Source organism: Moraxella sp. CTOTU47724 (assembly GCF_032014955.1).
Lineage (GTDB): Bacteria > Pseudomonadota > Gammaproteobacteria > Pseudomonadales > Moraxellaceae > Faucicola > Faucicola tetraodonis.
Window position 1 is genome coordinate 1 of sequence record NZ_DALZSV010000016.1, and the last position, 45,014, is coordinate 45,014.

The 45,014-nt window shown below is 43.6% G+C and carries 40 protein-coding genes and 2 pseudogenes; 11 read left to right on the plus strand and 31 right to left on the minus strand.

The window, feature by feature from the left end; genetic code table 11:
• Positions 1–148 precede the first annotated feature (148 nt).
• Together pssA and RTR63_RS05080 are read right to left on the minus strand one after the other, a co-directional pair.
• Complete coding sequence (pssA, locus tag RTR63_RS05075; RefSeq protein WP_222118086.1) at positions 149–1,075, minus strand: CDP-diacylglycerol--serine O-phosphatidyltransferase; 927 nt, start codon at positions 1,073–1,075, stop codon at positions 149–151.
• A gap of 129 nt (positions 1,076–1,204) precedes the next feature.
• A complete protein-coding gene (locus tag RTR63_RS05080) occupies positions 1,205–2,092 on the minus strand; it encodes a 23S rRNA (adenine(2030)-N(6))-methyltransferase RlmJ (RefSeq protein ID WP_036604382.1) in 888 nt (295 codons plus the stop codon).
• 133 nt (positions 2,093–2,225) lie between these two features.
• Here RTR63_RS05080 and RTR63_RS05085 point away from each other — a divergent pair, with 133 nt between their 5' ends.
• A complete protein-coding gene (locus RTR63_RS05085; protein ID WP_312523046.1) occupies positions 2,226–2,840 on the plus strand; it encodes a 2OG-Fe(II) oxygenase in 615 nt (204 codons plus the stop codon).
• Here the strand turns inward: RTR63_RS05085 and RTR63_RS05090 are convergent.
• Positions 2,826–3,440, minus strand: coding sequence for a LysE/ArgO family amino acid transporter (locus RTR63_RS05090; protein ID WP_409418197.1), 615 nt, complete (start codon positions 3,438–3,440; stop codon positions 2,826–2,828). The two genes, RTR63_RS05085 and RTR63_RS05090, sit on opposite strands and share 15 nt — an antisense overlap.
• A gap of 168 nt (positions 3,441–3,608) precedes the next feature.
• Between RTR63_RS05090 and dapE the strand changes: the two genes are divergently transcribed.
• Positions 3,609–4,847: a succinyl-diaminopimelate desuccinylase gene (gene dapE / locus RTR63_RS05095; RefSeq protein WP_312523050.1), complete on the plus strand. Its 1,239-nt coding sequence runs from the start codon at positions 3,609–3,611 to the stop codon at positions 4,845–4,847.
• Between the two features lie 229 nt (positions 4,848–5,076).
• Here dapE and iscX read toward each other — a convergent pair whose 3' ends face one another.
• The 6 genes from iscX to RTR63_RS05125 all read right to left on the minus strand — a co-directional run bounded on the left by iscX (position 5,077) and on the right by RTR63_RS05125 (position 10,091).
• On the minus strand, positions 5,077–5,277 hold the full coding sequence (gene iscX / locus RTR63_RS05100; protein ID WP_007116656.1) for a Fe-S cluster assembly protein IscX: 201 nt from the start codon (positions 5,275–5,277) through the stop codon (positions 5,077–5,079).
• A 13-nt stretch (positions 5,278–5,290) separates the two neighbouring features.
• Positions 5,291–5,803 carry an acyl-CoA thioesterase gene (locus RTR63_RS05105; RefSeq protein WP_312523052.1) on the minus strand — a complete coding sequence of 171 codons (513 nt, stop codon included), beginning with the start codon at positions 5,801–5,803 and terminating at the stop codon, positions 5,291–5,293.
• Positions 5,804–5,891: 88 nt separating this feature from the next.
• Positions 5,892–7,280, minus strand: coding sequence for an NAD(P)(+) transhydrogenase (Re/Si-specific) subunit beta (locus RTR63_RS05110; protein WP_156652118.1), 1,389 nt, complete (start codon positions 7,278–7,280; stop codon positions 5,892–5,894).
• Between the two features lie 11 nt (positions 7,281–7,291).
• Positions 7,292–7,654: a proton-translocating transhydrogenase family protein gene (locus RTR63_RS05115; protein WP_204156067.1), complete on the minus strand. Its 363-nt coding sequence runs from the start codon at positions 7,652–7,654 to the stop codon at positions 7,292–7,294.
• Positions 7,655–7,697: 43 nt separating this feature from the next.
• Positions 7,698–8,819 carry a Re/Si-specific NAD(P)(+) transhydrogenase subunit alpha gene (locus RTR63_RS05120; RefSeq protein ID WP_203171873.1) on the minus strand — a complete coding sequence of 374 codons (1,122 nt, stop codon included), beginning with the start codon at positions 8,817–8,819 and terminating at the stop codon, positions 7,698–7,700.
• A 222-nt stretch (positions 8,820–9,041) separates the two neighbouring features.
• Complete coding sequence (locus tag RTR63_RS05125) at positions 9,042–10,091, minus strand: ribonuclease Z (RefSeq protein ID WP_312523056.1); 1,050 nt, start codon at positions 10,089–10,091, stop codon at positions 9,042–9,044.
• Positions 10,092–10,509: 418 nt separating this feature from the next.
• On the opposite strand from RTR63_RS05125, the gene RTR63_RS05130 reads away from it, so the two are divergent.
• Together RTR63_RS05130 and RTR63_RS05135 are read left to right on the plus strand one after the other, a co-directional pair.
• Entirely contained in the window at positions 10,510–10,791 is a 282-nt protein-coding gene (locus RTR63_RS05130; RefSeq protein WP_203171869.1) for a subtilase-type protease inhibitor, read from the plus strand.
• A gap of 158 nt (positions 10,792–10,949) precedes the next feature.
• Positions 10,950–12,650, plus strand: a complete 1,701-nt coding sequence (locus tag RTR63_RS05135) for a sigma 54-interacting transcriptional regulator (protein WP_312523057.1) — start codon at positions 10,950–10,952, stop codon at positions 12,648–12,650.
• Here RTR63_RS05135 and RTR63_RS05140 read toward each other — a convergent pair.
• The 7 genes from RTR63_RS05140 to pheA form a co-directional block, all read right to left on the minus strand.
• Positions 12,647–13,195, minus strand: coding sequence for a 2-amino-4-hydroxy-6-hydroxymethyldihydropteridine diphosphokinase (locus RTR63_RS05140; RefSeq protein ID WP_312523059.1), 549 nt, complete (start codon positions 13,193–13,195; stop codon positions 12,647–12,649). The genes RTR63_RS05135 and RTR63_RS05140 overlap by 4 nt on opposite strands.
• A gap of 40 nt (positions 13,196–13,235) precedes the next feature.
• Positions 13,236–13,763 carry a dihydroneopterin aldolase gene (gene folB, locus RTR63_RS05145; protein WP_312523061.1) on the minus strand — a complete coding sequence of 176 codons (528 nt, stop codon included), beginning with the start codon at positions 13,761–13,763 and terminating at the stop codon, positions 13,236–13,238.
• A gap of 11 nt (positions 13,764–13,774) precedes the next feature.
• Complete coding sequence (gene rarD / locus RTR63_RS05150; RefSeq protein ID WP_312523089.1) at positions 13,775–14,671, minus strand: EamA family transporter RarD; 897 nt, start codon at positions 14,669–14,671, stop codon at positions 13,775–13,777.
• Positions 14,672–14,898: 227 nt separating this feature from the next.
• Complete coding sequence (locus RTR63_RS05155) at positions 14,899–17,133, minus strand: bifunctional prephenate dehydrogenase/3-phosphoshikimate 1-carboxyvinyltransferase (protein ID WP_312523063.1); 2,235 nt, start codon at positions 17,131–17,133, stop codon at positions 14,899–14,901.
• Positions 17,134–18,024 carry a DMT family transporter gene (locus RTR63_RS05160; RefSeq protein ID WP_101963733.1) on the minus strand — a complete coding sequence of 297 codons (891 nt, stop codon included), beginning with the start codon at positions 18,022–18,024 and terminating at the stop codon, positions 17,134–17,136.
• 4 nt (positions 18,025–18,028) lie between these two features.
• Positions 18,029–19,114: a histidinol-phosphate transaminase gene (gene hisC / locus RTR63_RS05165; protein WP_312523065.1), complete on the minus strand. Its 1,086-nt coding sequence runs from the start codon at positions 19,112–19,114 to the stop codon at positions 18,029–18,031.
• Positions 19,115–19,168: 54 nt separating this feature from the next.
• Positions 19,169–20,269: a prephenate dehydratase gene (pheA, locus tag RTR63_RS05170; protein WP_096488894.1), complete on the minus strand. Its 1,101-nt coding sequence runs from the start codon at positions 20,267–20,269 to the stop codon at positions 19,169–19,171.
• Between the two features lie 395 nt (positions 20,270–20,664).
• Here pheA and RTR63_RS05175 point away from each other — a divergent pair, with 395 nt between their 5' ends.
• Positions 20,665–21,603, plus strand: a complete 939-nt coding sequence (locus RTR63_RS05175) for a transaldolase (protein ID WP_312523067.1) — start codon at positions 20,665–20,667, stop codon at positions 21,601–21,603.
• Positions 21,604–21,719: 116 nt separating this feature from the next.
• On the opposite strand, the gene RTR63_RS05180 is transcribed toward RTR63_RS05175, so the two are convergent.
• Entirely contained in the window at positions 21,720–22,256 is a 537-nt protein-coding gene (locus RTR63_RS05180; protein ID WP_312523069.1) for an adenine phosphoribosyltransferase, read from the minus strand.
• A 384-nt stretch (positions 22,257–22,640) separates the two neighbouring features.
• Here RTR63_RS05180 and rubA point away from each other — a divergent pair, with 384 nt between their 5' ends.
• The 3 genes from rubA to RTR63_RS05195 all read left to right on the plus strand — a co-directional run bounded on the left by rubA (position 22,641) and on the right by RTR63_RS05195 (position 25,321).
• Positions 22,641–22,805, plus strand: coding sequence for a rubredoxin RubA (gene rubA, locus RTR63_RS05185; protein ID WP_036589380.1), 165 nt, complete (start codon positions 22,641–22,643; stop codon positions 22,803–22,805).
• Between the two features lie 21 nt (positions 22,806–22,826).
• A complete protein-coding gene (locus RTR63_RS05190; RefSeq protein WP_312523071.1) occupies positions 22,827–24,278 on the plus strand; it encodes an FAD-dependent oxidoreductase in 1,452 nt (483 codons plus the stop codon).
• Between the two features lie 83 nt (positions 24,279–24,361).
• Positions 24,362–25,321, plus strand: a complete 960-nt coding sequence (locus RTR63_RS05195) for an alpha/beta fold hydrolase (protein ID WP_312523073.1) — start codon at positions 24,362–24,364, stop codon at positions 25,319–25,321.
• A 4-nt stretch (positions 25,322–25,325) separates the two neighbouring features.
• Here RTR63_RS05195 and RTR63_RS05200 read toward each other — a convergent pair whose 3' ends face one another.
• The 4 genes from RTR63_RS05200 to RTR63_RS05215 form a co-directional block, all read right to left on the minus strand.
• Positions 25,326–26,990, minus strand: coding sequence for an ABC1 kinase family protein (locus RTR63_RS05200; protein WP_312523075.1), 1,665 nt, complete (start codon positions 26,988–26,990; stop codon positions 25,326–25,328).
• A 145-nt stretch (positions 26,991–27,135) separates the two neighbouring features.
• Positions 27,136–27,777: a ubiquinone biosynthesis accessory factor UbiJ gene (locus RTR63_RS05205; RefSeq protein ID WP_312523077.1), complete on the minus strand. Its 642-nt coding sequence runs from the start codon at positions 27,775–27,777 to the stop codon at positions 27,136–27,138.
• Between the two features lie 55 nt (positions 27,778–27,832).
• Entirely contained in the window at positions 27,833–28,864 is a 1,032-nt protein-coding gene (gene ubiE, locus RTR63_RS05210) for a bifunctional demethylmenaquinone methyltransferase/2-methoxy-6-polyprenyl-1,4-benzoquinol methylase UbiE (RefSeq protein ID WP_312523079.1), read from the minus strand.
• An 85-nt stretch (positions 28,865–28,949) separates the two neighbouring features.
• A complete protein-coding gene (locus tag RTR63_RS05215; RefSeq protein WP_312383568.1) occupies positions 28,950–29,648 on the minus strand; it encodes a DUF8198 family protein in 699 nt (232 codons plus the stop codon).
• Positions 29,649–29,870: 222 nt separating this feature from the next.
• On the opposite strand from RTR63_RS05215, the gene RTR63_RS05220 reads away from it, so the two are divergent.
• Both RTR63_RS05220 and RTR63_RS05225 read left to right on the plus strand, forming a co-directional pair.
• Positions 29,871–31,526: an ATPase gene (locus tag RTR63_RS05220; RefSeq protein WP_312523080.1), complete on the plus strand. Its 1,656-nt coding sequence runs from the start codon at positions 29,871–29,873 to the stop codon at positions 31,524–31,526.
• 193 nt (positions 31,527–31,719) lie between these two features.
• Complete coding sequence (locus tag RTR63_RS05225; RefSeq protein WP_312523081.1) at positions 31,720–33,588, plus strand: SurA N-terminal domain-containing protein; 1,869 nt, start codon at positions 31,720–31,722, stop codon at positions 33,586–33,588.
• A 131-nt stretch (positions 33,589–33,719) separates the two neighbouring features.
• On the opposite strand, the gene fdx is transcribed toward RTR63_RS05225, so the two are convergent.
• The 8 genes and pseudogenes from fdx to RTR63_RS05265 form a co-directional block, all read right to left on the minus strand.
• A complete protein-coding gene (fdx, locus tag RTR63_RS05230; RefSeq protein ID WP_036597564.1) occupies positions 33,720–34,058 on the minus strand; it encodes an ISC system 2Fe-2S type ferredoxin in 339 nt (112 codons plus the stop codon).
• A gap of 39 nt (positions 34,059–34,097) precedes the next feature.
• On the minus strand, positions 34,098–36,050 hold the full coding sequence (hscA, locus tag RTR63_RS05235; RefSeq protein ID WP_312523082.1) for a Fe-S protein assembly chaperone HscA: 1,953 nt from the start codon (positions 36,048–36,050) through the stop codon (positions 34,098–34,100).
• Between the two features lie 175 nt (positions 36,051–36,225).
• Positions 36,226–36,858, minus strand: a complete 633-nt coding sequence (locus tag RTR63_RS05240; protein ID WP_312523084.1) for a Fe-S protein assembly co-chaperone HscB — start codon at positions 36,856–36,858, stop codon at positions 36,226–36,228.
• A gap of 53 nt (positions 36,859–36,911) precedes the next feature.
• Complete coding sequence (iscA, locus tag RTR63_RS05245) at positions 36,912–37,253, minus strand: iron-sulfur cluster assembly protein IscA (protein WP_312523085.1); 342 nt, start codon at positions 37,251–37,253, stop codon at positions 36,912–36,914.
• Between the two features lie 103 nt (positions 37,254–37,356).
• Entirely contained in the window at positions 37,357–37,740 is a 384-nt protein-coding gene (gene iscU / locus RTR63_RS05250; protein WP_100269949.1) for a Fe-S cluster assembly scaffold IscU, read from the minus strand.
• A gap of 97 nt (positions 37,741–37,837) precedes the next feature.
• Positions 37,838–39,055: an IscS subfamily cysteine desulfurase gene (locus RTR63_RS05255; RefSeq protein WP_312523086.1), complete on the minus strand. Its 1,218-nt coding sequence runs from the start codon at positions 39,053–39,055 to the stop codon at positions 37,838–37,840.
• Between the two features lie 179 nt (positions 39,056–39,234).
• A pseudogene (locus tag RTR63_RS05260) lies at positions 39,235–39,666 on the minus strand (Rrf2 family transcriptional regulator); the annotation flags it as partial.
• A gap of 225 nt (positions 39,667–39,891) precedes the next feature.
• Positions 39,892–40,554, minus strand: a complete 663-nt coding sequence (locus RTR63_RS05265) for a hypothetical protein (protein WP_312523087.1) — start codon at positions 40,552–40,554, stop codon at positions 39,892–39,894.
• 448 nt (positions 40,555–41,002) lie between these two features.
• On the opposite strand from RTR63_RS05265, the gene RTR63_RS05270 reads away from it, so the two are divergent.
• Positions 41,003–41,275, plus strand: a complete 273-nt coding sequence (locus tag RTR63_RS05270; RefSeq protein ID WP_007116691.1) for an HU family DNA-binding protein — start codon at positions 41,003–41,005, stop codon at positions 41,273–41,275.
• A gap of 167 nt (positions 41,276–41,442) precedes the next feature.
• Here RTR63_RS05270 and RTR63_RS05275 read toward each other — a convergent pair whose 3' ends face one another.
• Positions 41,443–44,496, minus strand: coding sequence for a lytic transglycosylase (locus tag RTR63_RS05275; RefSeq protein WP_312523088.1), 3,054 nt, complete (start codon positions 44,494–44,496; stop codon positions 41,443–41,445).
• A gap of 227 nt (positions 44,497–44,723) precedes the next feature.
• Positions 44,724–45,014 (minus strand): annotated as a pseudogene (locus RTR63_RS05280) (hypothetical protein); the annotation flags it as partial.

Sequence of the window (45,014 nt, forward strand, 5' to 3'; positions counted from 1 at the left end):
ATTAATGGTTCATATCCTTGAACAACGCATCATATTACCCAAAAAAAACGGGCATGAAAGCGATACACTCATCATGCCAGTTTTTATACTATTTGAACATCCGTTTCTAAAAAAAATTACTACTGAAACAAAAAAACCTAAAGTAGCTCTAAACAGGTTTGCGTTTAAGCTTGCTCCAAACCGCAGTTACTGGGCCCGATAAGGCGTAAATCACGCTAATCGCGAGCAGTCCTGCAGGAATATTATACAGCACGATACCGAGCGCAAACACAATCAAAATCAATGCCACAAACGGGACACGCTTTTTATCAAACTCTTTAAAGCTATAGTATTTTAAATTACTCACCATCAAAAAGCCGGCTATCACCACCCAAATGGCTGCCAAAATTTGAAAAGCGGGACTGGTCGCCGGCAATTCAACTTGCCAATCCATATGCACCATCACAAACGTCGTGACTAAAATAGCGGCTAACGGACTTGCTACCCCGACAAAGTATTTTTTATCAACAACACCAATTTGTACATTAAAACGCGCCAGTCTCAGCGCGGCACAGGCAGCATACACAAAGGCGCAAGCGATACCAATACGCCCCAACGGCTCTAACGCATAATGATAAATCAATAACGCAGGCGCCAGTCCAAACGCGATGCAGTCGGCTAGCGAATCTAGCTGCTCGCCAAAGGGACTTTGTGCATTGAACAGCCTTGCCGCCCGACCATCTAACCCATCTAGCAATGCCGAGATAAAAATCGCCACACAGGCACGCATATAATGCCCTTCCCCCAACGCGCTTTGGGTAATCGAATAAAATGCCGCAAGCAGCGACAATAGCGTAAATGAATTGGGAATTAAATAAACGCCTTTTTGCGCAATCGTTTTGTCAGCGACACGCGCATTTTCAATGACTTCAAAGGTGAGCCCATCGTAGTCATCGGTTTCTGCCAATTCACGGTTACGCTGATGCTCAAGCTGAATCGGATTGATATCCTTAGTGTGCTGTTGCGGCTGTTGCGGCTGTTGTAATGCGTCGATGGGCGTCTTGATAAGGGTTGGTTGGTTATTATCGTTATTCATTGATTATCCTTGCAGGTTGTCTCTTGCAGGTCGTCTATAATAAATCGTTTATTGCTAAGTGCATCGAGCTCGGTAACAAATTGCAAAATTTGGCGGGTTTTGTGACCAGTTAACCCGCCAAGTGTGACATTATTCGCCAACCAACCATTGTACTTTGGTGCGCTGCTCCACACTCATTTGTGGGCTTTCAGGATGCTGCAAAATTGGCTGTAGATATTGCAAAATCTCTTCGGCTTTAGCATCAAATTGCCAAGGTGGGTTAATCACCAACATACCCGTCCCATTTAAACCCATCGGCAAATCGGGTGGGAAAATATTCAGCTCAAGTACCAACTGACGGCGGATTTCGGTGCGTTTCATTTTTTTATAAAACAGCTCAACCGCATCGTTGTTTTTGATGGGATACCAAAGTGCCAATACCCCGGTTGACCATTTTTTATGCGCTTTTACCAATAAATCTACCAACGCGCTAAAATCACGGTGTTCCTGTTCAAAGGGGGGGTCGATTAAAATTAACCCGCGTTTTTCTTGCGGTGGTAGCACCGCCAAAATTCCTTCATAGGCGTTGCGATGTTGCACGCCAATGGGCAATTGGTGCAGTTGGTAGTTGAGCGCATCAAACTCGCTTGCTTTCCATTCAAACGCTTCGGCGCGATTGGTAATTTCTGGGTGAGCGTCTTGTTGTTTTTCGATATGATGGGCAATGAACCAAGGCGAACCTGGATACACATGCTTATCGTAGAATTTTTTGGCGTAGCCAATATCTTGTAGATAGGTTTGCACCGCCTGTGGCGCTTGGCTATTATCTTGCGCTAGCAGTTTGGTAATGCCATGGATGGCTTCACCCGTTTTTTTGGCTTCATCACTGGCCAGTGAATACAAACCGCGCCCACCATACGCATCCAAAATATAATAAGGTTTTGGCTTGGCGCTCATCATCTCAAGTAATTGCAATAATAAAACGTGTTTTACCACATCAGCGAAGTTGCCCGCGTGGTAGCTGTGTTGATAATTCATAATAAATTTTTCGTAAACAAATTAGCAGGTATGGTAGCATAGCTATCAAAAATTGGCGAAGTTTTTGCTAGAAGTTTTTGCTAAAAATTGCCCAGTTAAATGTTTAAACAATAGTGGAGGAAACATAGCGCATATGCCAGAGTTGAATTTTATCCTGCCCAATTGGTTTGGAAAAATAAATGACGCACAGCTTGACGGTTTGGTTAATGACGGGTTTATCGTGCTAGATGACTGTTTTGACGTCAAATTTTTTCAGGCGTTACAAAAAGAGAGTGGCTTGATTGATTACCAAGCCGCCAATTTGACGCAGGGTGAGCGAATCACTAGCATTCGCGGGGATAGCACGCGCTGGATTGATGAGCACTGTCCGATTGGTATGCAGTATCTACAAGCGATTAATGAGCTCGCGCAATTTTTTAATCAAACCTTATACACAGGCATTCGCCGTAGTGAAGCCCATTATGCCCGCTACCCTGCAGGTTTTGGTTATCAGTGGCATTCAGACAATCCGCAAGGGCGTGATGAACGTGTGTTATCGGCGGTTTTTTATCTCAATGAGGGTTGGGGCGTGCACGATGGCGGTGAAATTGTCGTCATCGATCAGCATGAAACACAACAACAATTACAGCCCCAAGGTAACAGATTGGTGATTTTTAATAGTAACTTAGTCCATCAAGTCGCAATCACCCATCGTGAACGCTTCTCCATTGCCACTTGGATGAGAAAAGATGGGTTAATTAGCCAGTAATAAACTTGCCGCAATCCCCCACATCACAATCCCGATGAGAATATCAAGAATTTTCCAAGACAGTGGTTTAGCAAATAGCGGCTGCAGCACACGCGCACCATAACCCAAACTAAAAAAGAAGATAAACGAAGATAAAATTGCGCCCAACGCAAACGCCAGTTTATCGGTAACCTGTGATGCAATCGTCCCAAGCAAAATCACCGTATCTAAATACACATGGGGATTGAGCCAAGTAAATGCCAAGCACATGGCAATCACTTGTTTTAAATTACCAACGTCTTCACCCTGCGCCATGAGCGATTGGTTTGATTGATAAGCCGCAATAAAACTTCGGGCACCATACACAATTAAAAACAACGCCCCTGCGTATTTGGCAATGGTGATAATCAGTGGGAATTGCGAAATCAGTTTGCCAAAACCAAACACGCCACCCGTAATCAACACCGCATCGGATAACGCGCAAATCAAACACACGATAAACACAAATTGTTGTTTTAGCCCTTGTTTAAGCACAAATGCATTCTGCGCCCCAATCGCCAAAATTAACGAAAAGCACACGCTCATGCCCATTAAAAAAGTAGAGATATTCATCGATACCACACGTCCCCAGTAACATTCGCAAAAAACACAAAAAAGCACAGTGAGAAAAAAGCGTATTGTAGCCAAAATGCTGAGCGATTGCGAACAATGCGACCCGCTAAGGCGCTAATTTATGCTAATATGCAACGCAAATAAGCGAGCTTTTTGAGAGATTTTAAGGAAACGACAATGACTGATTATGCCAGTAACGCCACTGATTTAGACCACCTTCAAGCGCAAACCTTAGCACTAAGTTTACAGCTGATGCGCGAGCCATCAGTGACGCCGACTGACCTTGACTGTCAAAATATACTGGCTGAGCGGCTTAACCACCTCGGCTTTGATTGTGAGTTTTTATACTTTGGTGAAAAAGGCGCAACAGGACGCGAAGCAGAAGTCAAAAACTTATGGGCAATTCGTCAAGGTCGTGGGCAGGCGCAGGCGCCCGTATTATGTTTTGCAGGACATACCGATGTCGTGCCCACGGGCGATGTCAGCCAATGGACCTATCCGCCATTTGAGCCTACTATCAAAGATGGCATACTGTATGGGCGTGGTGCTGCAGACATGAAAACAGCGATTGCGGCATTTACTGTCGCTGTTGAAAACTTTGTCGCCAAGCACCCCAATCATCACGGCTCAATTGCTTTCTTAATTACCGCTGATGAAGAAGGTCCTTCGGTCAACGGTACAATCAAAGTGGTGGAAACATTGCAATCGCGCAACCAACCCATAACCTATTGCTTGATTGGCGAACCCTCTAGCACTCACACCTTGGGCGATATCATCAAAAATGGTCGCCGTGGCTCGCTCGGCGCCATTTTGACAGTCACCGGCAAACAAGGCCATGTTGCCTACCCGCATTTGGCAGTTAACCCCATTCATTATGCTTTGCCAGCACTGTCCGAGCTTTGTAGCCAAACTTGGGACAATGGCAATGCGTATTTTCCCGCCACCACCCTGCAAATCTCCAACCTTCATGCAGGCACTGGGGCTAACAATGTGATTCCTGCAACTTTAAGCGCCGAGTTTAATTTTCGTTTTTCAACCGAGACCAACGATGAGAAACTTAAAGCGACTACCCATGCGATTTTTGATAAGCATTTTCAAGACGGTTTAGCCAGTTATCACATCAATTGGAAACTATCGGGCAACCCATTTTTGACACCGCAAGGCAACCTCGTCCGCGCCTGTCAATCCGCGATTAAAGCCGTGACAGGGACAGAGACAGAGCTTTCAACCACAGGCGGCACCTCAGATGGTCGTTTTATCGCAACCTTGAATGTTGAAAATAGGTCGCCTGAAGTGGTTGAGCTTGGCGTGCGTAATGCGACCATCCACCAGATTGATGAATGTGTAGAGGTTGAAGATTTGGGCAAACTTGCTGCAATTTATGAGCAAATATTACAAAACTTACTGTTAAACTAAATACTGTTAACTCAAATATTGCATGCTAACAACCCAGTGATACGGCTAATTTTGGTAGGTTGGCAATCTTCGTGGGCGTGGCAACTGATTATTTACCCAAGTCAAATGATGTCAAAAACCGTTACTTTTTGGCTGACGCATTAAGCAAACGCGGGTCATTTTTCATGGGTAAATTAATTTAGCTGCTGGTCATTAACAACTTAGCATGAAGAAGAATCTAGCATTCAGCTTAATCTAGTTCGTCTAGCCAAGCCATTTGAATCGCTTCTAGTTGTTTTTCGGTCGATTTGGTTGGGTCATCGCCAAATTCTTCCAACTGCGTCACATATCGATGCAAATCAGTAAAACGAATATATTGCACGTCTTCATCAGGGTATTTTTCAGACAGTTGAATGGCTATTTCTAACGTGTCGTTCCATTTGAGGGACATATTTTTTCTCCAGTTACTTGATGGGGGTGAGTTTTTTGATTTCGCTAAGATTGTCTTGCCAGGTTTTGATGACAGGATGAGCTTGTTCATCTTGCTGTACAATGACGCTGGTCGGTTGCACTTGCCCATCTAACATCAATACAATTTTGGTCAGTGCCACCACATACAAGTCATTTTTCACCCAAAACTCGTGGCGAAAATACAGGTATTTTTTATCCCAAGCCAATAATTGACTGCGAAGCGCCAATTTATCAAACAAAAAGCTTTCTTTGATATAAGTTAATTGTTGCGATGCAATCACCCAACCTAGCTTGTCCGTTGGACGTTGCTGCATCAGCCACTGCTGGATATTGAGCTCAATAAAGCTTAAGTAGCGATAATTAGGCACATGGTGACGAAACCCCATATCATGTGGCAAAATCCGATAGTAGCGGATGATCGCATCGCTATAGCTTGGTTTGGATGACTTTGCTTTATCGGATTTTAGCATCAAACATAAGATAAGGTAACGAAGTAATAAATTCATGAATTTTCCTTGTGATATCCGCCTGATTATAGCAAATAAAAAACCCTGACTAAACTGGTTAGTCAGGGTTGATTGAAGTTACAAAAACTTAGTGACCTGTACCATTGATATGGCGAATCATGTCTTCTACTACTTTTTTGGCATCGCCAAAGATCATCATGGTTTTGTCCATGTAGAACAAGCTATTATCAAGACCTGCGTAGCCGGCACTCATTGAGCGTTTGATGACCATCACGGTTTGCGCTTTGTTTGCTTCAAGAATTGGCATACCAAAGATCGGTGAGTTTGGATCGTCTTTTGCCGCTGGGTTGACCACGTCATTGGCACCGATAATCAGCACAACATCTGTACCTGCAAAGTCGGAATTGATTTCATCCATTTCTAAGATATCTTCATACGGCACATCTGCTTCAGCCAATAGTACGTTCATATGACCTGGCATACGACCTGCCACGGGGTGAATGGCAAAACGCACGTCCACGCCTTCTTCTTTGAGCATTTCATAAAGCTCTTTTACCGCATTTTGGGCACGGCCTTGCGCCATACCATAGCCTGGCACAATGACGACACTGCTAGAGTTTTCCATCATAAAGGCAGCATCTTCAGGTGAGCCTGTACGGTAAGTTTTGGGTCCGGTATCTTCTTCTGTCGCAGCGGCTGAGCTGCTTGACATACCGCCAAACAATACGTTGAGCAGTGAACGGTTCATGGCTTTACACATAATGTAGGACAAAATCGCCCCAGATGAACCCACCAGAGACCCTGCGATAATCAACATTGAGTTACCTAGGGTAAAACCGATACCGGCTGCTGCCCACCCAGAGAATGAGTTGAGTAGCGATACCACCACAGGCATATCACCGCCACCAATCGGCGCAATCCACATCCAGCCAAAAATAATAGCCAAAATGGTCATGGCATAAAACGCTGGCATAGATTGGGTGGTAAAATACATAATACCAAATGCTAACATCGCGATGAACAATAGCGCTTGGACAGGTTTTACCCAACTGCCTTTAATCGTCTTTGCCCAGCTTTTTGCCGCCAATTTACCAAAAGCAAACATTGACGCTGAGAAGGTAATTGCACCAATAAAACAGCCCACAAACAACTCAAACCGCGCGATGGTGCTATGCTCGACGCCTGTATGCAACACGCTCGCTAGTGCGATGGCAACCGCCGATAGACCGACTAAAGAGTGCATCAAAGCCACGGTTTCTGGCATTTGCGTCATGGCAACAGTACGTGCTTTCCAAGTGCCGACCACCGCGCCTAGCACCATCGCGCCAACAATTAATACAAATACCGGACTGGGTGCCAAGAAAAAGGTAGTGATAATGGCAATCGCCATACCTATCATACCGAATCGGTTACCACGGATGGCGGTTTTTGGACTTGATAAACCCCGTAAGGTTAAAATAAATAGCACCGCACCAATCAAATAAAACCAATCCGCATGTTGGGCGACCCAATTCAAATTCTCATTCATCAAGCATTTCCTTCTTTGTTTGGCTCAGCTTTGGCTTTTTTATCTTTTGATTTAAACATCGCTAGCATACGTTCCGTCACCGAAAAACCACCAAAAATATTGATGCTGGCTAAAAATACCGCAAACGCCCCCAATAAACTGGTTGGGGTAAACATATCGCCATCAATGCTGACAGTCTGCAGCATGGCACCGACGATGACAATACTGGATAATGCATTAGTCACCGCCATGAGTGGGGTATGCAGTGCAGGTGTTACCCCCCAAACCACGTAATAACCCACAAAAATAGCCAAAACAAAGATACTAAAGATTGCCACAAATGGAGTGGCAGATGTCGCAGACGCTAATAGGGTCAATAACATAAAACCTCCTAACCTCGATAGGTAAAATTAAATGAAAATTAGGTTAGCGACTGGCTAACAATACTTGACCTTGGCTAGTAACCAGCAAGGCTTTTTGGATTTCATCTTCTGGATTGAGCGCAAACACTTTATTGTCATCCATCAAGGTTGCAAAAAAGTTATATAAATTGTTGGCATACAATGCCGATGACTGTGCCGCCAAGGTCGATGGAATATTGGGCACACCCATGATGGTGACACCGTTTGGGGTGATGATATTTTGTCCCACCACTGAGCCTTCCACATTACCGCCTGTTTCTACGGCCATATCAAGTAGAATTGAGCCAGATTTCATTTTATCGATGGTAGCTTGGTGTATCAAACGCGGGGCATTGCGACCAGGAATTTGAGCCGTGGTAATCACGATATCTGCTTGGCTGACTGCTTTATCGACAACCGCGGCTTGGTCTTTGATATATTGCTCAGACGGTGTCCAAGCATAGCCGCCTGTGTCTTTGGCTTTGGCTTTTTCCTCATCGCTCATGGGAACATCGAGCCATTTACCACCGACTGACTCCACTTGATCACGCACGGTGGGACGTAAGTCACTGGCTTCCACAACCGCTCCCAAACGACGCGCGGTGGCAATCGCTTGCAAACCCGCGACGCCCACGCCTAGGATGACAATACGCGCAGGTTTCACCGTACCTGCCGATGTCATAAACATGGGGAAAGGACGACCAAACTGGTTGGCAGCCAAAATCACCGCTTTATAACCTGCCAAGTTGGCTTGGGATGACAGCACGTCCATGTTTTGTGCCCGCGACAAAGTTCGGGGCAATAGCTCCATGGCATACACTTTGGCGTGGCGATTGGCATAGTCCTGCAAATTGGCATTACGATACGGATTCATCATACCGATGACAATCGCTTCTTGTTTTAGCTGGTTGATTTGTTCGATCGGCAAGCTATTGACCGTCAGCACCACATCACTTGTTGAGATCGCATCCTCAACAATTTGTGCCCCTGCTTGTTCCAATGCATCATTGGTAATAAACGAACCTTTACCTGCATCGCGTTCGACCACAATATTGTGACCCAACTTGATGAACTTTTTAATGGTATCGGGGGTAATCGCAATCCGATTTTCATATAATGCAGTTTCTTTTGGTACACCAATTTGCATACACTCTCCTCAAGCGGTTCGGTTGGATTCTCAATCCACAACTGACGATTAGCTTAGACAGTTATAAATTAAAAAAATGATAATTAAATTACCATAAATATAATTAATTATGCAAAATAATTCTAGGCGGAATAACAAGTAAATTTGACTGGTGCGTATAAAAAAAAGTTATCAATAAAACTTTTTACAAAATTTTCTTTTAACAAGATAGCTTTTTGAGGGTTAGTTTATTTGCGTATTGCGTTTTTTAAGGTTGCCATTGTCGATTTCAAATTCATCAAAATCTTGGGCAAGCCAAAAATTACCTTGATAACTGGCAGCCACTTCTGCCCGAATATCTGACATATTAAAAGTTTTGCTACTAGGTTTATCAAAAGGTTGAAAACGCGCGCTAAAATGGGTCAAAATCAGGTTTTTTAATTGTGATAGCTGCGCAAAATCGGCAACTTGCTTGGCGGTTGAATGCATGGAGTCAAAATAATGAGGGGCTACTTTTCGTTTATCAGCGATTGCTTGGGTATAAGTAGCCTCGTGTACCAACACATCGGTATCTGATATGGCATCGGCTAATAGCTCAGGTGAGTCATTGTCACCTGCGACTATTAGCACGGTTTTATGCAGCGTGGTGGTGACAAAATCCGCGGATTTTAGCAAGGTGTTATCATCTAGATCGACATCAATACCGTATTTAAGTTTGCCCCATAGCCGTTTATCTAGCACGTTAAGCTCGGTGAGTTTTTGGGTCAATAAGGTTTTTTTGGACAGGCGCTGGGTGAATTTAAAGGCATGGCTAGGGACACGGTGTGATAGCGCAATCACGTCAACTTGTAGCTGATGGTCATCTGTCAAATCCAGCGTGATGGGTTGGTAACTATCTCCCTGCGCTCTATTTTCAATGGCGATAAAATTAATGTCAAAACTTATCATCAGCGCTGTCGTGGCTTGCACGGCTGCAAGATAATCGGCAATGGCTTGTGGAGCGATAAGGGTTAATGGATGCTTGCGCCCACTCATCGCCATACTTGCCAGTAACCCTGGCAAGCCATAACAGTGGTCACCATGCACATGGGTGATACAAATCAATTCTAGCTGCATCACGGACAACGGGGTTTTGAGTAATTGATGCTGGGTGGCTTCCCCACAGTCCACTAATACCCAAGGGACGTTTTTTGCTTTGCTATAAGGATTGATGAGTGATACAGCAAGCGCGGTGACGTTGCGGTGTTTGGTGGGTATCCCTGCTGATGTACCCAAAAAAGTGAGTGTTAACATGATTGCCTCTTGATCAAACGAGTGTTACATCGTTATAGTGAATCTTTATCAATTTAACTATAAAATAAAATGCGCTAACAAATTTCACAACAACTTTTGACTGGGCTATGACATTGACTTCAACGCATCCTTTTAATCCTTAGCTTTTACCTCTTATGCTGTGTCTGACCAAATGGGCAAGTCTGTTTTAACCATCAGCCTTGTACTTGTCGATAGGCGGATTTGGGGCGTGCTTGGTTAATGGTCCAACGGCTGACGGCGGGCTGCCTGCTTAAGTTTTAAAGATTTGGTAACAGATAATAGCAATAATAATTTGGCAAGTGGGTTATTATTGGGGATGATTTCACTGAGTTTTGGTATACTCAATGCTGCTTGTATCACCTCTTATATCACCTACTGAACACAATAAGGAAATGCTATGTTCAAGTTTTTTACCCCACTCTGTTTCTCATTAAGTTTATTTGGCTGCCAAGCTGTTAGCTCAGATCAGCAAAACCACACAACCATGCCTCAGCCCATCAAGAAACCTGAGATGATGTGCACCATGCAATATGATCCTGTCTGCGTCAAAACTATCAATAATGGCATCGTCCACTATCAAACCTATGGCAACGCTTGTATGGCAAATAATGGCGGCAATGCTATGGACAAGACTATGAGTATCACCAAGGGTGCTTGTGGGTCGGACGCTAGCAAGTAACTGAGTTAATAAGTAACTGGGTTAGCAAATGACTTGGCTATGATAATTTAGCCTGCCATAACGTTGCACTAGCTTGTTTGCCATAGCTTACTGACGATAAAATGAGCGAAGTGTTATAATCCCCTCTAATTACTTTGTGTTAAAGGTTTTGCATCTGTATGGCATTAGCGCTGATTATTGATGATGAAGTAGATTTGTGTCGCTTGATGCAGATGACACTCAAAAAAATGGGCATTGAAACCAAAGTCGCCTATGACTATGCCACCGGCATCAGCCATCTTCAAGCGTATAGTTTTGACTTTTGCTTAACCGATCTCAAACTTCCTGATGGCACAGGACTTGATATTGTTAAATTTATCAGTAAAAATTATGCCAAGACCCCCGTGGCAGTGATTACCGCTCACGGTAGCATGGATTTGGCGATTGAAGCGTTAAAATTGGGCGCCTTTGATTTTGTTAATAAACCGCTTGAGCTGTCGCGGCTGCGCCAGTTGGTCGAAAACGCCTTAAAGGTGGCGGAAAATGCCAATAAACTCAATTGTAAAGAAGTCTATGATCCTTTTAGCAATCGCCTAATCGGACAATCTAACGCCATTGCCCAGCTCAAAACCACCATCCAAAAATTGGCGCGTAGCCAAGCGCCCGTATTTTTGTGGGGAGAATCGGGCACCGGTAAAGAAGTCGTTGCCAAGCTTATTCATGATTTAAGCCCACGCTGCTCTGCCAATTTTGTGCCTGTTAACTGCGGTGCCATCCCATCAGAGCTGATGGAAAGTGAGTTCTTTGGGCACAAAAAAGGCAGCTTTACTGGCGCTACCGCAGACAAAGAAGGGTTATTCCAACAAGCAAATGGCGGCACGCTATTTTTGGATGAAGTAGCGGATTTGCCGATTTCCATGCAAGTCAAATTATTACGCGCGATTCAAGAAAAGAAAATCCGCCCCATTGGGAGCACCCAAGAAATTGCCGTGGATGTGCGTCTTTTATCCGCTACCCATAAAAATTTGGCTAAGCTTGTCGAAACGGGTGAATTTAGACAAGATTTATATTATCGAATCAACGTGATTGAAGTAAAATTACCAAGCCTCAATGAACGGCGCGATGATATTTTACTGTTAGCCAATCATTTTATCGCTTTGATTGCAGAAGATTGGGGACTAGCGCAGCCACCGACATTATCGAATGAAGCCGCGGTTCAATTGGCAAACCATCACTTTGCAGGCAACGTACGTGAATTAAGAAATATCTTAGAGCGCGCGATTACCCTAGCTGATGGTAATGTGATTGAAGCCCATCATTTGAATTTGCCATTATCAGCCGCCAACGTACCGCATGACACTCCTAGAATCCATGAAATCCAAAAAACTCATGAAATCACAGAAACCCCCAATCACTCCGTGTTATCAACACCGAGTCAACCGAGCACGCCAAAAGTTGCGCCCTTAGCTGAAGCTAAATCCGCTTCCAGCAGCCTCATCAATACTTCCTATAGCAGCAACTTGTTTGCAAGTGGTTATAAAGTCAAACCCAATATTCAACTTGCGCCCACACCGACCCAATCCAACCATGAAGCGTTAACCCATGAATCGTTAACCTTAAACGCGCCGATAGGAAGTATCAATGCGCCTAATTTAGCCCAGCCCTCTGCTGAAGAAGGTCCGCTGCCTGCCGAAGGGCTGGAAGAATATTTGATGAATCAAGAACGAAAAGTCATTATCGCAGCGCTCAACCACAGTGGCTGGAATCGCACCCAAGCCGCCAAATTATTAAATACAACGTTTCGCTCACTTCGCTACCGTATGAAAAAATTGGGCATTGATAGTGACAGTGATATTCATAGTGATAGCGATGAGGATTAAAAACTTCGGATAAAGGACAAATCGATATTTTTTGATAAATCTACTATCCCTACTTGGTCATAACAAGCTAGCGGAAAACGCCGGCGGATGCCTAACCACTGGTTTGCTGATTTAGCAAATAGCACGAATCGATTGCCTTTTTCATCGAGTTTATTGTCGATATTGCCAATTTGATGCAGGCATTTTACCGCAATGATATCAATGTCTAATGTAACAGCGGGTTTTTGGTACAGAAGTCTGTCTTGTTGCTGTTCAAACTGCTTGGTGAGTTGTAGCCATTGCCAATAATCTATTGGCTGCGCAAAGTCTAAATATGCCACTTGGTTAAAATAAACCGGTGTATTGGATGTTTGCTTGTTTAAGTCATCGTGTAAATTGTCATCACTACAAGTATCTTCACTACTATGAATCGCGCTGAGGGTCAAAGTGCCAAAGTTTTGCAGCCAGTCTTTGGCTTTTTGTAAATAATAAGGTTGTTTGACATTACTGGCTAACGACAAAACACAGGCTTCGATGACTATGACATCACGCGGTGGTACACTCATACTCAAATGCTCAAATAAACATATTTTTTGCTTAGGCTAATTAATTTTGCTGAAAACGGGTAATTTTAACCCCCACACTATCGGCTTGTTTGATGGCGGTGGGTTTGTGAATCGTCACTGTGACTTTTTCTGGGGCAAATTCTGCCAAAATCATCTCAGCGACCAATTGCGCTAACCGCTCTAACAGCGCCACTTTGTTGGCAATGCTCACTTCAGCCACGCGTTCACTGACGCTTTTATAATTGATGGCATCTTCAATATTATCAGTCTGCGACGCTTGGTATTGACAGCCCACCATTTCAATATCAAAAATCAACGGTTGGGTTATTTGCTGCTCCCACTCATACACGCCAATCACGGCATCGACTTTGAGACCCTTCACAAATACCATATCCGTTGAATTGCCCGTCAGCTTAATTGGCTGACTGTTGGACTTTTCGTTTGCAATCGCATGTAAGGCATCCGCCGCTGAATATAGTGATTCATGCATGGTTTTTTGTGTGGGGGCTTGCGTGGTGCTGTGGGGCGTTTCAAGCTTAGTTTGTTGGGTGGTTTCTGGTGTCGTCATTTTTACTCTCGTTAGGTATTTCGCTGTTTGATTAAATCATAACTAAAAAATACCAACCCTGTCCAAATAAAGGCAAAGGTAATCAATTTATAAATGTTAAAAGGCTCATGATACAAAAATATCGCCAATAAAAAAATCATGGACGGGGTCAAATAATTTAAAAAGCTCAATAAACTAAAATTAACCATTTTGGTAGCTTTATTAAACATCAATAGTGGTATCAAGGTCACAGGCCCTGCAATCATCAATAAAAAAATTGATGGCGACAGCCAAAAATCTAATTGACTACTAGCAACATCATGCATAGCGAACCAGCCAATAAATACCGGCACCAATAATGCCGTTTCGATAAACATCGCAGACAGCGCATCAACCGGCGTATGGCGATGCATCAAACCATACACAGAAAAGCTACTCGCCAACAATAACGATACCCACGGCAATTTACCCAGCACGACCAACTGAATCGCCACGCCTATCGCTGCCAAAATCACTGCCATCCATTGCAAAGGACGCAGTTTTTCTTTGATAACCACTAGCGATAGTAAAATACCCATCAACGGACCAATATAATAGCCCAAACTGGCTTCCAAAATCTGATCATGATTGACCGCCCACACGTACACCAGCCAATTGACCGAGATAATCGTCCCCGAAACGGCAGTATAAAGTAGCCATTTTGGGTTGGCTTGAATCACTTTCACCCAGTGCCAGTTTTTAGTCACTATCATGATCAGTAAAATCGTGACAAACGTCCAAATAATTCGATGCCCAATGATTTCAATCGCATCATAATCTTTGAGTAGCTTAAAATACAGCGGGAAAAACCCCCAAATTAAAAAAGCAGCCAGTGCGGTCAATACCCCTTTGGGGGTGGTCACTATGGTTGGTTTTTCATGGTCAGTCATATCAACAGCACGGGTCGGAATGTCACTATTGATGATATCAATGGTTTGACTTTGGGGGATTTGACTTTTAAGGATTTGATTTTTGGGGATTTGATTTTTCATTAACACAACGATAAATTTTATTTTTTATAAAAAAGTAAAAACTAAGAAAGTCATAGTCTATCTTAGTTTTCATGTCATCCATGTAAAGACTTGCGACAGTGATACAAATTTAGCTCACCTAGGGTTTAGTCAGTCACTACTTTAACTTGCAATCCTGCACTATTGACCAGTTCAGCAAAGTTAGGGAAGCTAGTATTGACCGTTTCGGTACCATGAATGGTAATCGTATCGCTTGCGCGCAAACTTGCCACAGTAAAACTCATGGCAATGCGATGGTCATGGTGACATTCAATCTCACCACCGCCAAATACCTGTGCCACATCACCGCGACCTTCAATTTCAATGCCATCATCGAGTACGGTACAGGCAATTCCTAAGGTTTTTAACCCATCTGCCATGACTTGAATACGGTCAGATTCTTTAACGCGCAGTTCAGCTGCGCCATGTAGCACCGTTTTCCCCGTGGCACAACTTGCTGCCACAAACAGCACAGGGAATTCATCAATGGCGAGTGGCACCAAGTGCTCAGGAATCTCAATACCTTGCAACTTTGAAGATTTCACCACAATATCGGCAACTGGCTCACCGCCAACGGTGGTTTCATTGAGCAATGTCAAATCAGCACCCATCAGCTTTAAGATATCAATCACGCCGGTGCGCGTGGGATTGATGCCCACTTTTTTGATGGTCACATTGCCTTGTTGGGCGATGGCACCTGCGACCATAAAAAATGCCGCCGATGAGATATCAGCAGGCACTGCGATATCACATGCCGTTAATTCGCCGCCCCCTGTTACACTAATTTGATTGCCATTGTGCACTTTTGATACTGTCACAGGATAACCAAATGCCGTCAGCATGCGCTCGGTGTGATCGCGCGTCACTTCTGGCTCAATTACCGTGGTAGTGCCTTGTGCCCATAGCCCTGCTAGCAGCAAACACGATTTCACCTGCGCTGATGCCATCGGCATTTCATAGCGGATACCTGTTAAAGTTTGGTTGCCTGTGATACTAATCGGCGGTGTACCTTTTTCGCCCGTGGTTTGGATTTTGGCACCCATATCCCGCAGAGGCTTGGCGACCCGTTCCATTGGACGTTTGGATAAACTCGGGTCGCCCGTCATCACCGAATCAAATTTTTGTGCTGATAAAATACCTGATAACAAGCGCATACTGGTGCCTGAATTACCCATGTATAGCGGATCATGCGAGGGTTTTAACCCATGTAATCCAACCCCATGAATCACTACTCTGCCTTGGTTTGGACCTTCAATCACTACGCCCATATCGCGAAAGGCCTGCAAAGTAGCGAGTGCGTCTTCACCTTCCAAAAACCCTGTAACCGTGGTGGTGCCTTTGGCTAACGAACCAAACATAATCGAACGGTGAGAAATAGACTTGTCACCTGCGACGGTGTGACTGCCTTCAAATTGTTGCGCTGGGGCGATAACGTAAGTTTGCTTCATGGCTTGTTTTTCCAAATAAGGCGTTTTATTTAACATATGTCCAAAATGTTGCCTGGCGGCTTGGGCTTGGGTCAATATACCCAGCATCCGCTCAGAATCATTGGTTTCAATAATTGCTTTCAACTGGCTTAATTGCTCACTAAATTCATCAATGGCATCGAGTAACGCGGTTTTATTGGCATAAAAAATATCATGCCACATGGTTGGGTCGCTGGCGGCGATACGGGTAAAATCCCGAAAGCCACCCGCCGCGAAACGAAAAATATCCATATTGTCGTTGTGCTTGGCTAATTGCGCGACTAGATTGTAGGCTAGCAAGTGGGGTAAATGACTGGTACGCGCGAGCACCTTATCATGATAATCCGCTGACATGGTCACCACTTCTGCGCCAGTCTGTGCCCATAGCGCAATCACTTTTTTAACCGCTTGTTTGCTCGTGGTATCGAGGGGCGTTAAGATGATTTTGTGGTTATCAAATAGTTTGGCATTACGCGCATCAATCCCTGATTTTTCTGCGCCGGCAATCGGATGGGCGGGCACAAAACCTTTGGGCATATCCTCACCAAATACCGCGCTGGCGTCTGCAATGATATTGCCTTTGGTACTGCCCACATCCATGATGATGGTTTTATCGGTAATAAAGGGTTTGATTTGTTCAAAAATTTTTTTGACCGCCTTTACCGGCGTGGCTATCACCACCAAGTCTGACCCTTGCACCGCAAGGGCAGCATCATCAAATCCTGCATCAAGCAGTCCGTAGTTGATACCTTTATCAATGGTTGATTGTGAACGGCTGACCGCCACAATTGATTTGACCAATTTTTTATCACGCATGGCTTGTGCCAAACTTGCGCCGATGAGCCCTAGCCCAATAAAACACACTTTTTCAAACATTTAACTTACCGATTTTTTATAATTTGCTAAAAAGACTGCGAGCGCAATCAAAATCCCACCCAACATAGTGGTGATGGTGATTGTTTCGCCCAATAAAACCACACCCAACAATACCGCAATGAGCGGAATAAAATAAATATACAGCGAGGTTTTCACCACGCCCAAATGCTTATTGGCATTGGTCCACAACACAAAACACAAGGCAGAAGCGATACCACCTAAAAACAGTAAATTTGCCAGATTAATGGGCGTAAACGCATGAAGGTTGATAAAGCCTTCACCTGTCACAAGCATATACAGCGACGCGGTGATTATGCCATACAAAAACACTTTACGCATGCGTACCATCGGGTTGAGCGCATCTTTAATTGCACTGTTAGCAAAGCCAAAAAATGACCACGCCAACCCACTTAATATCGCTAAAATATTACCTAGCATGCCATTGGTTAAACTCATCGGCTGATTAGCCAGTACTAATGCCACGCCAACCAACGCCATCACACAGGCTATCAACAGCAACTTGCTAAAGGCATGGGTTTTAATGATAAAACTGGCAATCAGCACCGTAAACAAGGGGGATGCTGTGACTAGCAGCGCCGCATTACTACTATAGGTATATAGCAATGCGGTATTTTCTAGCAAAAAATACAAGGTGATACCGCACAGCCCCGACAAAAAATACAACACTTCGTTTTTTACACTACTAAAGGTTTGCAGTCTAGGTGACATGGCAAACAATAACCCATAGGCAAATAACGACCGATACAGCAAAATCTGAATGGGTGACATATCCGCCAGCAGCACCTTGGTGCTTGCTAATGTTGTTCCCCAAACGATGACCACAAATAACGCTAAAAAATGCCAAAATACTTCACGATTTTTTTCTAACATTGGCTTAGCTCAATACCTGCGCCAACGTATCTAAAAAACGATTAATTTCTTCAGGTAAACCCACACTCACACGTATCCAGGCTGGCAGACCGTAACCAACCATCGGTCGCACTACCACGCCTTGCTCAATCAAAGTTTGGTAGACATCCATGCCATCGCCGACATTGACCATCACAAAGTTGGTCGCTGATTTGACATAGACGACACCTAAGCTATCCAAGCCATCATATAAGGCTTGTTTTTGCTCATGGTTAAACGCCAAATATTGGTTAATAAAATGTTGGTCTTTAATCGCTGCTGTGGCGGCAGCATGCGCCAATGTACTAGTATTAAACGACTGGCGCGTATAATTTAAAATCTCAGCAATGCTTGCGCTGCTTACGGCATAACCAATGCGCAAGGCTGCCAGTCCATAAGCTTTGGAAAAGCTACGTAGCACAATGACATTATCATACTCTTGGATCAAATCTACACAGCTGAGCGTTGGCACAAATTCGATGTAAGCCTCATCAATCACCACCAACACCTCCGATGGCACTTTTTTGATGAATTTAATCAAGTCATCTTTGGCGAGCACGGTGCCTGTGGGGTTGTTGGGATTGGTGATAATCACCATTTTACAATTGGCAGTTTGATTGACGCTCTCAAGCATCGCAGGCAAATCATGGGCAAAATTTTTGGCAGCAACTTGTTGGGTTCGCTCATTGATACCCAAAGACGCCAATTCGTAATCCGAAAACGCGTATTGAGAATACACAATCACATCATCGCCATCGGCAAAGCTTGCAGTAATGTTATTGAGTAACTCATTAGAGCCATTACCCAACACAATTTGTTTTGTTTCACAGCCCAAAAAATCGGCTAACGCTTGTTTAAGCCCCTGCCCTGCGCCATCAGGATAACGCGATAATTCGCCCAGTTTTGACGTGATTGCCAAGGTCACGTGTGGCGAGCAGCCCGTGGGGTTTTCATTGCTCGCCAATTTAACGATGTCACCCAAGCCATACTCACGGGTCAGCTCTTCATTGGATTTATCCATTTCATAAGCTTTTAACTGCTCAATACTGTGATTGACCGATTGGATCGTCATATCAAAACCTTTAGTTGATGATTGATACTGATAAAATTTTATTGCCAAAAACGGTTAAATCACCGCTTTTGGATAAGCGCCTAATACCCGTAAATCTTTGACTTGCGGGCGAATCTCAGCGAGGGCGGCTTGCATGTTGGCATCGTCAATATGACCGAGCATATCAATAAAGAACACATACGCCCATTTGTTTGGACGCTCTGGTCGGGTTTCGATACTGGTCATTGACACCCCATGTTTTGCGAGTGGCTGCAGTATTTGAATCAGCGCACCCGCCTGATCTTTGGCTGCCACTAAAATCGAGGTTTTATCTTGACCTGACGGCGCTACTGCTTCGCGGCCAATGATTAAGAAACGGGTGGTATTGGACGGGGTATCTTCGATATTTTCAAATAGTTTGTGCAAATTATATTCGCTTGCTGCCACTTCCCCTGCAATGGCGGCTGAGTGCCACTCATTTTTGATACGCCGCGCCGCTTCACCATTGCTAGAGACTGCCACACGCTCGACATTGGGATAATGGGTATCTAACCATTGGCGGCATTGGGCAAGCGCTTGGCTGTGGGCATAAATTTTTGAAATTGCGCCCACTTTGGTATGCTCACCCACCAAAAATTGATGATGCACCGGTAATTCTACCTCACCAATGATTTTCAGATCGGACGATAAAAAGCCATCAAGCGTATGATTGACCACGCCTTCTGACGAATTTTCCACAGGGACGACGCCATACATCGCAGAGCCGGCTTCGACTTCACGAAACACATCAGCAATCGTTGATAGCGGCACTGTCGTGGCGGCTTTACCAAAATGCTTCAGCGCTGCCATGTGAGTAAAGGTGCCTGCAGGACCCAGATAAGCAATTTTTTGTGGCGCTTCTAAGTCTAAGCATACTGACATAATTTCGCGGAATAAACGTGCCATTTTATCGGCAGGTAGTGGACCCTCATTACGCGCCATCACTTTTTTTAGCACCTGCGCTTCTCGCTCTGGGCGATAAAAAATCGGATTGTCCTCTTGCGTCTTTTTGGCTTTGGCTACTTGCACCGCGTAGCCTGCTCGCTCGTTGATTAATCGCTGGATTTTTTCATCCACTTCATCAATTTTTTGGCGAAGTCCCATTAATTCATCATTGCTCATCGTTTGTTCGTTCATAAAATTACAACTCAACAGTCAACACTGACCTGCGCGATAGGACTGGGGGTCATAAATCACAGGCAGCCTAGCTTGAAATATACAAAGTTACCAAATGGCTTTATAGCAGAAATTGCCTAATACTAGCACAAATCACGCCTGTTAATCGAGTTTCGCTCGGCGCTTTTTCATCACAAATAGTGATATAGACACAATATTTTTGGCATACCCTAAAAAAAATTGGATTTTTCTGCTTGATGCTTAACAAATACTTGCAAAATAGAAAAAAAACTAGCGATTGTCACAATGTTTGTGATAGCTTTTAAGGTAAGTTAACTAACATTGAATGAAACCATACCATTTTGTCCCTGATAGGTTATCAGAGACATGCAGCAATTTGACATTTAGGAAAGTACATGACTAGCAGCTTAAACCAACTAAAAATGATGACAACCATTGTGGCAGATACTGGGGATTTGCAAGCGATTGCCCGCTTAAAACCAGTCGATGCGACCACCAACCCAAGCTTGATTACCAAGGCATTGTCAGCGCCACAAATGCAGCCTATTTTAATTGAGACATTACAAAAATACCCCAATGATATGGAGGCGGTGATTGATGAGCTCACCATTTATATCGGCACCGAAATTTTAAAACTGATTGATGGTCGTGTTTCCACTGAAGTGGATGCAAGGTTGTCTTACGATACCGATGGCACCATTGTCAAAGCGCAGCAATTTATCAAAGCCTATGAAGCCGCTGGGATTGATAAAAAACGCGTACTCATCAAAATCGCTGGCACCTGGGAAGGCATCCAAGCTGCCAAAGCGCTAGAGCAACAAGGTATCCATTGTAATGTGACGCTGCTATTTGGCTTGCACCAAGCCAAAGCCTGTGCCGATGCCGATGTTACCTTGATTTCGCCATTTGTCGGACGGATTTTGGATTGGCAGAAAAAAGATGAAGGACTCGATAGCATCGAAATCAGCCGTGATAAAGGCGTGAACTCAGTCAAAACTATCTATCATTACTTCAAACAGCATGGCTACACCACCCAAATCATGGGCGCGAGTTTTCGCAGTATTGAGCAAATATTAGCTTTGGCAGGTTGTGATTTATTAACGATTGCGCCTGATTTGCTAGACCAACTTGCCACGATGGACGTCAAAGTCGAGCGTCAGCTATTCCCAGACATGAAATTTATTGACCTCAAAAAGGAAACCCTCGATGAGACACAATTTGCCGAACAACATGCGCTTGATCCTATCAGCCAAGAATTATTATCTGCTGGTATTGAAGGCTTTATCCAAGCTCGAGAAGCGTTAGAGCAAACCTTGAGAGGCTTGATTAACTAAAGCTTTAATGAATAAAGCCTTAATGAATAAAGCCTTAATGAATAAAGCTTGGTTCATTAAATTTTTGTTAGCGGCTAATCATGTTCTTTAATCATGATTAGCCCTATGCCACCCCATTAGCCTTTAGCTTGCAACACGGTATAAAGTGGCATATCTAGCGGTTGATGCAAATTCACCAAATCAAGCAGTACAAGTGCGCCTAACACCTGATGCCCTGCGGCTTCACAAAGCCCCACCGCGGCGCTCAAAGTACCGCCTGTCGCCAATATATCGTCCACCAACAACACATTCGCCGGCACAAGTCCCGCCTGCATCTCTAAAGTATCACTACCATACTCTAGCGCATAGCTTTTATTCGCCACAGGCGGTGGCAGCTTGCCTTCTTTGCGTACCAACACCATACCTTTGCCTGTCCGACCCGCCAACAGGCTAGCAAAAATAAACCCCCGCGCTTCAATGGCGCCAAAACAATCAACCGCATCAAACACTGGCTGTGGTATCGCTGCCAGTAACGCATCGATTACCGCATTGACGTGAGCGCGCAATAATGGCGTGATATCATAAAACGCAATGCCTGGTTTGGGAAAATCAGGTACCACTCTGATGATTTGCCAAAATGGGTGTGGTGAATCAGGGGTGCTAGTCGATTGCATAGGATTGACCGAGTTCAGAAAAAATAAGTGTTAAGTAAAATTAAGTGTTAAGTAAAAATTAAGTAAAAATTGCTAAAGCGTGCCTTATTTTAGCAATTTTTTCATGCTGAGCCAATCAAGGTCATGGATGGCGTTAAGCCATTACTTTAGCCATGATTAATAGGCTGTGATTGGGCGAACTGATTTAAAGATTTGCAGTATGAGGTTGAATGTTGCCTGTCATTGGCTTGCTTGTTTCAGTGCATACTTGTAAACTATCGCAAGTTAAATTTTTAGGGGATTGCGTGAGTTTTGCATGGTTAACATACTGCTCGGCATTGTAATTGCAATTTTTATCCTTATCTTCAATAGCAAAAGTTACCACTAATATAGGGAAAGTTATCAATGAAAAAATATCAATGTATCGTGTGTGGTTGGGTGTATGATGAGGCACTGGGCTGCCCAGAAGAAGGCATCCTTCCGGGTACACGCTGGGAAGATATTCCCGAAGACTGGACTTGCCCTGAATGTGGGGTCAGTAAAGTGGACTTTGAAATGATTGAACTATAATAAATATAATAGGGTTTTATCATGCAATCAACTAACAATGCCGATAATGCGAGTGTCGATAGTGCCAGTGACAATAGTGCAAGTTTAGACAGTATCAGTTCAAATGATGCGCCTATTGCGCAACTGTCAAATACACAACCACAACCTGTAATTATTATTGGTTCAGGCATGGCGGGCTATACGCTAGCGCGTGAGCTCAGAAAGCTAACGACTAGCTTGCCTATCGTCATGGTGTGTCAAGACAGTGGTGATAGCTACGCCAAGCCAACCTTGTCAAATGCCTATGCGCAAAACAAACTTGCCGACACCATCGCCAATGCGAGCGCGGCAAAAATGGCAGAAACGTTAAACTTGACCCTATTAAATTTTCATCAAGTCACTGATATTAATGCCGATGAACAAGTTATTGAGGTTCACTCGCTAGTCAATGAAGCTTCTCAAACAACGCTTGCTTATCGAGATTTGGTATTGGCAACAGGTGCGCATTCTAGAATGTTACCCAATCTAGCGGTCAATCATCAAACCATTTTTGCCGTCAATCATTTAGATGAGTACAAAAGCTTTCAGCAGCGCCTAAACACCCTAAAATCTCAAAAATCAGCGCCCATTAAGGTAGCGATTATTGGTGCAGGGTTGATTGGTTGTGAATTTGCCAATGATTTGATTGGTCAAAATACCGGTAACCAGACCGCTGATATCACAGTGGCCGTCTTTGATAAAGCAGCACGCCCACTGGCTCAGCAACTCCCTAGCCAAGCAGGTATCATGCTACAAGACGCTTTGACTCAGTCAGGGGTGACATTTTATTTAGGCACTGATATCACCAGTATCACGACAAACCTTAATAAAAATATTACTACAAATATTGAAACAAGCGATAATGCAACCGTGACCATCTCTTTTGACAGGGATAAGCAATCACAAACCTTTGAGGCGGATATTGTTTTGATAGCGATTGGTTTGGTGGCTAATACTGACCTTGCCGCATCAGCGAACATTGCCATAGCATCGTCACAGCACATCAATCCTACAATAACCCATTTGCCAAGAACAGTGCAGCAAGGCATCAAGGTCGATGCCTATCTAGCCACATCGGCAAAGCATATTTATGCCGTTGGCGATTGTGCCAACGTGATGGGTAGCTACATGCCCTATGTCATGCCATTGATGAACCAAGCCAAAGCATTGGCAAAAACCTTGGCTGACCCTAACATGGCGCCGACCAAAGTGGCGTATCCTGCCATGCCAGTGGCTATCAAAACACCTAGTTTGCCTTTGGTGGTATTACCTGTATCAGGGCAGTACAGTGACGATCAACTGGATTGGCAAACGACCCAAACCACTGATGGCATGGTCATGACCGCTCATCCAAAAGATGATCCTCATAGCATTTTAGGGTTTGTATTAGCCGGTAAAGAAGCAGCAAAACAGCGCTTAACGTTAACCAAGCAAGTGGCGGATTGGCTGTCTTAGTAGCCACGCTCGTGCAACCGGTCATCTAATGCGGCAAGTTCATTCAACACCCCACTAGCAGATTGATATTTTTGGAATAAATTATGGATTTAGCCAAATTTAATTTTGAACCCTCAGTGATTACGGACTTTATGCAAAGTGCCATCATTGATATTGGTGATGAATTACAACTGTGTGTTGAAGTTGGTGGCAATCCTGATCATCCGCCCTTGCTGCTGATCATGGGCCTAGGCTCGCAGTTGGTGTTTTGGCCCGATAGTTTTGTCAAAGGCTTGATTGACGCAGGCTTTTTTGTGATTCGTTTTGACAATCGTGATATCGGGCTATCATCAAAAATCGCCCGCCCCTTCCCCCGTTTTCCCGTCAACAATGTCAAAATGATGCTGCGTATGCAAGTGGGTTTGACGAACCGTCATTTTCCTGTGGCGTATAACTTATTTGACATGGTCGAAGATACCCGCCGCTTGCTTGATAAGTTAGCGTTGAACAATGTGTATGTGGTGGGGGCATCTATGGGCGGGATGATTGCGCAAATTTTGGCTGCCAAATACCCAAAACGCGTGTCGACACTGGGTCTCATGTTTACCAGTAACAACAAGCCATTTTTACCACCCACCAAGCCAAAGCAGCTACAAACCCTACTGTCACATCCCAAAACCACCCAAATTGATGACGTGGTCGCATACGGCGTGTGGTGTATGCAGCGTATCGGCTCGCCCAATCATGTGGATGAAGAGGAAGTAGAACGGCTCATTCGCTTGCGGTTTGAACGTAGTTATCACCCACGTGGCGCGCTTCAGCAGCTGCAAGCTATATTAGCCACGGGCTCTATTGTTAAATTCGACCAAAAAATCAAACAGCCAACCATTATCATTCATGGGGAAAAAGATGGGCTGGTGCCATCGGCGCATGGTCGGGCGATTGCCAAAGCGATTGCGCACAGTGAGTTTCATTTGATTAAAGACATGGGACATGATTTGGCAAAACCCTTTATCCCTACGATTGTCAAACTGCTAGCCGATCATTATATGAAGCATGCTTAACTCGCTAATTTAATAACCGCCACAATACAAACACCACTGCAATCACATAAAAAATCGGCGCAAGCCAGCTACTCACCTGCCAGACGGCATGACTGGCAATCATTTGTGCGATAAATAATGAACCCACAAACCCAAGCACTGCAAGCCAATCCTGCTGACGACTTTTGAGCATATCTGAGCGAATTTGCTGTATTTCACGCAGCTGCTGATCTTGATGACCACCCAGATTTGACAGACTTTGCAAACTGTTATCCAGCAATTGTGGCATGTCATTGAGACTCAGTAACAGTTCAGGTAATTGCTTGCGTAGCTCGCCAATTTTTTGCATCGGGTCAAATTGCTGCTTCACCCAGCCTGTCAAAATCGGTTTGGCGAGCGACCAAATATCAAGCTCAGGGTATAAATCCCGTCCTAGACCCTCCACATGCACTAGCGTTTTAAGTAGCAACATTAATTGCGGCGGTATATCCAAATGATAGCGACGCGCAATATCGAGTACCGACATGAGCACACCTGCAAAATCAATGTCGTTGATTGGCTTACTAATCATCGGTGACACGGTGCGGCGCATATCGCGCATGAGGGCGTATTTATCGGTATTGGGTGGAATCCAGCCTGCCCGCGCAATAATATCCACTAGACCGGTAAAGTTATTGTTCATCACCGATAATAAAAGCCTCGCCACAATCATTTGGTCAGCTTTAGATAGCTCGCCTACGATTGAGCAATCAAGGGCGATGTAGCGGGGATTGGGATTTGGGGTATCGGCTGGCAGCGTTTCAACAAACACATTGCCAGGGTGCATATCGGCATGGAAGAAATTATCCCGAAATACTTGGGTGAAAAAAATCGTTAATCCTTTTGCCGCAAGTGCCGCCCTATCATATCCAAGCGCATCAAATACTTGGGTTTGCGAAATCGGCACCCCAACAATGCGCTCCATCACCATGATGTTTTTGCTGGCTTGATACACTTCAGGCACATACATCATCGATGAACCCAAAAAGTTGTTGCGCATTTGGGTGGTATTGGCAGCTTCAAGGGTTAAATCAAGCTCATTGAGCAAGACTTGCCGATAATCTTCAACGATATCGATAATATGTACGGCACGCGCCGCTTCAATCCGTGCTGACGCCCACCCTGCCAAATCGCGCAATAATTCAAAATCTTCAATAATCTGTTCACGGATAGTTGGGCGAACTACTTTGACTACCACTTCACGCCCATCATGCAGGCGTGCGGTGTGTACTTGCGCGATGGATGCCGCCGCTAACGGTGTGCCATCGAATCTAGCAAATAGCTGATTGATAGGTTGCCCCAAACCGCCTTTTTTTGTCGATTGTTCAATTTGCTTGATAACCGTATCGACACTAAAGGGTTTTACCCTGTCTTGCAGGTGCACCAACTGCTCAATAATCTCAGGGGTGACCAAATCACGACGGGTGGAAAGCAGCTGCCCTAATTTTAAAAACAGCGTGCCCATCTCTTCAAGCGCCAGCCTGACCCCGTCTGGATGAGGTTTTTGAAAATAGCTGGCAGGGTGCATACGGATAAGTTTGGCAATGGGCTCAAGCTGCGGTGTCTCTTCAATAGGTAGATGCGTATCAACACGATAATGAGCGGCAATGCGCCACAGTTGTAAAAGACGTTTGCGATGATTTAGTAACACGTTGGCAACTCGTTAGAAAGCTTATCAATGGTGGGAATTCTAGCATGATATAAGCAATTTTTTAATGGTTAAAAAAAAGACGGGGATTTAACCCGTCATTTTGATTGTGCAAAAGCGAATTTTGCAATAAATTTACTTTTGCAATCTACTTTTCCAATAAAGCCGCTTGCTGTTGCTTGATGGCATCGAGTCTGGCTTGTTCACGTTCAATATCCGCCCGCAGTTTTAGCAGCTGTTGTTTTAACTCATTGCCTGCATTGGCATCAGTACTTGCACCGTTGGTTTTCCACTCTCTGATATTGGCAATATCGGCAAACATCTCTTTGGCAGGTGCAGTGATTGTGCCTTTTAGGTTGGATAACAGATTAGACAATTGACTTGCCATGGGTAGACCAATCAGAGGTTGCAGTTTACCAATGATATCAGGGTCAAACCCAGCGACTAATTGTTTGACTTGCATCAGCACTTTATAATCGCCCTCAATCGGCAGATTGCCTTGTGGTTCACCCATCAAATTGAGCAAATGCACAGGGTTGTCTACCTTGACAATACAATCAGGTTTGCTAACCACAGCGCTACCCTTAGGTTCAAAAACATCAACCGTCACAGGTTCAAAGCGGATATGGTCATCATTAAAAATCGTATCAAATTCAATGGCTGGCTCTGCCATCACTAGGCGCAAAACTTTACCCGATAACGGTTGTAACCCTGTTTGGGTGATGGGGTCAGTGGCAATCGCTAGATTAACCACTTTTTCAATGCCTGCGAGTAGTAATACAATAAACATCTGATTCTCTTTTAGTATATAAATTTCAGTGAGCTATTATATTCTTCGTCATCAGTTACTTTTTAAACCCACGATGTACCGCCACGATACCGCCTGTTAGGTTGTTATAGTCACAATTGACAAACCCTGCGTCTTCCATCATGCCTTTTAGGGTGCGTTGGTCTGGATGCATACGGATAGACTCTGCCAAATACTGATAACTTTCGCTGTCATTCGCCACCAATTTACCCATGAGTGGCAATGCGGTAAATGAATACAAATCATAGACTTTACCAAATGGCTCAAACACAGGTTTTGAAAATTCTAAAATCAGCAGACGTCCGCCTTTTTTGAGCACCCGATACATTGAGCGCAGTGCCGCGTCTTTGTCGGTGACGTTGCGTAGCCCAAAGCTAATTGTCACCAAATCAAAACTTTCATCATCAAATGGTGCCAGCGTCTCAGCATTGGCGAGTACAAAATCGACGTTACTACAGCCTGCATTGAGCAGACGCTCACGACCGACCTCTAGCATCGCTTCATTGATATCGGCCAATACCACATGACCTGTGCGACCCACCTCTTTACTAAAGGCTTTTGCCAAGTCACCTGTGCCGCCTGCGATATCTAGCACCCGTTGACCTGCACGCACGCCCGTTAGGCTTATGGCATAGCGTTTCCACAGACGATGAATACCCAGTGACATTAAATCATTCATGATGTCGTATTTTTTGGCAACAGAGGTAAACACTTCTGCTACTTTTTCTTGTTTTTCAGCTTTTTTCACGGTTTTGTAGCCAAAATGGGTTTCTTCATTGCCATCAGTGGCTGCAGTGTGCGGATTGTAGATAGCCGACTTATCAAAACCGCTAGTTGATTGCGCTGACGACTCATTGGGGATAGCGTCAGTTGGGGTAGCGGATGCAGGGCGAGTGAGCTGCTGACCTTGCGGCACGGATTCTGGCAAATCAGCTGTGCCAGTAAATTGACGGTTGATGGTGGTGTCAGCTGTCAGTGACTGTTGTACTTGGCTATTGAGTTTGTCATTGGCTTGGATGCTGTCTTTAACCAAGCTGTCTTGGATTGAATTATGGTTATTGTCGTTCATGTGGTTTCCTAGTGAGGTCATCGCCAATCAAAAATTGGCAAAGTTAAAAGCGCAAAGTTCGTGCAAATTTTTTTCTATTTTATCACTAAACATCAAAAGGATGTTCTTTGCCAGCATGCACATTGGTAATGATTTGCAACTCTTTTTCACAAAATGGCTCGATAAAGGCACCAATACTTTTAATCGGTTTGATGGCAGCAAAGCCTTCGGCGATAAAGTCATATAACGGCTGAAAGCCTTTTTTGTACGCTGTGCCTTTGGCAAGTGAAAATGCTTTTTGTAAGATAAATGATTTAAGATATTTGTCTGTGCGATAGCACATTTGTTTGAGGTCAGCAATCTGCTGGCGTCTTGCCGACTCTGCGTTCACGGACTGATAGGCTTTAATCATGGATGGCTCATCCACGGATAAATTATTCTCTTGTAAATATTGAGCAAGTTGTAAATCAAGCTTAATGGCGTTAATCGCTTCGATGATACCGGCTGCGCCTGTGCTCACGGCATTGGCAGGGATAAATTTTTCTAGTTTTTCAGCCTTTTGCACCATGCGCTCTAGCTGTTCAGCGAGCACATTGAATTTTTCGCCCCCATATAGTTGGTCAATTAAAAATTCCCCCATGGCTTGGTTGTTGGCGCTGGCAAATAACGCTTGGTGGGTTTTATGAATACGACCGCGTTGCCAGGCTTGTACTTCACTGAGTTTTTGCGCTAACTGGGTATCGCTGTGGTATGGAAGGGCGCGAAATTGTTTTAAATCTTGTTCTAATTGGCTTAAGCTGCTCATAGGGCCTCGATTTTTTTGCAAAATTTTTAAATTCAAAACAGAGAAACTGCAGTTTATCCATTGTATAAACCCACAGTAAAATGAAGTTTTGTGCCGCATTACCTTAATGTAAATCCACCAAAAATACAAATCGTAAATTGTTCAACTGTGCTTTAACTGCTATCTTTTAGAAAAATAAAAACTTCATCCCTATCATTTCGGGTATTCCCCTAAGCAGGACACATGGCAATACACAGCACCAGCAATTCCAAAAACAACGATATAGCCGCTTCTAAACCCACCGATAAAGTAACCAAACTTGAAAAAAACACCTCATCTTTAACGCTTGAAGACCAATTAAGTTTTGACCTGATTACCGCGCAAACCACCCTACGCGAGCAACGGGCTGGCAAAAACTCGCGCGGGCTACTAATCTTGGTGAATGGTATGGAAAATTCAGGCAAAGGCGAAGCGGTCAAAGCGCTAACCGAATGGATGGACGCACGCTATATCAAGGTTCACGCCACCATGGGACAGCATCCTAGCCGCTACCAACCTATTTGGCAACGTCACACATGGCAACTGCCTAGAAAGGGTGAGATTGCGGTGTATTTTGGCAACTGGTACGCTGACTTGATTCGTTATGTGTTTGACTGTGGTGATGATATAGATGAACAGCGCTTACAGCAAATGATTGAAGACATTGAGGCGTTTGAACAAGATTTGGTCAATAACAACACCGATATCGTCAAGTGCTGGTTTTGGGTCGATAATAAAACGCTAAAAAAACGCTTGACCGATGAAGAGCCTGACCCTGAGCAGTTGTACCATTTAGATTGGTTTCGAAAAAAAGACGTGAAACGTTTCAAACGCTTTAGCAGCAGACTGATGGGGTTACAATCAAGCTGGCACCACATAGATGGACAGGATATTGATGCCTCAAACATCCAATTTGCGAATGTTGTATTAGCAGCGCTGCAAACCATGAACCAACTAGCTGCAGCCGATGATGACCAAGACAACCGAGCAAAAACTGATAAATCGGTTCACCTTAAAACGGACGAAAATCCTGTTAAACCCAACCCGCTGCCTTTTAAACCCACCCCTCTGATTAATGAGTTGGTTAGCGTCCAATCCCAAGCATTAGCAAAAGCAGACTATAAAAAACAACTACATAGCAAACAACATATACTCGCTGAACTGATTCGTGAGCGAGGTCAGCGCCATATCATCTTTGTCTTTGAAGGTATGGATGCGGCAGGCAAAGGCGGTGCGATACGCCGCATCATTGCCCCACTCGACCCGCGTGAATTTACCATCCACGCTATCTCTGCACCAACCGAAGATGAATTAAAACACGCCTATCTGTGGCGTTTTTGGACGCGCCTGCCCCATGATGAAATGGCAGATGTGGATATAGTGTATTTATCGCAAAAATTCAAACGCAATAAATGCGTCGCCTTACTTAAACAACGCCTGCATAATAGCCGAGTGACCATTTTTGACCGTAGTTGGTATGGTCGGGTACTCGTTGAGCGTATTGAGGGCTTTGCAAAAGAGGCAGACTGGCAACGTGCTTATGACGAAATCAATCGCTTTGAAAACGACTTGGTACAGAGCAATGCCATTGTGGTCAAATTTTGGCTCGCTATCAGTGAAGAAGAAGAACTTAAACGCTTTAAAGCGCGTGAAGAGACGCCCAATAAGCAGTTTAAAATTACCGATGATGATTGGCGTAACCGCGCCAAATGGCATGAGTACGTGCAAGCCGCTTCCGACATGATTCATTTAACCCACCATAAAAAACGCCCTTGGTATGTGATTGCCACCGATGATAAATATAGCGCAAGACTCAAAATCCTTGACGCTATTATTTCCGAGCTATCTAAGAATTTATAACGCGTTATCTAAAAATTTATAAATTGCTAATAAGCTGCCTTTTTACTATTTTGCTATATCTTAAAACTGTCTACCCAACTTGATGAAAGATAATGATTTTGGTGGACAGTTCCCCTATAATATCGTGTTTGATTTGATTATTTAGCCTGATTAGTTGTCCTTAATAAATCCATCTAAACTGCAAGTGAGCAATATGGAATCTTTACGCAATTTTTTGAAAGGTTGGATGGGCAAAGCCTTGCTCGTTCTTTTTTTACTTCCTTTAGCCATCACGGGTTTTGAGTCAATTGTCCGTAGCGGAGATGACCCCAATGCTGTCGCCAAAGTTGCAGAGTTAAATATCGATAATGCTACCTTGCAAACCATGATTAACAATCGCCGCGAAACCTTGCTTGAGCAAGTGAATGGCGATGCAAGTCTACTTAATAGCGATAAATTACGTGAGCAGATGCTGCACAATTTGATTGACCGCTATTTGATTATCAACCAAGCCAACAAGCTTGGTTTTACAGTGTCCGATGCGACTATCACCCAAATGTTGATGGCAGAAAAAACCTTTCAAGACGCCAGCGGAAAATTTTCTAATGAGTTGTTTGCTAGCTATTTAACCAGTCGCGGCATGACCAAAGAGCAATTATTTGATTCAGTTCGTCAAGACTTGTTGGTGACTGCCTTTAGCCGCGGTATCATTAATACAGGGATTTTTGCGCAAGGAAGCATTGATAAACTTATGTCAATGCAGTCTGAGTCGCGCCCTGTGCAAGTGCTACGTTTGGACTGGCACAGCTTTGCGCCGCAGGTACAAGTGACGCCGCAAGAGATTGCAAGTTATTATCAAAAAAACCAAGCGACACTTAAATCTAGTGACATGGTGGATTTAACTTATTTAGAACTCAATAAAAATGCCCTGCCTGTTGCTGCCCCAACGGCGCAGGAATTGCAGCAACAATATCAAACCTATTTGAAAAATAGTAACAACCAGACCGAATACGAATTGGCAATGATTTTGATGAATGGCGGTCAAGCACAAGCCACCTTAACCTCATTAAAAAGTAAACTTGATGCCAATCAAGCGGATTTTGCGGCGCTTGCCAAACAGTACTCGCAAGATGAAGGCAGTAAAAACGATGGCGGCAATATCGGTCCGATTACCCAATCGATGTTCCCCAATGATTATGATTCCATCATGACCCAAATCAAGACCCTAAAAGTCGGTCAAGTCACGAGCCCCATCAAAACCAACTATGGCTATCATTTATTCAAATTGGTAAAAATCAATGGTCAAACCCCACCAACCATTGAAAGCTTGACGCCTGTGTTAACCGAACAAGTGATGGCGCAAAAGCGTGAAGCCGCCTATCAAGATTTGATTGGTAAAATCAATAATGACGCAGTTGCTGGCGCTACTATCACCGAGCTTGCCAATCGCTATAAATTAACCGCCAAATCGATTAAAAATTATCCTAAAACCAATAACTCGTCTGCACTGAGTCAACCTGCCATTGTAGCGGCGGCATTTGAGCCACTCGCGCTGCAAGAAGGCAGTGTATCAGTCGGCATAGATGTCTCTGATAAAGTGGTATGGTTACAATCAACCAATCACCGCACTAGCAAACTCATGACACAAGCCGAAGCCGAGCCGGTTATTAAAGCCAAACTTATTGAAGAGAAAGCAAAAAGTTTAGCAGTGGCAGAGGCCAATGCCATCGCTGCCAAAGTCAAACAAGCCAATTCAATTGCGGCGGCGGGTGCCCCATTCCAAGATTTGGGGATTGTGACTCGTCAAGACAGCAAACTCAGCGATGACGAGCGTGGTGTGGCATTTAGTCAACCTGCTGTTAACAATCAACTAGCGGTCATGACGCGGCCGACTGTATCGGGTGCGAGCGTGATTGTGGGTGGTGTTATCAGCAATGATAACGCCCAAATCACGCCACAAGTCAAACAACAAACTGCCCAAATCGTGCGCGAAAATATCGGTCAGTCTCAGTTTGAGGATTATTTAGCATACCTAAAATCCATCACTAAAGTCACGGTTAAACCGCAGACTGCTGCGCCATAATATGCTGTGAATAAATATGCGCTGAATGAGTCAGCGCCTTGTTCTAGCAATAACGAGTATTTAACGATACGTAGCGCCATCAAAAAAGGCTTACTAACGATGATTAGTAAGCCTTTTTTTATTGGTTGGTATTAATGATTTTCAGAGGCGTGATTGATGGTATATTTTGGAATTTCAATGGTCAAATCTTGATCTTCGATGATGACTTGGCAAGACAGTCTTGAATCTGGCTCTAGCCCCCAAGCGCGATCTAGCAAATCAGCTTCGATATCATCCATTTCCTCCAAGCTATTAAACCCTTTTCGCACGATAACATGGCAAGTAGTACAAGCTTTTGACATATCACAAGCATGCTCAATTTTCACGCCTTTTTCTAGCAAACCACGGCATAGATTATCGCCTTCATTGAGTTCAATCTCTGCGCCAGTAGGGCAAATTTGGTGATGCGGTAATACAGTAATTTTTGGCATAGCAATCTCTTAACGATTAATAGTCTTATGTATTCAAAATTAATTTGACCAATCCGCGGTTGAAGTGCCTTTCATGGTTTCATTGACCGCTTGGTTCATGATAAGTGCAGCAAAATCATCACTATGAACTTTTAGCTGCGCGCTCGCTGTTTCTAGCTGGGCTTGTTCAGCACCATCAATCGCCTGTTGAACATCAGCCATCGAGGCTTGCAGCGTATTCTTCTGCTCATCGCTTAACAAAAAGCCAAATTCTGCAAGCGCGGATGCTAGCGCCAATAATTCTCGTTTTGCTTCTACTCGACTTTCAATCAAGCTACGCTGCAATCGATCTTGCATGGCAAAATCAAAGCCTGCTTTGAGCAGTTTTTCCTGCTCATCTTCTGACAATCCATAAGACGGCTTGACTTGAATTTGGCTTGCTTTGCCCGTTGTTAACTCTTTAGCCCAAACGGTTAATTGGCCATTAGCATCAATTTGAAAAGTGACTTCGATACGCGCCAACCCTGCTTTCATCGCTGGAATATCAGTCAGTTTAAACTGCCCTAACGAGCGGTTGTCAGCCACTGTATCGCGTTCACCTTGTACCACATGGATAATCATACCATTTTGGTTATCTTGATAGGTTGTAAATACCTGTTTGCGCGTCACAGGAATGGGCGTGTTACGCGGAATAATCACTTCGGTAAGACCACCCATGGTCTCAAGCCCCAAGGATAAAGGCGTGACATCAAGCAGCAACACCGTATTTTGCTGTTGTCCGATTAATTGGTCGGCATATTTGGCTGCGCCCAACGCAACGACTTCATCTGGATTGATGCGTGACAGTGGCGGCTGATTAAACGTTTCTGCCACGATTTGCTGAATCAATGGCATTCGTGTCGAACCACCTACCAATACCACTTCATCAAGCTGGGACGTTTCAAGTCCAGCATCACGTAGTACTTGCGCACAAACCGCTAATGTGCGGTCAGTCACAGGCTGGATGATTTGACGAAGATTGCTTTGGGTTAACACAATGTCAAAAGTTTGACCGCTGATTGAAAGTTCGGCAGTCACTTGGTCTGTTTTTGACAACTGCTCTTTAAGCGTGCGAGCCTGTACGTTTAGCAGTTGTTTTTGATGGTTATCAATGGTTGATGGATTCAAGCCTGTTTGTTGAATGAGCCAATTAGCAATCAGGCGGTCAATATCATCGCCACCCAGTGCGCTATTGCCACCCGTTGCCAGCACTTCGTACACACCGTGATTGAGCTTTAACACCGATACGTCAAACGTGCCCCCACCCAAATCATAAATGAGATGATACGCTTCGTCTTGTGCTTGGTTCAGCCCATACGCCATCGCGGCAGCCGTCGGCTCGTTTAATAAGCGAATCACATGAATGCCTGCCAATTTAGCCGCATCTTTGGTGGCTTGGCGCTGTGCTTCATCAAAATAAGCCGGCACCGTAATCACCGCACCCACAATACTATTGTCAGGTAACGCCAATTTTGCCCGATCATACAGATGTTTTAACAGGATACTTGATACTTCAACAGGGTTTTTAGCACCTTGTGGGGTTTGGATACTTGGCATGACATCCACATCACCGACTAATTCATAGGGATGATTGAACTTAATATCCTTGATGCTTCGACCCATAAACCGTTTGACCGAGCGTACAGTATGATTTGGTGCTTGTTCTGCCATGGCTTCAGCATGACTACCTACCAAAGTTTCTGGATTGCCATTGTCATCTAAGCCAAAATACACCACCGAGGGTAAAAGCTTTTGGCAATCGATACCTTTTACCTGATTAGCAATTTGACTGTCGTCATTGGCGTTATTGTCACTAGATTGACACTCACTAACTTTATCGCCAATCACTTGTGGCTCGCCTGAACGGACTACCGCTACCAGTGAGCGCGTGGTTCCTAAATCAATTCCTAAAGCAAAACGATGCGCATGGGGCTTGGCACTTTGATTGGGTTCAGCGATTTGTAATAACGACATAAATTGGACCAATTAAAAATAGAAAAAATAATTTGAAAATAAAACCAGCCTAGGTTATATCTTTAGCTTAGGTTGTATCTTTATTGAAAGTCAAAACGGATGGTATTATAAATTAAAAATATGATAAACCAAATAAATTAACCAACGCTATGACAACTTACCCTTTAATCATGATTTACACGTAGAGATCGTCATCATTATCAAAATTCTGCTGGGCTAATTCATCGGTGGTTTTTGCTACATCTGCTTGCAGTTTAACCAAAAACTGCATTTTTTGAATGATATCTATCGCCTGTTTGGTTAAGGCATCATCATTAGCCTCAGCTACAGTTGAATTATCAATTTTTTGATAAACTTCGTCAAAGGCAAGTTGATAATTATTTAGCCATTCGGTAAGTTTTTTGCTGAGCAAGGTAATACTTTGGCTATCAGCATCGTCTAAATCGATGCGAAATGACATGGCATCGTCTAAAAAGTCCAAATCACGAATCGGCTGATTAATAGATTGTGAAATGCCTTTGAGTGCCAATAAATGTGACGCGCGAGAGTCGGGGTTTTTAAGCGTATTATAGGCTTCATTAATAATAGCAGACGCTTGCTCAGGCTTTAGTGCGGATAATTTGGCGATTGATTCACGCAAAAAACCATCGGTATTAGCAGATAGCGAAAGGTTTTGCTCAGCTACAGACGCATCAAGATTGTTGTCAGGATGGAACTTAGATTGAAGTTGGCGAAGGGTCTGCTGAAGTTTGGCGATATCAATTTGATATTGTTGGGGTACATTCATCAATTCAAAATAATTAACCATTTTCAACTTCCCCTACCGAGCCATCACTATACTGACAAAAAAAATATTAAAAACTAAACGGTGAAAGATTCACCACAGCCACACTCACCTTTTTGGTTTGGATTACTAAATTTAAAGCCTTCATTGAGACCTTCTTTGACAAAATCCATTTTCAAACCATTAAGATAAACTAAGCTTTTTGGATCGACAAATACACTAACCCCGTTGCTTTCAAAACGTTGGTCATTAGGGTCTGGCTCATCGACAAATTCCAGCACATAAGCTAAGCCAGAACAACCTGCGGTACGGATACCCACACGGATACCTTCGCCATGACCACGGTTTTGCAAAAACTCGCGTACATGTTCAGCTGCATCGTTTGATAATTCAATCACTTTACTACCCCATCTACTCATGTCAATCTGCAATCATTTCAATCTTTAGGCCAGTCACTTTGAGCGACTCACACACAGTCTTATTGAGGATGAATCAATAAGACTGTGACAATCGTGAAATCAATCAAGCTTCAGCTTTGGATTTATAATCTTCAATCGCTGCTTTAATGGCGTCTTCTGCCAGCACTGAGCAGTGCACTTTAACAGGCGGCAGTGCCAATTCTTCAGCGATATCTTTGTTTTTAATCGTGCTAGCTTCATCCAGGGTTTTGCCTTTAAGCCATTCTGTAACCAATGAGCTTGAGGCAATGGCTGAACCACAGCCATAGGTTTTAAAGCGCGCATCTTCAATGATACCGTTATCACCCACTTGGATTTGCAGGCGCATCACATCACCACACGCTGGCGCGCCAACCATACCGGTACCGACATTTTTGGCATCTTTATCTAAGTTTCCCACATTGCGTGGATTTTCATAATGGTCAAGCACTTTATCACTGTAGGCCATTTCATTTTCCTTTTGGCTGGTTACGTCAAACGTAACTGACTAATCTTTAATTATTAAATTAAATAAATTTTTAATGGAAATTAATTTTTAATACAAATTAATGTTCGTTCCATTCCACACTATTTAAATCAACGCCTTCTTTATACATATCCCAAAGCGGTGATAAAGCGCGTAATTTTTCAACCGCAGTTCGCATCTCAGCAATCGCATGATCAACATCTTCTTCGGTCGTATAGCGACCCAAACTAAAACGAATTGAACTGTGAGCAAGCTCATCTGACAATCCAAGCGCGCGTAATACGTAGGAAGGCTCAAGCGTTGCTGACGTACAAGCAGAACCAGATGACACGGCAAAATCTTTCAATGACATCATCAAGGACTCGCCTTCTACAAAGTTAAAGCTGATGTTGACGATATTTGGAATACTGTGATTCATATCACCATTAAGATAAATTTCATCAAGCTCTTTTAAGCCATCCCAAAGACGTTGACGCAGTTTTGTCAGTCTGGCTTCATCTTCTGCCATACGTTTGCCGGCAATGGCAAAGGCTTCACCCATCCCCACGATCTGATGCGTTGCCAGAGTACCTGAACGCATACCACGCTCATGACCACCACCTTGCATTTGTGATTTTAGGCGCACACGGGGTTTACGGCGAACATATAGAGCACCAATACCTTTGGGACCATAAATTTTATGGGCAGAAAAACTCATCAAATCAACTTTTAATTGTTCTAAATCAATCGGGGTTTTACCGGCTGCTTGTGCCGCATCGACATGAAAAATAATACCTTTTTCACGGGTGATTTCACCAATCGCCGCAACATCTGTTAAGGTACCAAGTTCGTTGTTAACCATCATTAGGGACACTAAAATAGTATCTTCACGAATAGCGTCTTTGACTTGGTCAACCGTGATCAGACCTGTCTTTGGCTGTGGGTCTAGATAAGTGATTTCAAAACCTTCTGTTTCTAACTCGCGGCAGACGTCTAGCACGGCTTTGTGTTCAATTTTACTGGTAATAATATGTTTGCCTTTACCACTATAAAATTGTGCGGCGCCTTTAATCGCCAAATTGTTTGACTCAGTAGCCCCTGAAGTAAAGACAATTTCACGTGAATCGGCGTTGATTAATTCTGCGATTTGCTCACGGGCAGTTTCAACCGCTTCCTCAGCTTGCCAACCAAACCCATGCGAACGCGAGGCAGGATTACCAAACACGCCATCAAAGGTCATGTATTTCATCATCTTTTGGGCGACTTGCTCATCAATTGGTGTGGTCGCGGCATAATCTAAATAGACTAATTTATTCATGCTAACAAATTCTCCCCAGAATTCTGTTTTAAGGTTTTGCTGTTATCAGCTAATGAATGATTGTTACTAATGTTACTAACTTTAGCGGTGCTATGCTTTGCTCGTTGCGATACAGGTGCCTCTGTCATCGGGTTTACCGCAGATTGTTTCCTATGCTGCATATCTTCTACCATCAAAATTTGACGCTCAGAAATTTCACGGATAATTTGACGATTAATAAGCGTATCTAGTGTCACCGTGGACAAATAGTTTTCAATTTGCTCAGACAATCCATTCCATAAATCATGGGTTAAACACATGGCGCCATCTTGGCAGTTGCCCTTACCTTCGCAAGCTCTAGCATCCACCGACTCATCAACGGCTGAAATAATGGTCATAATCGAGATTTCATTGATGGGTTTGGCAATATGATAACCGCCTGACGCACCGCGAGTGCTTACCACCAACCCTTTTTTACGCAGCTTTGAAAATAACTGCTCAAGATAAGAAATAGAAATCTCTTGACGTTTTGCGATATCAGACAATGACACAGCCAATTCATGTTTTTGCTCTTGCAATGCCAAATCTAGCAGCGCTGTCACTGCATAGCGTCCTCGGGTTGTCAATCGCATAGTAGCCCCACTTAAGTTAAAAATTTAAATCTGTTCAAGCACAGTAAGCTGTGAAAACACGTTTTATGGTTGGTATGACTATTATATAAAAATCCGAGTCTTTTAGTCAAGATTAATTCTTACTAAAACACTCGGATTTATTTATTTCTCAGATTTATTTACTCAATGATAAGCGATTTTTTATCAAAGCAATTTTTTTATCAAAGCAATATAAGGGAATGGGTGTTACTTTACCACCCAGCCAATCGCACAAATGATGAATAATACAAAAAATGCAATTGCCGCGCGTTTCATCCATTTATTTTTACTGTTTAATTCTAAAATTTGTGCTTCAAGCGCTGTTTTTTGTAGATTTGCGGCGTTGACTTGGCTATTGAGTGCCTCAACTTGTTGTTTATAGTCAGCATCGGTTTTGATAGGTTTTTTGACTTTTTGCTTGTCTTTATCGCCTTTGACTGCTTTTGTGATGACTTGTAATAGCTGATTGATACCAATTTGATGTAAAAAAGCCTTCACCTCTGCCGTCTTTTGTGCTTCGCCGCGGATTTGTAGCTGCTCGATGGCTTTGGGCTGATTGGTAAATAAATTCTGGGCGATTTGCCAAGTAAAGCCATTGATGGTCACGTCGACCTGCTGAGAAGGCTGTAATTGACTGTCTAACAAAATGCCGTTAACGGTAAAAGTCATATAAAAAGTGACGTTTGGGATATAAGCGTGAATATGAACGACAGTATTGGTAGTGGCTAAAGGATAGACAACCTTACGAAGATCGGCATCAAAACGTAGCAACAGGGTCAGCAAGGTTTCAATAATCACTAATACCACATTGAGCGCTGTCGTGGCTATATTGCTTGGGGCATTGGTCGAAGTTTGAAAATTATCGTTCATTAAATTTCCACAAAATTAATCAAATATGGGTTTTGTAATTTGTCGATAGTGTAGCTTTAAAAGGGTGTTAATAACATTAATTATTGTAAGTCTGGTATAAAATACTGTCAGTCGCTGAATATTAGTCAAGAAATCATTGCGAGATTGATTTTTAGCCACTTTTATTCACTATAGCTGTATATATCAATTTTTAGCGGTTTTTGTTGAAATAAAATGTTATCGTTTGGTGTGCCAACCGCTATATTTTGCAAAAACACGTTAATCAATGCTTAATTCCACAGAAATTATGATTAAACTGCTTGTGAAGCCGTTGGAGTTTACTTATAATCGAATCATAATTACTTATGCAGCACTTGATACTTAAGGCTTTGAGCCTAATTAATTGCCAAGCGTGTGCTTTGTATATATAACGTTTATTTTCATCCCTAAAAATTTGAAGGATATTCTTATGAATAAGTCAGAATTAGTTGATAGCATTGCTAAAAAAAGTGGTCTTTCTAAAGCCCAATCAACTGAAGCATTAAATGCCTTTATTGCAACGATTGGCGAAGCAATGAAAGCCAATGATACCGTGTCACTGGTTGGCTTTGGTACGTTTAGCGTGAAAGAACGCCAAGCACGTACAGGTCGTAACCCACAGACTAAAGAAGAAATTCAAATTCCAGCAAGCAAAGTGCCAAGCTTTAAAGCAGGTAAAAGTTTAAAAGATATGGTTAACTAATTAACCCTATATCTAAAAAAGGCGTATTTTTAATTAAATACGCTTTTTTATTGCCTTATAATTTCCTTGCTAAGTATAAAAACTAAACTATAAAACCGGGCAAAAACTTAAGTAAAAAACCACTATTTTTACATAGTGGTTTTCTTATTTTATAAACTATAGTTAACCTATTTTGGCACCGTAATGATTTGACCCACTTTTAGCGAGGCCGTTGGTGACAAGTTATTTAAGCTAGCCAGTTCTTTAGGGCTGATGCCAAAGCGTCCTGCCAAAGAAATTAAGCCTTCGCCTGCTTTGACTTTATAGGTTGTTGTGGTTTTCGGGATTTTGATGTTTTGACCAATCAATAACGACTCATTACCTTTTAAGTTATTTAAAGCGGCAAGTTCGCTTTTGGAAACGCCATATTTTGCACTCAAGTTTGTCAGGCTATCACCAGATTTTACTTGGTAGCTTTGCGTATCACCACGGCTATATTTGCTTACTGGTTTTGACGCTGGCTTGTTATCATCCTCTGATTGGGTATCTTTGGCTGTTTTGGTCTCTTTTTTTGTTTCTTTTTTGCTCTCTGGTTTTGCAGAGTCCTGCTTGCTCATCGGTTCGCGGGTCGCTGTCACGCTAGCCACCGTACCCAATCCTGCTTGAGGAATAACCAGTTTTTGCCCCTGAATTAAATTTGCAGTCGGTTTTAGATAATTGGCTTTGGCCAAGTCTGCTACCGTTAAATCAAAGTTATTGGCGACGCTACCTAAGCTATCACCTGGACGTACCGTGTAGTTAATCGATTTGCCAGCTAGCGCATATTTGACCTTTTCAACTGTGACAGGCACGATGATGACTTGTCCTTTTTGCACACGATAATTGGTGTTAAAACCGTTGACATCGGCAATGTCTTTGGGCGATACGGACAGTCGATCAGCGATACCCGACAAGGTATCACCCGTCTGAACCGTATAACGACTTGATACCGGTTGCACTTCAGCTCTAGCAGGGGCAGGCTTTTGCGCTGCGGGCTGTGCCACTGGCGGCTCTGGCATTTTGTCTGGAATTAACCACAAGTTTTGGTTGGTACGCACTTGATAAGTGACTGGTAAATTATTGAATTTTGCTAACTCACTGACATTTAGATCAAACTTGTCGGCGATGCCTGTCAAGGTATCCCCCGCTTGCACGATATAGCTATTGGCTTTACGTTTTGGCGATTCTGCTACTTTGGGTTCGATAGGCTTGGCGTTGTATAAGTAAAGTGTTGAACCTGCTAGCAAGGCAGCATTTGGGTCAATTTGGTTCCATTCAGCGATATCTCGCCAATTTACACCCATGCGACTGGCGATATTTGCCAAGGTGTCGCCAGCTTTGACTTGATAGGTGCTGCGTGTGCCACTTGGACGTTTTTTGGCAGCTTGCTTGCTAACTGTGACAGCTTTGCTTTCACTGGTGGTATTGGATTTGCTCGTGGTCGCTTGCGCCGTGCTTGGGACTTTGCCATTTAAGCTCGACGCTTGGGTAATTTTGACCTCTTTTGGCAACACCACTGGCGGTTCTTCGTAACTGAGTTTTTTGGTTTCGCCTTTGGCTTCTAGCACAGATTGCTGAGTCTGAATAGCATTGAGCTTGATATTACCATCGGTAGGGTTAATCGCTTGCTCTACTTGTGGTGCGGTTTTTTCAATTTCTTTAGCAATCAAGTTACGCTCTTGATTGGATAAAGGCGGCTCTTGCACCACGGTGTTGTTGGCAGTAACAACGGCTGAAGTGGTTGGTAATGTATTGGTAGACTGCATTTCAGCGGTCACTATTTTTTGCTCAGTGGCGGTAATCGGTGGTTCTTTGATTACTGTATTGCGGCTTTGGATGCTTGGTGTACTAGGAATGGGGGCGATATAAGTCGTGGTTTGGTTTTTAACCATACTAGTTGCCATCGCCGCCAAATCGCTGCTAGAGGATGGCAAGTTAACTGTTTCTTTTTTGCTATAGGCTTGTTTGGCGGCACTGAGTGAATCACCCTGACTTGTGGTTGTATTTCGGGTTTGGTTGCCAGAGTTTGTGGTCGGTGTGTTATAAGTCGGTGTAACAGTTTTAGGCGTGACATAGCTATTGTTTGCCAAATAACCTTGTTGACTCATATAACCATTACCGCGTAATTGGGTGATTTTACGGTCAATTGATTGATTGAGATCATTGGGAATCAAAATACGGCTTGGGCCCGACATATCTACCGTACCTGCAATCAACGCAGGATTTAGGGCGCGCAGTTCATCGTAGCTTACGCCTGTCAGGCTGCTAATTTCGTGCAAGCTCACGCCAACATTGGCAGGGACACTTCTAAAATGCTGACGGTTCGCAATTGCGGGTAAATACACATTGTAGGTGCTCGGATTTTTGACAATTTGCGCCACTGCCAAAAACCGAGGGACATAGTTCATCGTTTCAGTGGGTAATTTGAGCGACCAATAATCCGTTGGTAGACCACGTGCTGCATTATAATTAATCGCGGATTGGACACGGCCTGGACCGGCATTGTACGATGCCAATGCCAACTCCCAACTACCAAATTGGTTATACAAAGCCGTCAAAAAGTCATAAGCGGCACGGGTTGACTCAATCACATCGCGTCGACCATCAAAGGTGCTGGTTTGATTCAACCCATAAATACGACCTGTACTTGGAATAAACTGCCATAACCCTGCAGCAGACGCGTTACTATTGGCATTGGGGTCATAAGAGCTTTCAATCACAGGCAATAATGCCAGTTCTGTTGGGATATTGCGACGTTCAGCTTCGCGCACTGTGTAGTATAAATAGCGGCTAGCACGCGCTGTTAATCGGTTTAGATAATCTTGGCGGCTAATAAACCAACTTTTCTGCGCTTCAATACGCGGATCGTACACGTTGGAGTTCATACGAAAATTGACGCGCAGTCTATCCCACAAATTACCATAGCGCTGAACCAACAAAGCGTTATTCTCTACCATGGTCATGTCGGTGGCTTCAAGCAGGCCTTCAAGTTCATCCAAACTATCCATGTCCAGTAGCGCTGCATTTTCTTGCGCGCTATGCACCGTGCTTTTGCTGTGACTGGATGATCCAATCATGGGTTTACCCGCTGGACTGTTGGTGCTGGTTGGCGCACTGCTACAGGCTGCCAAAATAATAGAGGAAATAGCTAAACTTAATGGTTTGATAGTTTTTTTTGATGAATGGCTTATCGAAAGCAACATGATAATTCCTAGCTCTTTTTTGCAATTTAGATGTAGGACATATACCCATCTCATAGCGTAACACTATGAAAGAATATAAGCTAAAATTTGACATTATAAATAAAAAAACGGCTGTGATTTCAAGCCAGTGAAATTAAATATTGGCTGAAATTATACTAGAATCCATAAAAAAAGTGGCACAAAACTTTTGCACCACCCTGTTTAACACCACTTTTAATACCACTAAATTAGTGCTTTTCAATCACAAGTTGGCTAATAGCCCTGGACAATAACACTGAGTTACCGCTTTCAGCAAAGGTAATACGTGAAGTTGTTACTAAACGTGTCGTCACGTTATTTTCGACGATGACTTCTGTGGTTATGGCATCTGCTTTGGCATGGTTACCGCTAGATACCACATTGTTTAATTGTATATCATAGCCATATCGCGTTGCTTTTGACCAGTTGTTTTGCAAGAGGTTTAGATAATTGCTTTTATTTAAGGTCGTGGTTTTTCCTTTACGCGACACAGATATCAA

Excerpts from the sequence above, each read along its gene's own strand:
- RTR63_RS05140 (WP_312523059.1), bottom strand. The coding sequence starts at position 13,195 with ATGAGTGTACCACCGCGTGATGTCATAGTCATCGAAGCCTGTGTTTTG.
- RTR63_RS05265 (WP_312523087.1), bottom strand. The coding sequence starts at position 40,554 with ATGAACGATAATTTTCAAACTTCGACCAATGCCCCAAGCAATATAGCC.
- RTR63_RS05275 (WP_312523088.1), bottom strand. The coding sequence starts at position 44,496 with ATGTTGCTTTCGATAAGCCATTCATCAAAAAAAACTATCAAACCATTA.
- RTR63_RS05160 (WP_101963733.1), bottom strand. The coding sequence starts at position 18,024 with ATGTTAGAAAAAAATCGTGAAGTATTTTGGCATTTTTTAGCGTTATTT.
- iscU (WP_100269949.1), bottom strand. The coding sequence starts at position 37,740 with ATGGCCTACAGTGATAAAGTGCTTGACCATTATGAAAATCCACGCAAT.
- RTR63_RS05120 (WP_203171873.1), bottom strand. The coding sequence starts at position 8,819 with ATGCAAATTGGTGTACCAAAAGAAACTGCATTATATGAAAATCGGATT.
- rubA (WP_036589380.1), top strand. The coding sequence starts at position 22,641 with ATGAAAAAATATCAATGTATCGTGTGTGGTTGGGTGTATGATGAGGCA.
- RTR63_RS05115 (WP_204156067.1), bottom strand. The coding sequence starts at position 7,654 with ATGTTATTGACCCTATTAGCGTCTGCGACATCTGCCACTCCATTTGTG.
- RTR63_RS05190 (WP_312523071.1), top strand. The coding sequence starts at position 22,827 with ATGCAATCAACTAACAATGCCGATAATGCGAGTGTCGATAGTGCCAGT.
- iscA (WP_312523085.1), bottom strand. The coding sequence starts at position 37,253 with ATGAGTAGATGGGGTAGTAAAGTGATTGAATTATCAAACGATGCAGCT.
- RTR63_RS05270 (WP_007116691.1), top strand. The coding sequence starts at position 41,003 with ATGAATAAGTCAGAATTAGTTGATAGCATTGCTAAAAAAAGTGGTCTT.
- RTR63_RS05175 (WP_312523067.1), top strand. The coding sequence starts at position 20,665 with ATGACTAGCAGCTTAAACCAACTAAAAATGATGACAACCATTGTGGCA.
- RTR63_RS05215 (WP_312383568.1), bottom strand. The coding sequence starts at position 29,648 with ATGAGCAGCTTAAGCCAATTAGAACAAGATTTAAAACAATTTCGCGCC.
- RTR63_RS05225 (WP_312523081.1), top strand. The coding sequence starts at position 31,720 with ATGGAATCTTTACGCAATTTTTTGAAAGGTTGGATGGGCAAAGCCTTG.
- RTR63_RS05130 (WP_203171869.1), top strand. The coding sequence starts at position 10,510 with ATGTTCAAGTTTTTTACCCCACTCTGTTTCTCATTAAGTTTATTTGGC.
- hscA (WP_312523082.1), bottom strand. The coding sequence starts at position 36,050 with ATGTCGTTATTACAAATCGCTGAACCCAATCAAAGTGCCAAGCCCCAT.
- fdx (WP_036597564.1), bottom strand. The coding sequence starts at position 34,058 with ATGCCAAAAATTACTGTATTACCGCATCACCAAATTTGCCCTACTGGC.
- RTR63_RS05180 (WP_312523069.1), bottom strand. The coding sequence starts at position 22,256 with ATGCAATCGACTAGCACCCCTGATTCACCACACCCATTTTGGCAAATC.
- folB (WP_312523061.1), bottom strand. The coding sequence starts at position 13,763 with ATGACGACACCAGAAACCACCCAACAAACTAAGCTTGAAACGCCCCAC.
- RTR63_RS05085 (WP_312523046.1), top strand. The coding sequence starts at position 2,226 with ATGCCAGAGTTGAATTTTATCCTGCCCAATTGGTTTGGAAAAATAAAT.
- rarD (WP_312523089.1), bottom strand. The coding sequence starts at position 14,671 with ATGACTGACCATGAAAAACCAACCATAGTGACCACCCCCAAAGGGGTA.
- dapE (WP_312523050.1), top strand. The coding sequence starts at position 3,609 with ATGACTGATTATGCCAGTAACGCCACTGATTTAGACCACCTTCAAGCG.
- RTR63_RS05105 (WP_312523052.1), bottom strand. The coding sequence starts at position 5,803 with ATGAATTTATTACTTCGTTACCTTATCTTATGTTTGATGCTAAAATCC.
- RTR63_RS05125 (WP_312523056.1), bottom strand. The coding sequence starts at position 10,091 with ATGTTAACACTCACTTTTTTGGGTACATCAGCAGGGATACCCACCAAA.
- hisC (WP_312523065.1), bottom strand. The coding sequence starts at position 19,114 with ATGACGATCCAATCGGTCAATCACAGTATTGAGCAGTTAAAAGCTTAT.
- RTR63_RS05155 (WP_312523063.1), bottom strand. The coding sequence starts at position 17,133 with ATGTTTGAAAAAGTGTGTTTTATTGGGCTAGGGCTCATCGGCGCAAGT.
- ubiE (WP_312523079.1), bottom strand. The coding sequence starts at position 28,864 with ATGAACGACAATAACCATAATTCAATCCAAGACAGCTTGGTTAAAGAC.
- RTR63_RS05220 (WP_312523080.1), top strand. The coding sequence starts at position 29,871 with ATGGCAATACACAGCACCAGCAATTCCAAAAACAACGATATAGCCGCT.
- pssA (WP_222118086.1), bottom strand. The coding sequence starts at position 1,075 with ATGAATAACGATAATAACCAACCAACCCTTATCAAGACGCCCATCGAC.
- pheA (WP_096488894.1), bottom strand. The coding sequence starts at position 20,269 with ATGAACGAACAAACGATGAGCAATGATGAATTAATGGGACTTCGCCAA.
- RTR63_RS05205 (WP_312523077.1), bottom strand. The coding sequence starts at position 27,777 with ATGTTTATTGTATTACTACTCGCAGGCATTGAAAAAGTGGTTAATCTA.
- RTR63_RS05080 (WP_036604382.1), bottom strand. The coding sequence starts at position 2,092 with ATGAATTATCAACACAGCTACCACGCGGGCAACTTCGCTGATGTGGTA.
- RTR63_RS05195 (WP_312523073.1), top strand. The coding sequence starts at position 24,362 with ATGGATTTAGCCAAATTTAATTTTGAACCCTCAGTGATTACGGACTTT.
- RTR63_RS05135 (WP_312523057.1), top strand. The coding sequence starts at position 10,950 with ATGGCATTAGCGCTGATTATTGATGATGAAGTAGATTTGTGTCGCTTG.
- RTR63_RS05255 (WP_312523086.1), bottom strand. The coding sequence starts at position 39,055 with ATGAATAAATTAGTCTATTTAGATTATGCCGCGACCACACCAATTGAT.
- iscX (WP_007116656.1), bottom strand. The coding sequence starts at position 5,277 with ATGTCCCTCAAATGGAACGACACGTTAGAAATAGCCATTCAACTGTCT.
- RTR63_RS05240 (WP_312523084.1), bottom strand. The coding sequence starts at position 36,858 with ATGGTTAATTATTTTGAATTGATGAATGTACCCCAACAATATCAAATT.